59 protein-coding genes, 2 tRNA genes, 1 pseudogene and 1 riboswitch are annotated in these 56,137 nt (G+C 52.0%); of the genes and pseudogenes, 37 read left to right on the top strand and 25 right to left on the bottom strand.

What is annotated here, in order from left to right; translation table 11 throughout:
• Positions 1-73 precede the first annotated feature (73 nt).
• Together yoeI and plaP are read left to right on the top strand one after the other, a co-directional pair.
• Entirely contained in the window at positions 74-136 is a 63-nt protein-coding gene (yoeI, locus tag CJP72_RS05625) for a membrane protein YoeI (protein ID WP_096335044.1), read from the top strand.
• Positions 126-1,484 (top strand): putrescine/proton symporter PlaP, encoded by a 1,359-nt coding sequence (plaP, locus tag CJP72_RS05620; protein WP_162379915.1) that lies wholly within the window; start codon positions 126-128, stop codon positions 1,482-1,484. Before yoeI ends, plaP begins: the two co-directional genes overlap by 11 nt.
• Before the next feature lie 106 nt (positions 1,485-1,590).
• Here the strand turns inward: plaP and sbcB are convergent, their stop codons facing one another.
• Positions 1,591-3,015 (bottom strand): exodeoxyribonuclease I, encoded by a 1,425-nt coding sequence (gene sbcB, locus CJP72_RS05615; protein WP_162379914.1) that lies wholly within the window; start codon positions 3,013-3,015, stop codon positions 1,591-1,593.
• Positions 3,016-3,414: 399 nt separating this feature from the next.
• On the opposite strand from sbcB, the gene phsA reads away from it, so the two are divergent.
• The 7 genes from phsA (at position 3,415) to CJP72_RS05580 (ending at position 10,667) form a co-directional block, all read left to right on the top strand.
• Positions 3,415-5,691: a thiosulfate reductase PhsA gene (gene phsA / locus CJP72_RS05610; RefSeq protein WP_162379913.1), complete on the top strand. Its 2,277-nt coding sequence runs from the start codon at positions 3,415-3,417 to the stop codon at positions 5,689-5,691.
• A 14-nt stretch (positions 5,692-5,705) separates the two neighbouring features.
• Entirely contained in the window at positions 5,706-6,284 is a 579-nt protein-coding gene (gene phsB / locus CJP72_RS05605; protein WP_162379912.1) for a thiosulfate reductase electron transport protein PhsB, read from the top strand.
• On the top strand, positions 6,281-7,048 hold the full coding sequence (gene phsC / locus CJP72_RS05600; RefSeq protein ID WP_162379911.1) for a thiosulfate reductase cytochrome B subunit: 768 nt from the start codon (positions 6,281-6,283) through the stop codon (positions 7,046-7,048). Before phsB ends, phsC begins: the two co-directional genes overlap by 4 nt.
• Before the next feature lie 151 nt (positions 7,049-7,199).
• Positions 7,200-8,372 (top strand): serine-type D-Ala-D-Ala carboxypeptidase DacD, encoded by a 1,173-nt coding sequence (dacD, locus tag CJP72_RS05595; protein WP_162379910.1) that lies wholly within the window; start codon positions 7,200-7,202, stop codon positions 8,370-8,372.
• A 122-nt stretch (positions 8,373-8,494) separates the two neighbouring features.
• A complete protein-coding gene (sbmC, locus tag CJP72_RS05590; protein ID WP_162379909.1) occupies positions 8,495-8,965 on the top strand; it encodes a DNA gyrase inhibitor SbmC in 471 nt (156 codons plus the stop codon).
• A 135-nt stretch (positions 8,966-9,100) separates the two neighbouring features.
• On the top strand, positions 9,101-10,159 hold the full coding sequence (locus tag CJP72_RS05585) for an FUSC family protein (protein ID WP_162379908.1): 1,059 nt from the start codon (positions 9,101-9,103) through the stop codon (positions 10,157-10,159).
• 172 nt (positions 10,160-10,331) lie between these two features.
• Positions 10,332-10,667 (top strand): DUF496 family protein, encoded by a 336-nt coding sequence (locus CJP72_RS05580; RefSeq protein WP_162379907.1) that lies wholly within the window; start codon positions 10,332-10,334, stop codon positions 10,665-10,667.
• Between the two features lie 33 nt (positions 10,668-10,700).
• On the opposite strand, the gene CJP72_RS05575 is transcribed toward CJP72_RS05580, so the two are convergent.
• From CJP72_RS05575 to pduA, 21 genes are all read right to left on the bottom strand, one after another.
• On the bottom strand, positions 10,701-11,567 hold the full coding sequence (locus CJP72_RS05575) for an L-threonine kinase (protein ID WP_162379906.1): 867 nt from the start codon (positions 11,565-11,567) through the stop codon (positions 10,701-10,703).
• Between the two features lie 92 nt (positions 11,568-11,659).
• Complete coding sequence (locus CJP72_RS05570; RefSeq protein ID WP_162379905.1) at positions 11,660-12,874, bottom strand: acetate/propionate family kinase; 1,215 nt, start codon at positions 12,872-12,874, stop codon at positions 11,660-11,662.
• Positions 12,859-13,311 (bottom strand): propanediol utilization protein PduV, encoded by a 453-nt coding sequence (gene pduV / locus CJP72_RS05565; protein WP_162379904.1) that lies wholly within the window; start codon positions 13,309-13,311, stop codon positions 12,859-12,861. Before pduV ends, CJP72_RS05570 begins: the two co-directional genes overlap by 16 nt.
• Positions 13,312-13,315: 4 nt before the next feature.
• The gene (gene pduU, locus CJP72_RS05560) at positions 13,316-13,666 is read right to left on the bottom strand and encodes a propanediol utilization microcompartment protein PduU (RefSeq protein WP_162379903.1); all 351 of its coding nucleotides are present in this window, start codon (positions 13,664-13,666) and stop codon (positions 13,316-13,318) included.
• Positions 13,666-14,220, bottom strand: a complete 555-nt coding sequence (gene pduT, locus CJP72_RS05555) for a propanediol utilization microcompartment protein PduT (RefSeq protein ID WP_162379902.1) — start codon at positions 14,218-14,220, stop codon at positions 13,666-13,668. Before pduT ends, pduU begins: the two co-directional genes overlap by 1 nt.
• Positions 14,221-14,222: 2 nt before the next feature.
• Positions 14,223-15,590 (bottom strand): 4Fe-4S dicluster domain-containing protein, encoded by a 1,368-nt coding sequence (locus CJP72_RS05550; RefSeq protein ID WP_162379901.1) that lies wholly within the window; start codon positions 15,588-15,590, stop codon positions 14,223-14,225.
• Positions 15,587-16,699, bottom strand: coding sequence for a 1-propanol dehydrogenase PduQ (locus tag CJP72_RS05545; RefSeq protein WP_162379900.1), 1,113 nt, complete (start codon positions 16,697-16,699; stop codon positions 15,587-15,589). The genes CJP72_RS05550 and CJP72_RS05545 overlap by 4 nt, the downstream gene beginning before the upstream one ends.
• A gap of 10 nt (positions 16,700-16,709) precedes the next feature.
• Positions 16,710-18,095 carry a CoA-acylating propionaldehyde dehydrogenase PduP gene (gene pduP / locus CJP72_RS05540; protein WP_162379899.1) on the bottom strand — a complete coding sequence of 462 codons (1,386 nt, stop codon included), beginning with the start codon at positions 18,093-18,095 and terminating at the stop codon, positions 16,710-16,712.
• Positions 18,092-19,099 (bottom strand): two-domain cob(I)yrinic acid a,c-diamide adenosyltransferase PduO, encoded by a 1,008-nt coding sequence (gene pduO, locus CJP72_RS05535; protein WP_162379898.1) that lies wholly within the window; start codon positions 19,097-19,099, stop codon positions 18,092-18,094. Before pduO ends, pduP begins: the two co-directional genes overlap by 4 nt.
• A gap of 9 nt (positions 19,100-19,108) precedes the next feature.
• On the bottom strand, positions 19,109-19,384 hold the full coding sequence (locus CJP72_RS05530) for a EutN/CcmL family microcompartment protein (RefSeq protein ID WP_162379897.1): 276 nt from the start codon (positions 19,382-19,384) through the stop codon (positions 19,109-19,111).
• Between the two features lie 3 nt (positions 19,385-19,387).
• Positions 19,388-19,879 (bottom strand): microcompartment protein PduM, encoded by a 492-nt coding sequence (gene pduM, locus CJP72_RS05525; RefSeq protein WP_162379896.1) that lies wholly within the window; start codon positions 19,877-19,879, stop codon positions 19,388-19,390.
• The gene (locus tag CJP72_RS05520; RefSeq protein ID WP_162379895.1) at positions 19,876-20,508 is read right to left on the bottom strand and encodes a phosphate propanoyltransferase; all 633 of its coding nucleotides are present in this window, start codon (positions 20,506-20,508) and stop codon (positions 19,876-19,878) included. Before CJP72_RS05520 ends, pduM begins: the two co-directional genes overlap by 4 nt.
• Positions 20,508-20,972 carry a BMC domain-containing protein gene (locus CJP72_RS05515; RefSeq protein WP_162379894.1) on the bottom strand — a complete coding sequence of 155 codons (465 nt, stop codon included), beginning with the start codon at positions 20,970-20,972 and terminating at the stop codon, positions 20,508-20,510. The genes CJP72_RS05520 and CJP72_RS05515 overlap by 1 nt, the downstream gene beginning before the upstream one ends.
• A gap of 24 nt (positions 20,973-20,996) precedes the next feature.
• Positions 20,997-21,272 carry a propanediol utilization microcompartment protein PduJ gene (gene pduJ, locus CJP72_RS05510; protein ID WP_162379893.1) on the bottom strand — a complete coding sequence of 92 codons (276 nt, stop codon included), beginning with the start codon at positions 21,270-21,272 and terminating at the stop codon, positions 20,997-20,999.
• A 19-nt stretch (positions 21,273-21,291) separates the two neighbouring features.
• Positions 21,292-21,642, bottom strand: a complete 351-nt coding sequence (locus CJP72_RS05505) for a glycerol dehydratase reactivase beta/small subunit family protein (protein WP_162379892.1) — start codon at positions 21,640-21,642, stop codon at positions 21,292-21,294.
• The gene (locus tag CJP72_RS05500; protein WP_162379891.1) at positions 21,632-23,464 is read right to left on the bottom strand and encodes a diol dehydratase reactivase subunit alpha; all 1,833 of its coding nucleotides are present in this window, start codon (positions 23,462-23,464) and stop codon (positions 21,632-21,634) included. The genes CJP72_RS05505 and CJP72_RS05500 overlap by 11 nt, the downstream gene beginning before the upstream one ends.
• A gap of 13 nt (positions 23,465-23,477) precedes the next feature.
• Positions 23,478-23,996, bottom strand: coding sequence for a propanediol dehydratase small subunit PduE (pduE, locus tag CJP72_RS05495; protein WP_162379890.1), 519 nt, complete (start codon positions 23,994-23,996; stop codon positions 23,478-23,480).
• A gap of 14 nt (positions 23,997-24,010) precedes the next feature.
• Complete coding sequence (locus CJP72_RS05490) at positions 24,011-24,673, bottom strand: propanediol/glycerol family dehydratase medium subunit (RefSeq protein ID WP_162379889.1); 663 nt, start codon at positions 24,671-24,673, stop codon at positions 24,011-24,013.
• 10 nt (positions 24,674-24,683) lie between these two features.
• Positions 24,684-26,348: a propanediol dehydratase large subunit PduC gene (gene pduC, locus CJP72_RS05485; protein ID WP_162379888.1), complete on the bottom strand. Its 1,665-nt coding sequence runs from the start codon at positions 26,346-26,348 to the stop codon at positions 24,684-24,686.
• An 18-nt stretch (positions 26,349-26,366) separates the two neighbouring features.
• Positions 26,367-27,179, bottom strand: coding sequence for a propanediol utilization microcompartment protein PduB (pduB, locus tag CJP72_RS05480; RefSeq protein ID WP_162379887.1), 813 nt, complete (start codon positions 27,177-27,179; stop codon positions 26,367-26,369).
• On the bottom strand, positions 27,179-27,460 hold the full coding sequence (gene pduA, locus CJP72_RS05475; RefSeq protein WP_162379886.1) for a propanediol utilization microcompartment protein PduA: 282 nt from the start codon (positions 27,458-27,460) through the stop codon (positions 27,179-27,181). Before pduA ends, pduB begins: the two co-directional genes overlap by 1 nt.
• A 515-nt stretch (positions 27,461-27,975) precedes the next feature.
• On the opposite strand from pduA, the gene pduF reads away from it, so the two are divergent.
• The 23 genes from pduF (at position 27,976) to ldtA (ending at position 48,053) form a co-directional block, all read left to right on the top strand.
• The gene (gene pduF / locus CJP72_RS05470; protein ID WP_162379885.1) at positions 27,976-28,785 is read left to right on the top strand and encodes a propanediol diffusion facilitator PduF; all 810 of its coding nucleotides are present in this window, start codon (positions 27,976-27,978) and stop codon (positions 28,783-28,785) included.
• A gap of 200 nt (positions 28,786-28,985) precedes the next feature.
• Positions 28,986-29,897, top strand: a complete 912-nt coding sequence (gene pocR, locus CJP72_RS05465) for a transcriptional regulator PocR (RefSeq protein WP_162379884.1) — start codon at positions 28,986-28,988, stop codon at positions 29,895-29,897.
• Positions 29,898-30,209: 312 nt separating this feature from the next.
• Positions 30,210-30,384, top strand: a riboswitch (cobalamin riboswitch).
• Positions 30,385-30,480: 96 nt separating this feature from the next.
• Positions 30,481-31,860: a cobyrinate a,c-diamide synthase gene (locus CJP72_RS05460; protein ID WP_162379883.1), complete on the top strand. Its 1,380-nt coding sequence runs from the start codon at positions 30,481-30,483 to the stop codon at positions 31,858-31,860.
• Entirely contained in the window at positions 31,857-32,816 is a 960-nt protein-coding gene (gene cbiB, locus CJP72_RS05455; RefSeq protein ID WP_162379882.1) for an adenosylcobinamide-phosphate synthase CbiB, read from the top strand. The genes CJP72_RS05460 and cbiB overlap by 4 nt, the downstream gene beginning before the upstream one ends.
• Before the next feature lie 10 nt (positions 32,817-32,826).
• Positions 32,827-33,459, top strand: a complete 633-nt coding sequence (locus CJP72_RS05450; RefSeq protein WP_162379881.1) for a cobalt-precorrin-8 methylmutase — start codon at positions 32,827-32,829, stop codon at positions 33,457-33,459.
• Positions 33,456-34,595, top strand: coding sequence for a cobalt-precorrin-5B (C(1))-methyltransferase CbiD (gene cbiD, locus CJP72_RS05445; RefSeq protein ID WP_162379880.1), 1,140 nt, complete (start codon positions 33,456-33,458; stop codon positions 34,593-34,595). The genes CJP72_RS05450 and cbiD overlap by 4 nt, the downstream gene beginning before the upstream one ends.
• Positions 34,589-35,194 carry a cobalt-precorrin-7 (C(5))-methyltransferase gene (locus tag CJP72_RS05440; protein ID WP_162379879.1) on the top strand — a complete coding sequence of 202 codons (606 nt, stop codon included), beginning with the start codon at positions 34,589-34,591 and terminating at the stop codon, positions 35,192-35,194. Before cbiD ends, CJP72_RS05440 begins: the two co-directional genes overlap by 7 nt.
• The gene (locus tag CJP72_RS05435; protein ID WP_162379878.1) at positions 35,184-35,753 is read left to right on the top strand and encodes a decarboxylating cobalt-precorrin-6B (C(15))-methyltransferase; all 570 of its coding nucleotides are present in this window, start codon (positions 35,184-35,186) and stop codon (positions 35,751-35,753) included. The genes CJP72_RS05440 and CJP72_RS05435 overlap by 11 nt, the downstream gene beginning before the upstream one ends.
• On the top strand, positions 35,746-36,519 hold the full coding sequence (locus CJP72_RS05430) for a cobalt-precorrin-4 methyltransferase (RefSeq protein WP_162379877.1): 774 nt from the start codon (positions 35,746-35,748) through the stop codon (positions 36,517-36,519). Before CJP72_RS05435 ends, CJP72_RS05430 begins: the two co-directional genes overlap by 8 nt.
• The gene (gene cbiG, locus CJP72_RS05425; RefSeq protein ID WP_162379876.1) at positions 36,500-37,555 is read left to right on the top strand and encodes a cobalt-precorrin 5A hydrolase; all 1,056 of its coding nucleotides are present in this window, start codon (positions 36,500-36,502) and stop codon (positions 37,553-37,555) included. The genes CJP72_RS05430 and cbiG overlap by 20 nt, the downstream gene beginning before the upstream one ends.
• Positions 37,555-38,280: a precorrin-3B C(17)-methyltransferase gene (locus CJP72_RS05420; RefSeq protein WP_162379875.1), complete on the top strand. Its 726-nt coding sequence runs from the start codon at positions 37,555-37,557 to the stop codon at positions 38,278-38,280. The genes cbiG and CJP72_RS05420 overlap by 1 nt, the downstream gene beginning before the upstream one ends.
• Positions 38,277-39,062 (top strand): cobalt-precorrin-6A reductase, encoded by a 786-nt coding sequence (locus CJP72_RS05415; RefSeq protein WP_162379874.1) that lies wholly within the window; start codon positions 38,277-38,279, stop codon positions 39,060-39,062. Before CJP72_RS05420 ends, CJP72_RS05415 begins: the two co-directional genes overlap by 4 nt.
• 10 nt (positions 39,063-39,072) lie before the next feature.
• Positions 39,073-39,867 carry a sirohydrochlorin cobaltochelatase gene (gene cbiK, locus CJP72_RS05410; protein WP_162379873.1) on the top strand — a complete coding sequence of 265 codons (795 nt, stop codon included), beginning with the start codon at positions 39,073-39,075 and terminating at the stop codon, positions 39,865-39,867.
• Positions 39,864-40,577, top strand: coding sequence for a cobalt-factor II C(20)-methyltransferase (locus CJP72_RS05405; RefSeq protein WP_162379872.1), 714 nt, complete (start codon positions 39,864-39,866; stop codon positions 40,575-40,577). The genes cbiK and CJP72_RS05405 overlap by 4 nt, the downstream gene beginning before the upstream one ends.
• Positions 40,574-41,311 carry a cobalt ECF transporter S component CbiM gene (cbiM, locus tag CJP72_RS05400; protein WP_162379871.1) on the top strand — a complete coding sequence of 246 codons (738 nt, stop codon included), beginning with the start codon at positions 40,574-40,576 and terminating at the stop codon, positions 41,309-41,311. Before CJP72_RS05405 ends, cbiM begins: the two co-directional genes overlap by 4 nt.
• 1 nt (position 41,312) lies before the next feature.
• Entirely contained in the window at positions 41,313-41,594 is a 282-nt protein-coding gene (locus CJP72_RS05395) for an energy-coupling factor ABC transporter substrate-binding protein (RefSeq protein ID WP_162379870.1), read from the top strand.
• Complete coding sequence (locus tag CJP72_RS05390) at positions 41,581-42,258, top strand: energy-coupling factor ABC transporter transmembrane protein (protein ID WP_162379977.1); 678 nt, start codon at positions 41,581-41,583, stop codon at positions 42,256-42,258. The genes CJP72_RS05395 and CJP72_RS05390 overlap by 14 nt, the downstream gene beginning before the upstream one ends.
• 8 nt (positions 42,259-42,266) lie before the next feature.
• Entirely contained in the window at positions 42,267-43,082 is an 816-nt protein-coding gene (locus CJP72_RS05385; protein WP_162379869.1) for an energy-coupling factor ABC transporter ATP-binding protein, read from the top strand.
• Positions 43,079-44,599: a cobyric acid synthase gene (locus CJP72_RS05380; RefSeq protein ID WP_162379868.1), complete on the top strand. Its 1,521-nt coding sequence runs from the start codon at positions 43,079-43,081 to the stop codon at positions 44,597-44,599. Before CJP72_RS05385 ends, CJP72_RS05380 begins: the two co-directional genes overlap by 4 nt.
• Complete coding sequence (gene cobU / locus CJP72_RS05375) at positions 44,596-45,141, top strand: bifunctional adenosylcobinamide kinase/adenosylcobinamide-phosphate guanylyltransferase (protein ID WP_162379867.1); 546 nt, start codon at positions 44,596-44,598, stop codon at positions 45,139-45,141. The genes CJP72_RS05380 and cobU overlap by 4 nt, the downstream gene beginning before the upstream one ends.
• Positions 45,138-45,881, top strand: coding sequence for an adenosylcobinamide-GDP ribazoletransferase (gene cobS / locus CJP72_RS05370; RefSeq protein ID WP_162379866.1), 744 nt, complete (start codon positions 45,138-45,140; stop codon positions 45,879-45,881). Before cobU ends, cobS begins: the two co-directional genes overlap by 4 nt.
• Positions 45,882-45,906: 25 nt before the next feature.
• The gene (gene cobT, locus CJP72_RS05365) at positions 45,907-46,971 is read left to right on the top strand and encodes a nicotinate-nucleotide--dimethylbenzimidazole phosphoribosyltransferase (protein ID WP_162379865.1); all 1,065 of its coding nucleotides are present in this window, start codon (positions 45,907-45,909) and stop codon (positions 46,969-46,971) included.
• Between the two features lie 152 nt (positions 46,972-47,123).
• Positions 47,124-48,053, top strand: a complete 930-nt coding sequence (gene ldtA, locus CJP72_RS05360) for a L,D-transpeptidase (RefSeq protein ID WP_162379864.1) — start codon at positions 47,124-47,126, stop codon at positions 48,051-48,053.
• Between the two features lie 168 nt (positions 48,054-48,221).
• Here ldtA and CJP72_RS05355 read toward each other — a convergent pair whose 3' ends face one another.
• Complete coding sequence (locus tag CJP72_RS05355) at positions 48,222-49,790, bottom strand: PRD domain-containing protein (protein WP_162379863.1); 1,569 nt, start codon at positions 49,788-49,790, stop codon at positions 48,222-48,224.
• A gap of 203 nt (positions 49,791-49,993) precedes the next feature.
• Here CJP72_RS05355 and CJP72_RS05350 point away from each other — a divergent pair, with 203 nt between their 5' ends.
• Both CJP72_RS05350 and CJP72_RS05345 read left to right on the top strand, forming a co-directional pair.
• Positions 49,994-51,550: a PTS transporter subunit EIIC gene (locus tag CJP72_RS05350; RefSeq protein WP_162379862.1), complete on the top strand. Its 1,557-nt coding sequence runs from the start codon at positions 49,994-49,996 to the stop codon at positions 51,548-51,550.
• A 17-nt stretch (positions 51,551-51,567) separates the two neighbouring features.
• Positions 51,568-52,926 carry a class-II fumarase/aspartase family protein gene (locus tag CJP72_RS05345; protein WP_162379861.1) on the top strand — a complete coding sequence of 453 codons (1,359 nt, stop codon included), beginning with the start codon at positions 51,568-51,570 and terminating at the stop codon, positions 52,924-52,926.
• A 156-nt stretch (positions 52,927-53,082) separates the two neighbouring features.
• Here the strand turns inward: CJP72_RS05345 and CJP72_RS05340 are convergent.
• Both CJP72_RS05340 and CJP72_RS05335 read right to left on the bottom strand, forming a co-directional pair.
• A pseudogene (locus CJP72_RS05340) lies at positions 53,083-53,310 on the bottom strand (Arm DNA-binding domain-containing protein); the annotation flags it as partial.
• A 163-nt stretch (positions 53,311-53,473) separates the two neighbouring features.
• Positions 53,474-53,549, bottom strand: a tRNA-Asn gene (locus tag CJP72_RS05335).
• Positions 53,550-53,555: 6 nt separating this feature from the next.
• Between CJP72_RS05335 and CJP72_RS26105 the strand changes: the two genes are divergently transcribed.
• From CJP72_RS26105 to CJP72_RS05325, 3 genes are all read left to right on the top strand, one after another.
• Positions 53,556-53,708, top strand: coding sequence for a DUF5951 family protein (locus CJP72_RS26105; RefSeq protein ID WP_342212281.1), 153 nt, complete (start codon positions 53,556-53,558; stop codon positions 53,706-53,708).
• A gap of 33 nt (positions 53,709-53,741) precedes the next feature.
• Entirely contained in the window at positions 53,742-55,196 is a 1,455-nt protein-coding gene (locus CJP72_RS05330; RefSeq protein WP_162379860.1) for an EmmdR/YeeO family multidrug/toxin efflux MATE transporter, read from the top strand.
• Between the two features lie 99 nt (positions 55,197-55,295).
• Positions 55,296-55,371 (top strand) — tRNA-Asn (locus tag CJP72_RS05325).
• Positions 55,372-56,137 lie beyond the last annotated feature (766 nt).

Below are 56,137 nucleotides of genomic sequence, written 5' to 3'. Positions count from 1 at the left end.
AAGAGGCCGGGCTTCGTACCGGATAGATACTTACTAAAAACCGACAGTTGTTGTCGCTGAGGAATCCATAGAAATGGGGCAATTTTTTGCTTACGCGACGGCATTCGCCGTAAAGGAGAATGACCATGTCGCATAACGTTACTCCAAACACCTCTCGCGTGGAATTGCGTAAGACGCTTACGTTGGTTCCGGTTGTTATGATGGGCCTTGCCTATATGCAGCCGATGACGCTGTTCGATACTTTTGGTATCGTTTCAGGCCTCACAGACGGTCACGTACCGACGGCATATGCCTTCGCGCTGATCGCTATTCTGTTTACGGCGCTGAGCTACGGGAAGTTGGTTCGTCGTTTCCCTTCCGCAGGCTCTGCGTATACCTATGCCCAGAAATCCATTAGCCCGACCGTCGGCTTTATGGTGGGTTGGTCTTCTCTGCTCGACTATCTGTTCGCGCCGATGATCAACATTCTGCTGGCGAAAATTTACTTTGAAGCCCTTGTGCCTTCGATCCCGTCGTGGATGTTTGTTATCGCCCTTGTGGCGTTTATGACGGCATTTAACCTGCGCAGTCTCAAATCCGTGGCGAACTTCAATACCGTTATTGTGGTGTTGCAGGTGGTGCTGATCGCGGTCATTTTGGGCATGGTCGTGTACGGTGTGTTTGAAGGTGAAGGCGCCGGTACGCTGGCCAGTTCGCGTCCGTTCTGGTCTGGTGATGCGCACGTTATTCCGATGATCACCGGTGCGACGATTCTGTGCTTCTCCTTTACCGGGTTTGACGGCATTAGCAACCTGTCGGAAGAAACCAAAGATGCAGAACGCGTTATTCCGCGTGCTATCTTCCTGACCGCGCTTATCGGCGGCCTGATCTTCATCTTTGCAACCTACTTCCTGCAGCTGTACTTCCCGGATATCTCTCGCTTTAAAGATCCGGATGCCTCTCAGCCAGAAATTATGCTGTATGTTGCGGGTAAAACCTTCCAGGTTGGCGCGTTGATTTTCTCCACTATCACCGTACTGGCTTCTGGTATGGCGGCGCATGCGGGCGTAGCGCGTCTGATGTACGTGATGGGTCGTGACGGCGTGTTCCCGAAAAGTTTCTTCGGCTACGTTCACCCGAAATGGCGTACCCCGGCGATGAACATCATCCTGGTAGGGGCGATTGCTCTGTTGGCAATCAACTTTGACCTGGTGATGGCGACAGCACTGATCAACTTCGGTGCGCTGGTGGCCTTTACGTTTGTTAACCTGTCGGTAATTTCACAGTTCTGGATCCGTGAGAAGCGCAACAAAACGCTGAAAGACCATTTCCAGTATCTGTTCCTGCCGATGTGCGGTGCGCTGACCGTTGGCGCGCTGTGGGTTAACCTGGAAGAGAGTTCCATGGTGCTGGGCTTGATCTGGGCCGCGATTGGCCTGATTTATCTGGCATGCGTGACCAAAAGCTTCCGTAACCCGGTGCCGCAGTACGAAGACGTCGCATAACCACTGACTTTTCTGCGCCTGTTTGTCAGGCGCATAATAAAAAACCGGAGCGCTGTCTCCGGTTTTTTTATGCTGCAGATTCTGTCAGCAGCAACTCATTAGGTTCTCAAACAATCTCTTCGGCGTACTGCCACAGTGATTTCAGTAACATTTGCTTCCCGCTATCATCAGCATACTGCTGGTATAACATTTGCAATTCATCCGCATAGCGTTGTAAAAACTCGGGTGTGAAGACCTGACGGCGGTGATCCAGCCAGCGCTGCTGTTCCGCTTCATCCAGGGTACCCGGGAAATTACGGGCGCGATAATTAAACAGCAGTTTTTCTATACGCTTATCGGCGAAAGTGATATCCAGCGCGGGTAAGTTGCGCGGCTCCGTTTCCAGAATAATTTTCATGGCAGTACGATCTGCATCGCTGAAAAAGCCATTATAAAGCTGAGCATCAACGTTATCCGAAGGGGTAAACGGCTCTGCTTCTGCAAAGATCGCCACGACTTTATCGCGTACCTGCGGGTTGTCACGTAACACTTTCAGATTATCGAGACACTGCTGGCGATTAATGCCCAACCGGTCCGCGTCTTCCGGGCGCAGCGTATTGGCCTGCGCCAGAACCGGGCACTTATTGATATGCACCAGTTTGACGGGAACCGCAGCGTTATCGCCCAGATCGGCTTTGGCGGTGTATAACCGCTCGCGCAGGGTATTGCTGTCAAGCTCCAGCAGCGGGGAAATATCACCCGCCAGATCCACCATGATCACCGCATTGCGATTTTCCGGGTGCCAGGCCAGTGGGGCGACCCAACTGGTATTGCCGCGCCATGCGCCAAACATACCGGAGACATGGACCAGCGGTTTCATCTGAGGGACATCAATCAGCGCGGCCAGCTTATGCTTGTTACGGTGAGTGTAAAGGTACTCAAACAAACGTGGCTGGCGTGACTTCACCAGTTGCGCCATCGCAATGGTCGCATAAACATCGGCCATCGCATCGTGTGCGTTGGCGTGTTCGATCCCATTGGCTTTGGTCAAATGTTCAAGGCGAAAACTGGGCAGCCCGTCTTCATTTTCGGGCCAGTTGATCCCTTCCGGACGCAGAGCGTAACAGGCGCGCATCACATCCAGCAGATCCCAGCGTGAGTTGTCGTGTTGCCAGCTCCAGGCGTAGGGATCGTAAAAGTTACGGTACAGAATATTGCGCGTGACTTCATCATCAAAGCGGACGTTGTTGTAGCCAAGGATACAGGTCTTCGGCACGGTAAACAGGGCGTGAATTCGTTGAGCGAAGGCGGCTTCGTTTTCCCCTTTTTCCCGCGCTTCCTGAGGCGTGATGCCGGTGATCAGCACGGCTTGCGGTTGCGGGAGGTAATCATCGGCAGGCTTACAGTAAAACACCTCCGGCTCGCCAATAACGTTGAAATCGCTATCGGTGCGAATCGCGGCAAACTGTGCGGGTCTGTCCAGTGCGGGGTGCGTACCAAATGTTTCGTAATCGTGGAACAAAAAGGTAGGAAGCTGCTTGCCGTCATTCATTGTGGAGTTGTATCCGGTTTCAATTTTCGCTCTGGTAAGAGTAACAAAAAACGGCCGGGTAATCAGCAAGACCGGTGTTTTACCTGAAAAACGAATGCGAATTAATTGGGTTATTATTAAATATCAGCGAGTGCAGAAATAATTGAGCAGAATTTTATCTTTTTTTTTAATAACGCTGGCCTGGGTGATGATATAAATCAGCGCTAATTTCACGACATTTAATGGGATTATTTCTGCGCCAACTGTCATTATTGGACTGTATTCGGAATCTTTTGATAAGTAACAATTTTTGGCTATTTGTCTATTTTATTGCCCTCCGTTATGAATTGTGAGTGAGACCATAAACTTACAATATATATTCAATATAATTATTGGATATATCTAATAACAGGAGGTTATATGAGCATCAGTCGGCGTAGTTTTTTGCAAGGCGTCGGGTTGAGTTGTTCCGCGTGCGCCATAGGTGGCTTTGCACCCGGAGCACTGGCGCGCAATCCGACAGAGGGAATGAGCGGTAAAACATCCCTGACGCCCAGTCTGTGCGAAATGTGTTCGTTTCGGTGTCCGATTCAGGCACAGGTCATTAAAAATAAAACGGTTTTTATTCAAGGCAATCCTCATGCCCCCCAGCAGGGAACGCGGGTTTGTGCCAGGGGAGGCAGCGGTGTCAGCCTGGTGAATGATCCTCATCGTATTGTGAAACCCATGAAGCGTACCGGCCCACGCGGCGGCGGTGAATGGCAGGTCATTAGCTGGCAGCAGGCCTATAAAGAAATTGCTGAAAAAATGACGGAAATTAAAAAGCAATATGGGCCGGAAGGGGTCGTATTCTCTTCCAAGTCCGGTTCGCTTTCAGGTCATCTGTTTCATCTTGCTACTGCATTCGGCTCTCCCAATACCTTCACACATGCCTCAACCTGTCCTGCCGGAAAATCCATTGCGGCAAAAGTGATGATGGGTGGAGACCTGGCGATGGACATCGCCAATACCCGCTACATGGTCTCATTTGGGCATAATTTGTATGAGGGGATTGAAGTTGCGGATACCCATGAATTGATGACCGCGCAGGAGAAGGGGGCCAAAATGGTCAGCTTCGATCCGCGTCTTTCCGTTTTCTCCAGCAAAGCAGATGAGTGGCATGCGATTCGTCCCGGCGGTGACTTGCCGGTGTTGATGGCAATGTGCCACGTCATGATCAACGAAAATCTTTACGATGCCGCCTTTGTCGAGCGCTACACCAGCGGATTCGCACAGTTGGCGGAAGCGGTGAAAGAGACCACGCCTGCGTGGGCTCAACAGCATGCTGACGTGCCTGCCGATGTCATTACACGGGTCACACGAGAACTCGCCGCCTGCGCACCGCATGCCATGGTCAGCCCCGGCCACCGCGCAACCTTCTCTCAAGAAGAGATCGACATGCGGCGCATGATTTTTACCCTGAACGTGCTGCTCGGAAACATTGAGCGCGAGGGCGGGATGTATCAGAAAAAAGGGGCCGCAACGTATAACAAACTGGCAGGCGAAACGGTCGCTCCGGTGTTGGCCAAACCTGACGTTAAAAATATGCCCAAGCTGACGGCACAGCGTATTGATTTAGTGGCGCCGCAATTCAAATTTATCGCGGCCGGCGGTGGCGTTGTCCAAAGCGTGATTGACGCGGTGCTAAAACAGACGCCTTACCCGGTGAAAGGCTGGGTTATGTCCCGCCACAACCCTCTGCAAACCGTCACCTGTCGACCGGATCTGGTGAAAACCATGGAGCAGTTGGATCTGGTCGTGAGTTGCGATGTTTACCTGAGTGAAAGCGCGGCTTACGCAGACTATCTGTTACCGGAATGCACTTACCTTGAGCGTGATGAAGAAGTCTCCGACATGTCTGGGCTGAATCCCGCTTACGCGTTGCGCCAGCAGGTGGTGGATCCCATCGGCGAGGCGCGTCCGAGCTGGCAAATCTGGAAAGAGCTAGCTGTGCAGTTAGGACTGAGTCAGTACTACCCCTGGCAGGATATGCAGACTCGCCAGCTGTATCAGCTCAATGGCGATCATGGTTTGTCGGCGGAATTGCGCCAGAAAGGGTATCGGGAATGGGGCGTGCCGCTGTTGTTGCGGGAGCCAGAATCCGTTCGTCAGTTTGTTACTCGTTATCCCGGAGCTATGGCGGCAGACAGTGAAGGAACCTATGGCGACCAGCTGCGTTTCAAATCGCCGTCCGGCAAAATCGAGCTGTACTCTGAAGCGCTGGAAGCCTTGCTACCTGGTTATGGAGTGCCTCAGGCCCGCCACATTGCACTTAAAAAAGACGACGAACTCTATTTTATTCAGGGCAAGGTTGCCGTACACACCAACGGCGCGACGCAGTATGTCCCGTTACTCAGTGAGTTGATGTGGGATAACGCCGTTTGGATCCACCCGCAAACAGCCCGTGAAAAGGGGATCCGCAACGGGGACGAGGTCTGGCTTGAAAACGCAACCGGCAAAGAAAAAGGGAAAGCGCTGGTCACGGCAGGCATTCGACCCGATACGCTGTTTGTTTACATGGGTTTTGGGGCGAAAGCCGGGGCGAAAACCGCCGCGACAACGCACGGCATTCACTGCGGAAATTTGCTGCCGCATGTGACCAGTCCGGTTTCTGGCACGGTGGTGCATACCGCTGGCGTCACGCTTAGCCGGGCATAAGGAGGGAGAAAAGCATGAATCAACCGACGAATTCCTATGTCATGTTGCATGACGAGAAACGCTGCATTGGATGCCAGGCGTGCACGGTGGCCTGCAAGGTGCTTAATGATGTCCCTGAGGGATTTAGCCGTGTTCAGGTGCAGATCCAAACGCCTGACCCTGAATCTGCCACGCTGGAACATTTTCGTTTTATCCGCGTCTCCTGCCAGCATTGCGAAGATGCTCCCTGCGTTACGGTATGCCCAACAGGCGCATCATTCCGTGATGAAAACGGCATCGTGCAGGTCGATAAATCGCGCTGTATCGGCTGCGATTATTGCGTTGCCGCGTGTCCATTCCACGTTCGTTATCTTAATCCCCAAACGGGGATTGCCGATAAATGTAACTTCTGTGCCGATACGCGTCTGGCATCGGGACAACAACCTGCCTGCGTCTCTGTGTGTCCGACGGATGCGCTGAAGTTTGGCCGACTTGATGAGCCGGAGATCCAACACTGGATCGGCCAAAAAGAGGTGTACCGGCAGCATGAAGAACGCAGTGGCGCGGTCAGTTTATACCGGCGCAAGGAAATACATCAGGAGGGTAAAGTATGAATACCATCTGGGGAGCCGAACTGAACTACGCGCCGGATTACTGGCCTTTATGGCTCGTCTGCGCGGGGGGAGTCGTCTTGATGCTGCTTGCCGCACTGGCGGCGCATGCGCTGTTGCGCGCCATATTTGCACCGAAAACGGCGAAAGGGGAAGAGCAACGTGACTATCTCTATTCGCTGGCGATCCGCCGCTGGCACTGGGGAAATGCGCTGCTCTTTGTCCTGCTTTTGCTCAGTGGCCTGTTTGGCCATTTTTCAATCGGATCTGTGGCATTAATGGTGAAACTGCATACCGTGTGCGGATTTGCACTGGCGGCATGTTGGATTGGCTTCATCCTCATTAACGCCTTCGGCGGCAACGGACATCACTACAAGGTGAACGTTAACGGACTGGTCATGCGGTGTTTGCGACAGACGCGTTTTTACCTGTGCGGCATTATGCGTGGCGAAGCACACCCCTATGCCGCCACGACGGAAAATAAATTTAACCCATTACAGCAACTGGCGTATCTGTCCATCATGTATGCGCTCGTGCCTCTGTTGATCATCAGCGGATTTCTGTGTCTGTATCCGCAATTCATGGGGGCGGGCCCTGTCATGCTGGTGTTGCATATGGCGTTAGCTGTCGTTGGGTTGCTGTTTATTTGCGCACATATTTACCTTTGCACGCTCGGCGATACACCAGGGCAAATTTTCCGCAGCATGATAGACGGCTATCACCGCCATCGCAGTCATCATGCGGAATCTTCACCGCGTAAAGGGTAATTTTTCTCCGCGCTGAAACCCGGAAAACAGGCGCGGTGAGTTAAAACCATGCAAGAAAATGTGCTTTTAGTCACATTTTCTTGCAATTTTTTCATGTTTGTTCACCCGAACTTCCGTAAAAAGAACAGCAAACTATTCTCTTTCTGAGGACATGCTGTTGAAATCCCGTTTGTTTATTGTCGCGTCTCTGTTTGCGTTGAATCTTACATCTGCCTTTGCTGCTGATACCCCCGACTTTGCCCCCCAGCCGCCAGCCATTGACGCAGGGGCGTGGGTGCTCATGGATTACACGACAGGACAGATTCTTACCGCCAATAACGAACATCAGCAGCGTAACCCTGCCAGCCTGACCAAACTGATGACCGGGTATGTGGTTGACCGCGCCATTGACAGTCATCGTATTAGCCGCGACGACATTGTGACTGTCGGACGTGATGCCTGGGCAAAAGATAATCCCGTGTTTGTGGGTTCCTCATTGATGTTTTTAAAAGAGGGCGACCGCGTCACAGTGCATGATTTAAGTCGTGGGCTGATTGTCGATTCAGGCAACGATGCTTGCGTGGCGCTGGCGGATTACATTGCCGGGGGACAGCCGCAGTTTGTGGCCATGATGAACCGCTATGTGCAAAAGCTAAATTTACAGGATACGCATTTTGAAACGGTACACGGGCTGGATGCGCCGGGTCAGCACAGTTCGGCGTATGACCTGGCGGTACTTTCGCGGGCGATTATTCATGGTGAACCTGAGTTTTATCATATGTATAGCGAAAAGAGTCTCACCTGGAATGGTATCACGCAGCACAACCGCAACGGCCTGCTGTGGGATAAAACACTCAACGTTGATGGTCTTAAAACCGGACACACATCGGGTGCCGGATATAACCTTATCGCCTCTGCCGTGGATGGGCAGCGCCGTCTTATCGCAGTGGTGATGGGGGCTGAAAGCCCGAAGGGCCGCGAAGATCAAGCCCGTAAACTGTTGCACTGGGGGCAACAGAACTTCGACACCGTACAAATTCTTAAAAGTGGGAAGAAAGTCGGTAGCGAGCGTATCTGGTACGGTGACAAAGAGAAAATTGCATTAGGCACAGAGCAGGATTTTTGGTTGGCGCTTCCAAAAGCAGAAATTCCTCATATCAAAGCAAAATATGTGCTTGATAAAAACGAGATTGTCGCCCCCATTGCTGCGCATCAACGGGTTGGCGAAATTGAACTCTACGATCGGGACAAACTGGTCGCGCACTGGCCGCTGGTGACGCTGGAGTCCGTTGGGGAAGGCGGCGTTTTTTCGCGTCTGAGCGATTATTTTCACCATAAGGCATAACGGAATTATTCCAGAGCAGACTGGCGAGAGTGCGAGTCTGCTCGCATAATAATCACTCTTTCCTTGTGGTTGTTATGTGTCAATTATACTGTATATAACAACAGTGTAATGATGGAGGCATTATGAATTACGAGATCAGACAAGCCGAGAAACGCAGGATTGCCGGTTTTCACATGGTTGGACCGTGGGAAAAAACGGTAAAACAAGGTTTTGAACAACTGATGATGTGGGTTGATGGAAACCAGATCGAGCCGCTGGAATGGATTGCCGTCTACTACGATAACCCTGATGAAGTCCCGGCGGAGAAACTGCGTTGCGATACCGTTGTTTCAGTACCGGCTAATTTCACGTTGCCAGGAAACAGCGAAGGCGTGATCCTCACGGAAATTGTGGGCGGTCAATATGCTGTTGCTGCCACTCGCGTTGAAAATAACGATTTCGCGACGCCGTGGTATCAGTTTTTCAATAGCGTGCTGCAGGATAGCCGCTACCAGATGTCCGGCAAACCGTGTTTTGAACTCTATCTAAACAATGGGGCAGAAGACGGGTACTGGGATATTGAAATGCATATACCGGTACAACCGAAGCCGTGAAATTGATATTTTGGCGTTACTGCGCGGACGATCGTGACATTCGTTCATTCTGGATAAGATCTGTCCGCAGCAGTGATGTTTTCAGTGAAAAAGCAGGTACAATGCGTTCTTTGTGATTTCCAGATGGAGCCGAAAGTGCGTACTGATAAGTCGCTGAGCCCCTTTGAAATTCGTTTGTATCGTCACTACCGCGTCGTGCATGGCATTCGCATTGCGTTGGCATTTATCCTCACGTTTCTGTTTGTTCGTCTGTTCCATATCCCGGAAGGCACGTGGCCGCTTATTACGCTGGTGGTCATTATGGGGCCGATCTCCTTTTGGGGTAACGTGGTACCCCGGGCCTTTGAACGTATCGGCGGTACGATTCTGGGGGCGGCATTAGGGTTGGTGGCGCTGCGCCTGGAGCTTTTCTCATTACCGCTGATGATTATCTGGTGCGCGGTGGCGATGTTCCTGTGCGGGTGGCTGGCGCTCGGCAAAAAACCGTATCAGGCGTTGTTGATAGGGATCACCCTGGCTGTGGTGGTAGGTGCGCCGGCAGGCGATATGGAGACGGCATTATGGCGAGGCGGCGATGTGATTCTGGGGTCGCTTTTGGCGATGTTGTTTACCGGTATCTGGCCGCAACGGGCGTTTTTACATTGGCGGATCCAGTTGGCGCAGTGCGTCACGTCCTATAACCGGCTCTATCAGGCAGCGCTTTCGCCTAACTTGCTTGAACGTCCCCGGCTGGATAAACATTTTCAGCAGCTACTTGGGGATGTCGTGAAAATGCGCAGCTTAATTACACCTGCCAGTAAAGAAAGCCATATTCATAAATCGATATTTGAAGCAATTCAAACAATTAACCGCAATCTGGTCTGCATGCTCGAGCTGCAAATTAATGCACACTGGGCATCGCGCACCAGTCATTTCGTGATGCTGAATGCCCATACACTGCGTGAAACGCAACAGATGATCCAGCAAACGTTACTGACGATTGCGCATGCGTTGCATGAAGGAAACCCGCAGCCCGTGCTGGCAAACACCGGAAAGCTGAACGATATTGTGGCGGAACTTCGGCAACTGATTAATGAACAGCATAGCGACAGTGTGGCTGAAATCCCTATTCATGGCTATGTTTGGCTAAGCATGGAAACCGCGCGCCAACTTGAGCTACTCTCGCATTTGATCTGTCGCGCATTGCGCAAATAAAGAGCAGATAAGGTGAATGATTCTACTGCTGCTTCGATTCAGCAAGGAATAGGGGTATGATACGGAAAAAGGATAAAACCATTGTCATCTGCAACGGCTAAAAGTAATGTTGACCCTTACTTGTCGCGGTTGCTTAAACGAATCCGAATCTCACATTATCAGGGGTGTAAAAATGGAAACTACCAAGCCTTCTTTCCAGGACGTGCTGGAATTTGTTCGTCTGTTTCGCCGTAAGAACAAGCTGCAACGTGAAATCCAGGACGTTGAGAAAAAGATCCGTGACAACCAGAAGCGTGTGCTGCTGCTGGACAACCTGAGCGACTACATCAAACCTGGTATGAGCGTTGAAGCGATCCAGGGCATTATCGCCAGCATGAAAACCGACTATGAAGATCGCGTTGATGATTACATCATCAAAAACGCAGAAATCTCCAAAGAACGTCGCGACATTTCTAAAAAGCTCAAAGCAATGGGTGAAATGAAAAACCCTGACGCAAAAGCAGAATAATGCGTTACCGCAGTGAGGATCGCAGTTCGATTCTCACTGCAGTTCAACCCCACCGTTAACCATTCTGAGTAAATGCTGTTCTGGCCAATGGCTCGTCAGCTTTCTTTCTGCAAGCGTCCATTGAATGTAATCGACATCATGACGCTCCCGGTCCAGCATCAAACCGACAACGCTGCCGCTGTGCGCCACATTCACGCCATATAAATCGCACTCTTCAACGAGCGATAACAAAGTATTGAAGTCGGGTTTTGGCAGTAACATCTGACTGGCGATAGCGCTCAGGGTCGCGGCTTCTCCCATTCGTCGCGGATTTTGCGTTATGCATGCTTCCTGCACCTTTTCCCAGGCCTGCTGCAAGGCTGCCTCGCCCGCGTGTAAACGATCAAGGCGGGGAATACGGTGATAATCCGACGTACGTAACGTCACGGGGCTTTCAAGCACTAAAAGGTCGAGCTGCGGTTGCGCTTCACAGGCGATCTGCGTAGAAGCATCATTATGATCAAAAAGCGTAAGCTGGCGGAAAACGGTGCTGTCGGTGGGTTCGAGTGATACGCAAAGCTGGGCAAGGGTGGACTCATTAAGCGTGTGGCCCAGATGGTGCGCGGTGGCAAGCGCCGTTGCCGCGATATCTGCCGTACTGCTGGCCATTCCTTTGGCGACAGGAATGGTGGAGTGGACATCCACCCGTATCTCCTGGCTCCAGTGGGCAGGGTGGTTAAAGTGCGCGAGCACCCGATCTACCATCGTGCGAGAAAGTGAACGTTCATCCACCAGAGGCGAACCTGATCTCACCTCAACGGTGCTGTACCAGTCAACAGGGCAGGAGACCAGCTTCTCACTGCCAAGAATCCAACCCTGAATAAGTTCACCGCATGACGCCGGGCATTGTGCTACAGCCATGTTTTCACCTTCCTGATCAGCAATTTTCGGCGCATAGTGTCATGCCGGTCGTGCTATTGTCTTGATTTGTCGCAATTTATAGTGATGCTTTATCACGCGGGCATGCATAAAGCTGCTGTTTCGGTTAAAGCAATTCTCATAACATCTTGTGCGATCATGAGTTCTTCATTGGTATTAATCACCGCCACCTTGACCATCGCGTTGTCTGTTTGAATGAACGTGCTGTTGCGTTGATTTTTTTCTTCATCAATCGCCAGCCCAAGAAAATGCAGGTTATGGCAGATTGCTGACCGGGCGCGGGATGAGTTTTCGCCAATCCCACCGGTAAACAGGAGAACATCCAGTCCGCCCATCTGCATAATGTAACTGCCTATCGTGGCGCGGATACGTTCCGCAAACAGGGTGAGCGCCAGTGCTGCCTGTCGATTCCCCGCATCAGCGGCTTGTTCAACATCGCGGTAATCACTGGATATTCCGGAGACCCCCAGCAAGCCTGACTCGTTATTTAATAAATGATTAAGTTGCTGCGGTGTTTTACCTTCTCGCTGGGCAATCCACGGTAAAATGGACGGATCGATATCGCCACTGCGGGTACCCATCATTACGCCTGACTGCGGCGTGAATCCCATAGAGGTGTTTACGGACAACCCGCCTTTGATAGCACAAATGCTGCTGCCGTTGCCAAGATGACAACACACAATCCGTAGCGCACTGAGTGGAACCCCCAGTTTTTCCGCCAGTGTGGCACTGACATATTTATGGCTGGTGCCGTGGAATCCGTAGCGACGAATGCCGAGCTCTGCGTAATAGCGCCAGGGCAGCGGATAGACGTAGGCGGGTTCATCCAGCGTCTGATGAAAAGCTGTATCAAAAACGGCCACTGACGGCGTGTTGGGTAACAATTGACGAAATACTTTAATGCCAATGACATTGACCGGATTGTGCAGCGGGGCCAGTTCCGCAAGATGTTCTATTTGCGCCAGTGTTTCATCCGTGATCAGCGCCGAGTCTTTAAACGATTCGCCACCGTGGGCGACACGGTGGCCGACACCTGTGATGTCATTTAATGTGTTGATAATTCGATAATCAATGAGCTTTTCCAGCAGTAACGCAACGGCTTCACGATGGTCCGCCATCGGCAATGTTTCTTGCCATTTTTGCGTGGGCGTTTTTATTGTGACCTGCGCATTAACCATACCAATACGTTCGATCAAACCCTGGCAGATAGCCGCGCCTTGTGGCATCGCCAGTAGCTGGAATTTTAGCGATGAACTGCCTGCGTTAATGGCCATTATTCTGTGAGACATGAAGATTCCTTTGCGGTCAGAAAATCAAACATTTCATCGACTCCTGAATTCGTCACGGCGCTGGTGGTAAAGATGTGTTCAGCCCCAGCCTGGGTCAACCAGTTCTGTACGGTTGATATACGCGATGCGTTGGCCAGATCGGATTTGGTGACGATGCCAATGACGGGTCTGTTCATCGGTGCTGTAAACCCGGGTGAAAAGGGCGACCAGGGGGCATCGGCGTTCAAAACCAGGGCAATCATTTCGGCTTCGCAGGCGCTCACCAGCAGCGCGCTGTAGAGGCAGCGGTTCTCGAGATATTCGCCCGGGGTGTCAATTGTGTCAGAGGACCATACGATGGCCTGTGTTTTTTGGTAATGAAGCGTCTCGCCACGTAAACATTGAGTGAGCGACGTTTTACCACACTGGCTGGGGCCAATGAGCATCATACGCTTCATAGTGTCAGGTCCTCGTGACGGGGCATGAGGTAAAATGCATCATCTCATTTAGTGTTCTCGTAACTTGTTTCAGCGCGTATTCAACGGCAGAAACATCCCCCGTTAACACAACGGCCCCCGTGAATCTGTCAAGAAAACCAATCTCCACGGCACCTGACTTGGTGGCGATATCACTGGCAATAATGGAAGCTTCGCTGGGGGTGATGGTCAGAATACCGATAGCTGATACGACATCCTGAAGCCCCAGTTTTTTAAATAAATCTTTGCCTGGATTGGCAATCAAATGTGCCAGCGTTATCTGCTTGCCGGGAACATATTCCTGTATCATTCGGTCCGTGGTGGGTTGTCTTTCCATTATCCCTCCACAATTTGCCGCCACATTGATTCATGTGGGCGTGGAATAACAGAGCGGTAGACCAAAAGTCCTTTTTCGCCCGCGCAGTCACTGGCCACGGTCACAGCGTTGTTAACATCAGATACATCACCTGCCACTACCATGTAGCATTTACCTCCGATACCAAACGCCATATGTACACGAACCAGCGTCACGTTCGAGGTTTTAACGGCTCGGTCGGCGGCGCTAATACAAGCCGCCACGCTCCAGGTTTCCACAATCCCGACGGCCTGACGCTTATCAACACTGTTCAGCCCGCTGATCGCGGGGAGCACACTGGCATGAATATTGGGTAACACCAGGCTGTCGACAAGCATATCGCCGGCAAGTGATGTACCGGTGGCAATGGCTTGCTGCACAGCGCCCACATCACCACCGATCATCAGTAAAAATTTGCCAGGGCAGATGGTCTTACTGACCAGAAGATTCACGTTGGCGCTTTTCAGCATCGCATCGCCTGATTCCATTCCTTTGGCTATACTGGTGAGTTCTAAAATACCTATTGCCTGAGACATGCTTAACCTCTTACAACCGTAATGGCCTGTTCAGTGACGTCACTAACGATGCCGTCAATACTGGCGTGAATGGGGGCACCTAATGCGCCGGCAGGGACATCGGCTACGCATTCGCCACGAATGACGCGGTCGCCTTTTTGCACCTGTGGGATGGCGTTGGCACCAATATGTTGACGCAAAAGTAGGGTGGTTTTATCTGTCAGATGTTCGGCTTCTGATAGCGGTGCTTCGTGATACCAGTCATTCAGGCCCAATTTTGCAATCAGTCGTTTTACCGGAACCAGTCGATATTTCGCCATTTCATCAGCAGGATTCAGTGGTCCTTCATAACGGAAATTTTTCGCCCGTAACTCACGTTTCAGCATGCGGTTAATACGCATCGGGGAGATACCCACCGGACAGGCGACACTTTCACAAACATTACATTCCGAACAGGTCAATGCGCTGAGCAACAGTTGGGGTGTTGCGGCCTGTTGATAGTTTACCGCACGTACCAGCAGGTGTGGCGATAATTCATGTCCTATCAAATGTCGTGGGCACAAATCAGTACATAACCGACACTGTTCGCAGACTGTTTTCGCAACAGAAAGTAGGGTGCGCTCATCCTGCTTTCGCCGCTGAATCAGTGGATGCTTTTCAGGTAATACCAGCAATCCCCCCGTTGTTTTGGTTACCGGGGTATCCAGCGTGGTGAGCAATTGTCCCATCATTGGACCACCATTGATAAAACCTGGGGCATCAATGGTAGCGCCTCCCGCCAGAGAGAGAACCTCACGTAATGACATTCCAATGGGGACGGTCAATGTCTGTGGGTGAGCCACGGCACCATTAACCGTCAGAGTACGGCGCGTGACAGGGTACTGCTGTTCTACGGCTCTTGCGATATTCAGCACTGTCTGCACGTTATTAACGACGACCCCCACACTGACAGGCAACGCCGCTGGAGGGACACGTCTACCTGTTGCCATCCAGATAGTCATAACCTCATCACCCGCAGGATAGACATCCGGTAAAATGTGCAACCTGATGTCCGAAGGGAGAAGAGGTGTTAACGCGGCAATGGCCGGGCGGTACTTTTCTTTGAGGGCAATAATGCCTTCGCGGGCACCAGTTGCTTTCATTGCATATTGCACGCCACGAACCAGACGAGCCGCCTGTTGGGCCATTAGCTGTTGGTCGACCTTCAGCATCGGTTCACATTCTGCGGCGTTGACGAGGAAGATGTCTACCTGCGCCTGCAGTTTGACATGCGCGGGAAACCCAGCGCCTCCGGCACCTACCACCCCCGCAGCACGAACTCTTTCTCGGATTGCCTGAGCATCGCAAACGATAAGTTCAGTGAATTCGAAGGCATTAGAAGCCGTATTCATATCAATTCCTCCAACAACTTTTGAATGGCGCTGGCGTCAGTGGGACGCGGATTAGTTTTTAACGTGACATCTGCCAGTGCAGCCTGAACCATGGCAGGTATTCGCTGGGAATACTCAGTTTTACCATCATTCAGGACCTCGGAAAAAGGAGGGATGTCGCATTGTCTTATGAGTTGTTCAATTCTGTGAATCAGCGCATTCAGCCCTGTGATGTCGTTCGCATTGTCAGGACATAACTGACAAGCTTTTGCGAATCTTACGTACCGTTTTGCCGCTCGCGGATCCTGCGCATTAAAACGAATGACTGAGGTAAGTAGCAGTGCATTGGCAAGCCCATGAGCGAGGTGAAACTGGCCTCCCAGCTGGTGTGCGATGGCATGGTTAAGCCCCAGACCGGCCTGGCTAAACGCCATGCCAGCCAGGGTTGACGCGTTGTGCATTTTCCCTCGAGTCGCCAGACAATCCCCTTTTTTAACGGCTACGGGCAGATACTGAAAAACGATTTGCGCGGCTTTTTCCGCCAGTGCGTCAGTGAAATCGCTGGCCCGTGATGAAACATAGGCCTCAAGGGCATGGGTTAATACGTCCATACCGGTATTGGCGGTGATATTGGCGGGGACGCTAACGACCAGTCGGGGATCGAGGATCGCCATATCCGGATAGAGCGCATTGTTGAACAGCGGGTATTTAATCCCTTTATCGGGATCGCTTATCACACACGCACTGGTGACTTCAGACCCAGTGCCGCTGGTGGTTGGAATGGCAACACAGGTTTCGATTTCAATACCAAACTGGCGGCTGAACCAGACGATGGCTTTGGCGGCGTCAAGCGCGGAACCGCCCCCAAAACCTATTACGACATCGGGGCGCAGGGATTGCATTTGCGCAATCCCTTGCACGACGGTGCTGATGGTGGGGTCTGGCGTTATCTCACTAAACACGCTGATACGATTACTGGCAGGCAACGTTTCTCGCAGCGTGTCGATTAGCGGTGAACGCGCGAGAAAACCATCGCAAATAATCCAGATATGCTTGTTCGTAAAGCGCTTTAGCACGTCCAGACTGCCCTGGCCGCTGTACAAACGGGTTTGTAGTGAAAAGGTATTCATCACAACCTCATTAACGGATTGAAAAACCGTTTGTCAGTACGCAGCGACGAGACCGCGCGAATGTTTTGGCTGAGGTTGTCCCTTCACCCGTTGGTGTGGCAATCGTAAAGGTGGTGAACCCTTCGCCTCCAACGCCAATACCCGCATAGGACGGACCGTTTTTCACAAAAATAGAGGTTTGCAATGTGCGGGCTGCCAGGTTCAGTCGTGAAACATTCTGCGAGTGCATAATGGCGGTATGGTGCAGACCTTCTTCGACTTTGATGGCCAGCGTCAGTGCGCTGTCGAAGTCCTTTACTTTCACGATCGGTAACATCGGCATCAACTGTTCGCTGGTAACCCAGGCATCGTTCGCGTCTACGACCGCGATCAGCAAGCGTGGTTTTTTGGCGGGAACCGTGATACCAGCGGCTTCCAGCATGGTTTCGGGGCTTTTGCCAACCAGTTTTTTATTGGCCTGACCTTCCGGAAGGCAGGTCGCACGGAGTTTATCCGTTTCTGCCGGGGTGAGGAGCATCGCGCCAAAGCTCTGCATTTGTTGGATCAGGTTGTCGGCAACGGACGCCACGACAATCAGGCTCTTTTCTGCAATACAGGGCAGGTTGTAATCGAAGGAAGCGCCGTTAATGATATCTTCCGCAGCCTTCACTAAATCCGCAGTTTCATCGACGATGCAGGGAGGATTTCCCGCGCCTGCGCCAATGACTTTTTTGCCGCTTTTCATCCCCATCGCCACGATACCAGGGCCGCCGGTGATCGCCAGTACCGCAATGTGGGGGTGTACCATCATTTGCTGGGTCGCCTCAAACGTGGGTTCTGCGACAGTGACGACCAGGTTGCGGATCCCACAACTGCGGAACGCTATCTCCTCTATCATGCTGATCAACTTAAGAGAGACGTTTTTGGCCCCTGGATGCGGACTGAAATAAACGCTGTTTCCCGCCGCCAGCATGCTGATGCTGTTATTGATGATGGTTTCGGTGGGGTTGGTGCTGGGGGCAACGGAACCGATAACGCCAAACGGCGAATATTCGAATAGCACCATGCCACCATCGCCTGTCAACGCCGTTGTGGTGAGATCTTCAATACCTGGCGTGTTTTCCAGAGCGGCTTTATTCTTGAGGAACTTGTCTTCTTTATTGCCCATTCCGGTTTCTACCGCGCTCTCTTCGGCAAGCGTTGTAAGGTGCGAATTAAGCTCTTCACGAATAGCGCTGATAATGGCGCTTCGGGTTTTTAGCGGGCACTGCTGATAACGTAAAAATGCCTGGTGTGCGGCGTTGATTGCCTCATCAACGGACTGAAAGATACCATTCCCTTTTACGTCCGCGCTGGTGGGTGCTAACTGTTCGCTCAGAATGGTTCGGATGAGGGTTTCCAGTTCAGAAGTATTCATTGATGTGTTCTCACGTTAATGGCCGCAATGGCGGTTTGTGCAATTTCCATGTCCTGTTCAACGCTACCGCCGCTGATCCCAAGACCCCCAATCAGTACACCGTCACGCCATAGCGCATATCCGCCGCCAAACGTCACCACTTTGCCTTGTAGATGACTTTCCAGACCATAGAGCGCCGCGCCGGGCTGTACCACAGCGGAAAGCTCATGGGTCGCGGTTTTCATCGCAACAGCCGTCCATGCTTTCTTCGGCGCCAGTTCACTGCTCACCAACAGAGCATCCGGCATACGCCAGGTCACGGTTTCTACGCCATGGGCATCTACGATGCTGACGACAACAGGCACCTGTAATTCTTGTGCCCGCTCAACGGCTGAACGGGTTAACTGATGAAGCTCCTGAAATGAGAGGGACATTGCGGATTCCTTCATGGAGGGGGCGTGACCAGAAGCCAGATAACGCTTTGTCACTTCCCGAATAATGTTGCTTTGATGAGCATCGTTGTCCTCGGCGCGCGCCAGGGCATACAAACAATCTGAGAGCCGGTTGATGTAGCGCATCAGTACATGCCTGACCGCGACATTTTCAGATAGCTCCACCAGACGTCGCTCTGCGCGACGCGCTAACGTCCGCGCAAAGTGCAATCGACTTGCCGCCTCACACCGACCCGGCAGGATAAAGCTGTGCAAGGGGGGGACGCGGTTCATCGCAGTATCAATAGCGATTTCAAGTGCGGTAATTTCTTCTGAACTGATGTAACGCTGCCCTGATGCCGGTTGTTCGCTTTCACTGGCAAGCTCAGCGCTAAACCAGAAGATCTGCAACTGAATAGACTCCAGTAGCGTGCGATGTTGCGCGCAGGCGCAAGCACACACACACAGACTCAGTGCGGCATTAAGTTCATCCAGCGTTCCATAAGCTTCAACACGCGGATGTGTTTTACTGACGCGTTGGCCGGTAAACAGAGCGGTTGTTCCGGCATCACCTGTTCGGGTATAAATCGCCATCATTCCCCCTTAACGAGAAACCGTGTCGACGATGCCGACAATGGCCAGGTCTATGGCCTCATTGGGACCGCTAAATACATGTCTGGCGCTGGAGCCGCTGCTGAGCAACACTAATTCGCCAATGCCAGCCCCTACGGAATCAACCGCCACTTCATCACCTGTGGTGGGCTGTGAGGGCAGTTCCCCATCGGCACAGACCCGACGTACCAGCAGGAGTTTTTTCCCCACCAGAGAAGGTGATTTTTGTGTGGATACCACCGCGCCTGTAACGCGTGCCAGATGCATGGTTCACTCCTGTTTTATGAGATGAATATTGCGTGTGCCTGCGGCTTCACGAGCCAGAGCGGTAATGACACATTGACGATGCAGCACCAGCAATACGCTGGGGAGGCGAGCCACGTCGGCATAACTTAAAAGATTGACCGGGTGCAGGATGACGGTCTGCCCCAGCTCATCACTGAATGCCAGAGGCAGGCGTGCCAGTTTTTTCACCGGTAAAGCCGGTAACAAACGACGCTGCACTGACAGCTGTACGCGGAGCCCAAATGCCAGCGCCTCGTGGATCATGACCGCCGTTGTATTTGACGAATCGTTCTGCGCAAGTTGCTCCAGTAATGGCAGGTCAACCTGATGAACATGCAAAGATGAATGCTGGCAAAACAGTGTCCGGGCATCGATTTCCCGTAGTTGCGCGGCACTCAGCGTGACCGTACTGTCGGCACGACGCAGCAGACGAGCAACGACCTCCTCGACGATACGCTGCACCATTTCGCCGTTCATCGTGGTGTTACCAGTTTGGCGAATGCGTGCGGATTATCTGCGCCCGCCGCATTGGCTTCGTCGGTGTCGATGTGCATCTCAAGACGCATATCGGGTGAAACGCGAACAGCAACGTTGTCAAAAATCAACCGCCGTTCATCACCCTCAATGGCCACAGAGACGCTGTCGCCGTGCGAAACGCGCAGGATCAGTGCATCTAACGGTGACATATGAATATGGCGGCGGGCGATAATCACGCCCGACGTGAGATCCAGTTCGGCAAACGGACTGACAAGGCGGATCCCCGGCGTTCCTTGTAGAGCGCCAGACATACGCAAAGGGGCTGCGACGCCCAATGTTCTGGCGTCGGTACGGGAGATTTCAACCTGACTCGTATTACGCAATGGCCCAAGCAGGCGAACATTTTTTAACTGACCTTTTGGGCCGACCAATGTGACGGTTTGCTCGGCGGCGTATTGTCCAGGCTGTAATAGCGCTTTTTTCTCGCTGATCGGATGGCCAGGAAAAAGACGGGCATAGTCTTCTGCGCAAAGATGGATATGACGATTAGAAACGCCCAGCGGAATAGGGCGCTCACGCATCTCTTCCAGTACCTGGCTTACGGTCGTCTCCAGCAGTTGCTTATCCATTACGCGTCACCTCGCTTACCGGAATGCAGACAGAGAGAGCGGGGTTCCCCCTTCTGGCGTTTGCATTGTGGATCGAGGCAAAGATTGCAACTGATCAGTTCCGTTCCCTGTGCGCTCTCAGGTAAAAACGGCTCAACAAGGATCTCTTCCTGAGGCTCTTCGGGAGCAGCCTCGGGAATTGACTCGGGCGACGTCTCTACGCGGTAAGAAAGAATGCCTTCGCCAGGCCGGGCGATGACTTTATGTGCGACCAGACCTGCTTGCTGGTCGGCAAAACTGGCGCCAGTGATGATGGCTGCCTGAACAGAGGCCACATCACCGGTAATTTTGATCACCGTCCAGCCTGAACCGTTGGTCTTTTCAAGGCCAACCAGCGTGATGGAAGCGGCTTTCGCCATGACATCCGCGCAATTGATGGCTAATGCCAGACCACTAACTTCAAGTAATCCCAGTGATTGCTTCACGCTGTGCTCCTTTTTCGAAGTGACTTAGGCAGATTTAGGTAAAATGGCCTCAACGTCGCTGTGCGGGCGTGGGATGACGTGGCAGGATTTGACTTCGCCTACCGCGCTTGCCGCAGCACTTCCTGCGTCCACGGCCGCTTTTACGGCACCGACATCACCGCGAACCATCACGGTCACTAAACCCGAGCCGATCTTTTCATAGCCAACCAACTGCACGTTGGCGGATTTCACCATGGCATCGGCGGCTTCAATCGCGGCTACCAGCCCTTTTGTTTCAACCAGTCCCAGTGCGTTATTCATACTGCAGTTCTCCTGTGGATTATGAGTGACCATCCCGGAAGGGAAGGCCCTTAACCAGCCGCGCGGCGTTGTTGCCAATACGTCGACGTGCGGGGTTATCTTGGTGATAGGTCAGCGTAAATAGCGGCGCTGATGCGGGTAAATTCTTGTAATGCACAACCAATGTTTCACTGTCGCAGGCTATACCTACGAGCAGCGGTGACTGGCGTGCCGCCTGCCACGCGCACTGAACGACATCGTCTGAAATCTGCTCCTGAATAACGAAGGGAATACCTTCTTCTTCGATACCCAACAGGACGTCATTCCAGTCTGAGAGTGTGCCGTCAATGGCGGTGACAACAATCGCTGGCGAGACATGATTACTGTCCATACACAAACTCCTTATGCCAGGAAAGGATCAATCCTGTTGCGACGGCGTTTCTTGGTCCTTCGCTACCGCGAATGTTTCCTCGCCCGGCAACCAGCCGATAGTGCGCCAGCGCATCGGTGACCAGTTGCGGGACTTCAAAGTCCAGGGAAGAACCGCCAACCAGCACCACGAATGGTATGTCGCGGATATTGCCGGTTGGACTTACCTGGCGTAGCGCGCGCAGGGCGTTAGTGACAAAGACTCGCTCTTTTGCGCTGCGGCGAATGGCGCGCACTTTCTCCAGGGCCAGATCGCCAGGGAGAGGAACCAGTTCATCAGGTTTCACGACGCAAACACGTGCAAACACTGATGGAGGGAGCGAGGTGGGGAAGAACTGAACGCTGCCGTCCTCATGGCGCAGATGAAACAAACTTTCCACCTTGGCTAACGGGTACTTTTTGATCTCCTCGGCCAGATAACGATCTTCCAGACCCAGTTCGCGAGCGATGATCATCGTGACCATATCGCCAGCACCGGCGAGGTGCGTGGCGATAATGTCACCTTTCGCGTTGATGATGGAGGCGTCAGTTGAACCTGCACCCAGATCCAAAATAGCCAGTGGACGCGTGGTGCCAGGCGTGGTTAAGGCACCCAGAATGGCGGCTTCAGCTTCTGCGCCGCCGATCTGTACGTCAACGTTGAGCTTTTGCTTTATTTCGCGGGCAATCATTGCCATTTGCAGGCGATCTGACTTCACCATTGAGGCGATGCCGACGGCATGTTCCAGCGAAAACTCTCCGGCTAATCCACCTGTAACACTCACGGGTACTGAAGTATCGACAGCTAACAAGTCTTGAATAAACACTTCGTTGCTGGGTTTGTTGGTGAGTTCTGCCATTGTCTGGCGCACATGTTCAAGCATGCCGCCAATATTGGTTCCGGCTTCACCCGTTACATTGTCCAGTTTGGGGTATTCGCCGACCACTTTCATAATGGCTTCGGCACCTGCAGCTACATCAACTCGACGCGTGCGCCCCTGTGACAGCAGTTCAATATTTCCGGCCGGTATGGCGCGAGCTTTCACATCACCCGAGGGTGTTTTCACCACTACGGCGGAGCGGTTGCCAATCAGCGCGCGCGCCATCGGCACAATGTTTTTGGTCTCTTCCGCACTGAGATTAAAAACTGTAGCGATGCCGTAAGGGTTAGACAGTGTTTCGATCACCTTCCCAGGGACGGCGACCTCAATAGCGGCCAGCATCCCAAGAGGAATTCGGTCGATATACCGAACTTCATCAACAATAGGAATGGGCTTTTCAAGACGATTATTGACCAGCACACCGTCATCCTGCTGCAGAATGACGCCGGTCAATTGATACCCCGCACGCACGGAGGCGTTAATCATGGTGGCGACATCGGCGAAATCGAACGCTGCTGATACGACCAGGATGTAAGCGACATTGGCAGGACGAGTCAGCAACTCTTCCGGCGTAATGGTTATCCCGACGCCAAGACCGACTCCGCCTGGGGTTTTCGGGTTGTGGCCGATCATGGTTGACTCAGTGATGATGGTTTCCGTGATAGTTTCCATCGCCACATCGCCAATCACTGGCGTGGCTTCGTTGATGCGGATAAGCGAAATATCACTGACATTGATACCGGCGTTTTTTGCCGCCAGCGTAAGCGCTTCCTGAATACCGAACACATTGCGTAATGTGCCCTTGATCCCAGTCGTTTCCGCCAGCGCACTGCCGGTGATGGTCAGTACGCCAGACTCATTCAGCGTCGCCAGAGCGACTTCTGTTGATGAGTTGCCAATATCAATACCAGCGATATACCGCATGGATTTTCTCCGTTTAATCGTCGCCTTTAAGTTTTTTGCGCTCGACGTACAACATGGCCGCTTCACGAATGAAACCTGCGCAAATCTTTGCCTGATAACGATTTTCGAGATCGTCCGCAATGGCCATCAGCTCTTCTTTCGTTGAACGGTAAGGACGCAGTGCGTTATAGATCTCAAGGATTCGTTCGTCGGGTACGGCGGTCAGTTCCGCTGCGCGTTCAAAGTTCATCGCCAGTCGGTCACGGCCGGCATCTTTGGCGATAGCGGCCTGAATACGCAGTGTTTCCGGCGTGATACGCATGTCCTGCGCGGTCACTTTATTGCTCAGGACATTTTCAATTGTGAAGTCATCCAGCGTTTTGTTGGTTGCTGTTTTGACCCACTCAGGATGTTTGTTCGCCAGTGGGTAGTCGGTCACCTTCGCGGTATGTGTCGACGCATTCACTGCGGTAGAGGCGGGCGTTTCGCCTTGCAGGCTGTTCATGCGGCTCAACACATCCCGTACCATCGATTCAATTGCTTCGGTATTCATGGAGGTATCCTTTGTTAAAGCGCCACGCGCAGTTCCTGGGCGTTTTTGCCCGTCACGACATACTTCGTCTCTTTGATATGCAAAATGGCCGATTTAGCCTGATATTTCGGGCGCGCCATTTGATCATTCAGCGTCGGAACAGGTTGCGGAGATTCTCGCTTGGCATAGCGGGCGGCGTTTTTACCAATTTGACGATACGTTTCCAGCGTGAGCAGCGGGGCCTGAGGGAAAAGCTCCAGGTTGGAAAGTGGTGGTAATCCTTGCTGGTGAATGACCGTCGTCCCTTTAGACTGGATGCCGATAGAGATACCAGAGCCGCTCAGGCGATTTCCTTCAACGGCAACGAACGCCACATCGGAAGATTTAAAACAGCGAATCACACGTGCCTTGATACCTTCTTCTTCAATACCCGCGATCACTTCGCGCAGAATGCTCTTGTGCGGCAGACCGACGATATTGACGGTTTGCGACAGACCAAATGCCGGGCCAACAGCAATGATGACTTCGTCTTGCTGAGCACCTTGTTTGGCTTCGCCAATTTCAGTCAGAAAGCTTTCGCCCTGTGCAGGGGCTGCCTGAACAGCGGGTGTACGCAAGGTCACTGGTTTGTCACTGCTCTGCATTTCGGACAGCACATCTTCAATTATCTGGCGCAGCAGCTTTTCATTAATTTCCATTTTTCACCCCTTAGCCAAGTTCGTTGGGATCGAGTGCGCCAGGGATATTTTTTATCTCTTCCCAGCGTTCGCCTTGCAGGCGATAACCTGTTGCCGGACCGGCATAATCGTTAATGTCGTTTACTGCTGAGAGCACTTGTCCATCACCAACGATAATGGCGGAGGTATGCAGATAGTCTCCGGTCAGCTTGGCTTTCTGGATGTTGAGCATGTCCTGAGCAACGTCTGTGAAACCGCCCTGGGCGAGGGCTTTTACCACTTCCAGACCGTTACGGTTCTTATTGATGATCTCTTGTGCGAACTTGAGATCTTCAACGATGTTACGTTCCGGCATGTCTTTCGAACCGTGGGCGTAAGTGGCGGCTTCGACTTCTTCGTCAGTGATCGGTGGGAGACCCATACCGGCAAAGACGGCCTGCAGTGCGCGAGCGGCTTTATTACGAATGGCGATGACGTCTTCTTCACGTACCGGACGTAAGCCCCCGTCCACCTTCAGGTCGCGCTGGATGACGTTGTAGTCGTCAAAATCCTCTGCATCTTCGTTGGAACCGGCAAACATGTTGTCGTAGTTCGGCACCGCAGAATAACCGGAGGAGATAAAGTCAGTTCCCGGCAGGAACTGCATCAACAGGCGTGCAGTACGGCGCATGTCAGAGTGGGTAAACGTCTGGTCGTTACTGGAGGCGCATTCCAGGTCCAGTGACGAGCAGATCAGGTTTTCGGCTAACACGGCGCGAATCCCTGATGGCACTGCGGAAGGCACACCAATGCAGCTCACCGAACCGTTTTGTAACCCCTGCACACCTGCGGCTTTCGTGATGTAAATGCAGCGCGCTTCCAGGTACAGCATCGACTTACCTTCGGCGTAACCCATTTGCACTTCAGAGCCGGAACCGGAGGTAAACCGCATTTTCAGGCCGCGAGAGGCGTAAGAGGAGGCCAGAAAGCCTTTCGACCAGGGGGTATCGTCACCGTCGGTAAAGACAGGTTCGGTACCATAAACGGAGATGGTTTCGGCGTAGCAGGTATGGCCTAACATACCGAGTTTCAGTTCGGTAGCTTCTTCCAGTGAACACTGGGTTAATACGCCAGGACGACCTACCTGAGAGCCGACGAGCAGAGCGATGGCGTTGAACGGGGCATAACGCGCTACCGCAACTGTCGTCTCTTGTTCATCAAATCCGCGCCATGCGCCTTCGGCGGCATCGGCAGCAATTTGTACCGGGTTATCTTTGATGTTGGTCACGTGCGCCTGTTGAGAAGGGGTACGACGAGCGCGCATTTTCTGCATCGCCATCATCATCTCAACCACGTTCATGTGTGACACTACTTCAACGATTTTGGCGGGCGTCATCGCGGTGGTGAGTGGTACGATGTCGCTGCGTTTTACATTAGGATCGCAGAGCATATTGGCGAGCTTGACCGAATCCATTTTCATGACTTCTTCGGCGCGCGTCAGATTAATCCCATAGCGGGCGATAAAATGGTCAATCAGGTCAAATTCGCTGGCGGCTTTGCCATCCAGTTCAGTCACTGCGCCGTTGACGATTTTAATCGAGGGTTTAGGATCGTTCGGGCTTTCCATTGCAATGAAGCCTTCTTCGATCCACTCCTTAACGAAGCCGTCCTGATTCACAGGGCGTTTCGCCAGTGCTTCAAATCTTTTCGATCTCATGAATCAGCCTCATGGGTATTAGATATAGGACGGACGATCGTTTTTCGGTTCAGAACCGAGAGTCGACAGGACGGTTTTGCCAATTTCGCGAGCAGAGATAACGGCCTGACGTACAGCTCCGGAGTCGCCGGAAATCACCAGGATGGCTTCATTACTGAAGCTGGTTCCATGCGCCGGGGAGCTATAGGCTACGACCTCAACGTTGGCGGATTTCAGCGCGGTATCAGCCATTAACACGCCAACAGATGCGGGAGCGCCAACGATGACGCCGCAGGCGCGACCAATAGGTGCACCGAACGCTTTTTCAAGGGCATAACTGGCGCGCGCGGTGTACTGCAGTTCCAGATGGCCCGCTTCATTGGCGTAGACATCGCCAAAGGTACGGTCAAGTTCCTTTAGCGCGACTTCGATGCCGCGTTTTACGTCTGACACATCGTTGCCACCCAAAATGATCAGTGAACCATGCCCGGCACCGCCTTTGGTGTCGCGGGGAAGTTCAATACTGACCACTTCCGTATTCGTCGCTTTTACGGCTTCATCTGCGGCCATAATGTGTGGGCCTGCGCCCGTACGTGCGCCCAGAATGCCAATTGAGCGATAACGCTTCTCAAGCTTCATCGCTTCCAGCAACGCGCTGTCTACGTTCGCGATGACCAGACCAACTGTGTCGCCAATCGCGGTGCCGACAAATTCCGTTAAACTGCAGCTCTTTTCTGCCATAGCCGTCTCTCGTTTTGGATTGGGTTTATCAGGGGTGACCGGTTGAGCGGGGGTTGCCACGCGGGCAATCACCTGCGCCATGATCTGTTCCACCAGCTCATTGCTGCTCATTAGCTATTTCCCTTCGGTAAGATTTTTTCTACATCGGTATGCGGGCGTGGAATAACGTGTACGGCTTTCACTTCTCCCACGTTGCGGGCCGCTGCCGCACCTGCATCGGTAGCCGCTTTGACTGCGCCGACGTCACCGCGAACGATAACGGTCACCAGTCCAGAGCCAATTTTTTCGTAACCGACCAGCATGACATTGGCTGATTTCACCATCGCATCAGCGGCTTCGATGGCAGCGGTTAAGCCTTTGGTTTCTACCATTCCTAATGCTTCTTGTTGCATAAAGACCTCGCCTGGGTTGTCCCGATAATCAGGACTATAAAAAGAAGCGAGGAAAAAGAATGGCTGACTTATCATTGAGCGTGAAAAAATAGTGGGGTTTCAATAACATTAAATTGCTGTTGTTTATTCTATCTTAATGTTTTTAAAGAAAAATAAAGCAATACGCTATATAATTATATTGTTTTTGTTATTTCATTTTTACATTTTAATGGATGACAAAATAATAATTATTTGCCAGATGGGAGCGAATATGTGATGTTTGCTGGAAATTTAAATGTTGGGGTGAGCAATTTATTATTAAAATAATAACTGCGTTTTATTTGCCGAAATGCTTGCGGTATCTGCTGTTTGGGGTAAACAAACAGCAATAATTTGTTATTGCGGCACGATTTTTCTGAGCTTGCCAGCCTTCAGGTTGCCAACAATTTGCAGAGATCCGTTTTTATAGTGAAGGTCGGGCCGTCAGCGGGGAAGCTTGCTGGCACAGACACAAACTCTACTTAGAAGGTGTCACAATGAACGACTCACTAAAAGCGCAATGCATTGCCGAATTTTTGGGCACCGGGCTGTTTTTGTTTTTCGGTATTGGTTGCCTCAGCGCGCTCAAAGTTGCTGGCGCAAGTTTTGGATTATGGGAAATCTGTATCATTTGGGGGTTAGGAATTTCGCTTGCCGTCTATCTGACAGCCGGAATATCAGGGGCGCATTTAAACCCGGCAGTGACGATTGCATTGTGGTTGTTTGCCTGTTTCCCTGGCCGTAAGGTTTTACCCTATACCATCGCCCAGCTTGCAGGGGCATTTGGCGGGGCGATGCTGGCCTATCTGCTTTATGGCAGTCTGTTTAGTGAATTCGAATCGACTCACCAACTGGTGCGTGGCAGCGTCGAAAGTTTGCAACTGGCGAGTATTTTCAGTACCTATCCAGCTGCGGCCTTGAGTGTATGGCAGGCGGCGCTGGTGGAAGTCGTGATCACGTCCATTCTGATGGGAATGATTATGGCGCTGACCGACGATGGCAATGGTGTACCTAAAGGACCATTGGCCCCTTTGCTGATTGGGATACTGGTGGCGGTTATCGGCGCTGCCACGGGTCCCCTTACCGGATTTGCGATGAACCCTGCTCGTGACTTTGGTCCAAAACTGTTCGCGTGGATGGCTGGCTGGGGAGACATCGCCATGACGGGTGGGCGTGATATCCCATACTTTATTGTCCCTATCGTGGCACCGATTGTTGGGGCTTGCGGGGGGGCGGCAATCTATCGCTATTTTATTGGTAAAAACTTACCGTGTAATGCCTGCAAACTGGAAGAAAATGAGGGATAACCCCGGAGTGATAAGCTTTTTCTGAAACACGTAAAATGATTTGTGATCTGGTTTCACGAACTGAATAAAACGTCTCCCAGGGATGGGGGACTTTTGTTATTGTGCGTTATGCTTTGATCATTAATATCTCAAGATAATGATTAAACGAATGTAAATAAAATGTGTTGTTTATAACAATAAATTAACTGAGGGGTTTTATCATGATTTCTGCGAGTGCTCTGAACTCCGAACTCATTAATAAAATCGCGCAGGATTTTGCACAAGCCACCAGTCTGGCTGTTGTGGTTGTCAATATTCATGGTGATGAAATTTCTGAGTTGTTTAATTTCACGCCATTTTGTCAATTGATGCGCCAACATCCTCAACACAGTACACGTTGCCGTATGAGCGATCGTTGCGGTGGCCTGGAAGCATCAAAATCAGACCAGCCTTGTATTTATCGTTGCCATGCCGGTTTAACCGATTTTTCTATTCCGTTAGTGATTGCGGGTCATCTGGTTGGGTTCGTCCTTTGTGGACAAGTGCGTTTAAGCAACGATGTCGGTCTGGTGGATATTCTCAATGTGGATGACCGCTGGCAGGCCGATCCCGAGCTGCTCAATGAATTTTATAACGTCCCTGAGATGGACTATTCAAGGGTGATGGCGTCAGCAGACCTGTTGAAACTTATTGTTGAAAATTACCTTAAAAAACAACTCAATTTTGTTGTTATAAAAGATAACCCGCAGCAAGCTGAACCGGTCAGGACGAACCGTAGTCCTAACCCGCATGACAGTAAAATTAAGAAAGCGCTGCGCTACATTGATGCGCATTTGTCGGACGATCTACGTCTTGAGGATGTCGCTTCACATGTTTATCTTAGCCCGTACTACTTCAGCAAGTTATTTAAAAAATATCAGGGTATCGGTTTTAACGCATGGGTAAACCAGCAAAGGATGGCCAGCGCCAGGGAACTGCTGTGCCACAGTGACTGGAGCATTGCCAGCATTGCGCGTAATTTAGGTTTTTCTCAAACCAGTTATTTCTGCAAAGTTTTCCGCCAGACGTATCAGGTGACGCCGCAGACTTTTCGTCAGCAAATTAATGAAAATTCCTCTATTGAATCTGCATAAATATCAATATCTGGCAATTGCCGATTTTTGATATCCTGTGGCATGTCAGTCATTATAAAATGAAAGTAAACACCCCAATGCGATAAGTTGTCGTAGCGCAACAAAATAGTCTTATTTGGGGGATAAACTGCGTCTGTTTTTATTTTTGTGATGAGATACAGATTCGGGAAGTATGGTTTTTATTATTATTTCCCCGTTGCACTCATTCAGTACATATACGAGTGAAATATGCATGTAAACGCCAGAAAATTGGCGAAAGAAAGAGCAAGATGTAATTAGAGTTTAATTACCGTTATGGGTTACGAAAAATTCCCATAACGTAAGTCGACAGGTTTGCCACATTTGTGGCAGGGAAGGGGGTGAGAATCCCCCGCAGCCCCCGCTGCTGTGATGCTGACGACCCCGTAAACGCCACTGATCGCAAGATTGGGAAGGACGGGTGAGGATGACGCTGAGCCAGAAGACCTGCCTGTCGGCCATTACCAACAACTTCGGTGGGAAGTGGGTTGATCAGAAGCGTACAGTCTGAAGACTGGTTACAAACGCATCTCTACACCCCTACCACCCTGAACAGGATCAGGGTATGGCGGCACGTTCTCACGCATTTATTCTTGCAGGCACCGGAAGCGGCTGTGGCAAAACTACGGTAACGCTGGGCTTGTTGAGTCTGTTAAAACGTCGCGGTCTGCGTGTACAACCCTGCAAAGTGGGACCTGATTATCTCGACACTGGCTGGCATACGGCGGTCTGTGGCACGGCCTCCCGCAATCTCGACAGTTTCATGCTCCCAGAGTTCGTTCTTAATGCGTTGTTTTGCGAGCAAATGCAGCAGGCTGATATTGCTGTTATTGAAGGTGTGATGGGGCTGTACGACGGTTATGGCACCGACCCCAATTATTGCAGTACGGCGGCGATGGCGAAGCAACTGGGTTGCCCGGTCATTCTGCTGGTGGATGGCAAAGCGGTTTCAACCTCGATTGCCGCGACGGTGATGGGATTTCAGCACTTTGATCCTGAACTCAACATTGCGGGCGTCATTGTTAATCGCGTCAACAGCGAAGCACATTACCAACTCCTCAAAACGGCAATTGAACGCTACTGCACGGTGCCTGTTCTGGGTTATGTCCCTCGTGCTGAGGGCGTTTCGTTGCCTGAGCGCCATCTTGGGTTGGTCACCGCACGAGAGTCGGTTATCAATCAGCAACCGTGGCAGGCGTTTGCCAGTTCTCTCGAGCAGACACTGGATATCGACACGCTGCTTTCGCTGAGTCATCTCACGTCATTACCTGAAGGCGAATGGCCGCCAGTACCTCCCGCCTCTGCTGGCGAAGGACTTACGCTGGCGCTCGCGGATGATGAAGCCTTCAATTTTTATTACCCGGACAACATCACTTTGCTGGAACGCGCAGGCGTTCGTATTACCCGTTTTAGCCCTCTGCATGACCGCAAACTTCCTGACTGCCAGATGATTTGGCTTGGCGGTGGATATCCTGAACTGCATGCGGCGGCGCTTGCTGAAAATACAGATATGTTGTCGCAATTGCGGGCGGCGCATCAGCGTGGTGTGGCTATCTATGCGGAGTGCGGCGGTTTGATGTATCTGGGAAGCTCGCTGGAGGATGCTGCCGGCGTGGTATACCCGATGGTTGATGTTATTCCGGGCCATAGCCGGATGGGAAAACGGCTTACCCGCTTCGGCTACTGCGAAGCGCAGGCCAGGCAGCAAACATTGCTGGCAGCACCGGGCGATGTGCTGCGAGGGCATGAGTTTCACTACTCGGATTTTACCCCGGAAATACCCGCTGTGATGGCGTGCCGTAAAGTCCGTGACGGTAAGACCTTGCAGGAATGGGCTGGCGGCTGGCAGGTGGGTAACACCTTTGCCAGTTACCTTCACGTTCATTTCGCGCAGCGTCCGGAAATGTTGAACCACTGGCTGGCTGCGGGCAGGGAGTCATTATGACATTGCTTGCATGGGGCGTTGCCTGGCTTCTCGATTTTATGATTGGCGACCCGCAAAACTGGCCGCATCCGGTACGCTGGATAGGCAATTTAATCTCCTCGGTTCAGCGCCTTGTCAGACGTTATTGCCATAGCGAGCGTGCACTGCGGATTGGCGGCGCGGTGATGTGGGTGCTGGTGGTCGGCGTGACCTGGGGTGTTTCCTGGGGCGTGCTGACGCTGGCGACGATGATTCACCCCTGGTTTGGCTGGCTGGTTGAAGTCTGGATGATCTTTACCGTCCTGGCGGGACGTTGCCTGGCAAACGCCGCGATGGATGTTGAGCGTCCACTGCGGGCAGGCAACCTTGCCGAAAGTCGGGAAAAACTCTCCTGGATTGTGGGGCGAGACACGTCGCAGTTACAGCCGGAGCAAATCAATCGTGCGGTGGTAGAGACAGTGGCGGAAAACACCGTTGACGGCATTATTGCGCCGCTGTTTTTCCTGCTGATTGGCGGCGCTCCATTAGCGATGGCTTACAAAGCGGTCAACACCCTGGATTCTATGGTGGGCTATAAGCATGAGAAATACCGCGCTATCGGTATGGTCAGCGCCCGACTTGATGATGTGGCGAATTACTTTCCGGCCCGTCTGAGTTGGTTATTGCTTAGCCTTGCCGCTATTTTGTGCCGTCAGGATGGCGCCCGCGCACTGCAGATCGGCTGGCGTGACCGTTACAACCACAGCAGTCCAAACTGCGCATGGTCCGAGGCTTGTGTGGCTGGGGCGCTGGGGATTCGTCTGGGCGGGCCTAATAACTACTTTGGTCAGCGCGTTGAGAAACCCTGGATAGGCGATGCGCGACGCGACATTTCTGTAGACGACATTTCCCAAACGATTCGATTGATGTGGGTAGCTTCGACCCTGGCCCTTGCGCTGTTTATGGTGGCGCACTGGCTGGTTGTTGGCGCGGCCTGAGGAGAAAGACATGCAATACATTCAGCAACCCCAGGCGATTGAGAGCAAAAGTTTCGACATCATTGGCGAGATTATTCGTGAAACCCGCCCGGATTATCAGTTTGCCAGCCCGTTGCATGAAGCAATCATCAAACGGGTGATCCACACAACCGCAGATTTTGACTGGCTGGACATTTTGTGGTTTTCCAGCGATGCACTGGAACGCCTCTGCGCGGCACTCAGTCGCCAGTGCGTTATCTATACCGACACCACGATGGCGCTTTCTGGGATTAATAAAACGCTGCTGGCCAAATTTGGCGGTGAATGCCGCTGCTACATCAGCGACCCACGCGTGGTGAGTGAAGCAAAAGCACAGGGGATCACCCGCTCAATGGCCGCCGTTGATATTGCGGTGACTGAAGAGGGCGAAAAGGTGTTTGTGTTCGGCAATGCGCCAACAGCATTGTTCCGACTGCTTGAACATGACGTTGCCGTCAGCGGCGTGGTCGGTGTGCCGGTGGGTTTTGTTGGTGCCGAAGAGTCAAAAGACGCGCTAACGCAAAGCAGCCTGCCCGCTATCGCCGCGTTGGGGCGCAAAGGCGGGAGTAACGTGGCCGCAGCCATCGTGAACGCCATGTTATATCACCTGCAGGGGGCGCGATGAGCGACGCATCCTTTGATGCCCCGGTGTGGCACAACGGCAAGGCGCTTCGTAAGGGGTACACCACGGGTTCCTGTGCGACAGCGGCGGCAAAAGTCGCTGCGCTCATGGTATTACGCCAGCATTTAATTCATCAGGTTTCTATTGTGACGCCTTCCGGGGTGACGTTGTGTCTGAACGTTGAGTCTCCCCATATCGAAGGACAACAGGCCATTGCCGCGATTCGCAAGGATGGCGGGGATGATGTGGACGCCACCCACGGCATGTTGATTTTTGCCCGCGTGACGCTGAATGACACCGGGGAGATTGTCTTGCTGGGGGGAGAGGGCGTAGGCACTGTCACCCGCAAAGGCATTGGTTTACCTGTCGGTAGCGCGGCAATCAATCGCACGCCCCGCCACACGATTGAATCTGCGGTACGTGAGGCAATAGGTCCGGCACGCGGCGCAGAAATCGAAATCTTCGCCCCGGAAGGGGAAAAGAGAGCGCAAAAAACCTACAACTCACGTCTCGGTATTCTCGGAGGGATCTCGATCATCGGCACGACCGGGATCGTGACGCCCATGTCGGAAGAGAGCTGGAAACGTTCCTTGTCGCTGGAGCTGGAAATCAAACGCGCAGCGGGTCTGGAAAGGGTGGTGCTGGTGCCTGGTAACCACGGTGAACGTTTTGTCCGTGAGCAGATGGGGATCGACACCCAGGTGGTCGTCACCATGAGCAATTTCGTCGGTTACATGATTGAAGAGGCGGTGCGACTGGGGTATCGCCACATCGTATTGGTAGGACACCCAGGCAAACTGATCAAAATCGCGGCCGGGATCTTCCATACGCACAGCCATATCGCCGATGCCCGCATGGAAACGTTAGTGGCGCATCTGGCGCTCCTGGGCGCACCGCGTGAACTGCTGACGCTCGTCAGCGATTGCGACACGACCGAAGCGGCGATGGAACACATCGACGCCTACGGGTTTCAGCGCATTTACCCTCATCTGGCCGAGCGAATTTGTCTGCGCGTCATGCAGATGCTGCGCTTTACGAAAAACCCGCCGTGCTGTGACGCGATCATGTTCTCTTTCGAGAATCAGGTTCTCGGCAGTAACCGCCCGGTCGAAGAGATTGCGAAGGAGATGCAATGTTAACGGTGGTGGGCATGGGACCGGCAGGGCTGCACCTGATGACGCCCGCCGCCCGGGAGGCGGTGGCGCAAGCCGATGTCCTGGTGGGCGGAAAGCGCCATTTATTACAGTTCCCTGAGTTCAGCGGCGAACAGTTTGTGCTCGGCGCCAACATTGCGGAGTTGCTGGACTGGGTTGCCCGCCAAAAAGATAAACGCGTAGTGGTACTGGCCTCTGGCGATCCCCTTTTTTACGGCATCGGCACGCGCATGGTGGCGCATTTTGGTCTTGAGCAGGTGCGCATTATTCCGGGCATTAGCGCGGTCCAGTATCTCTGCGCGCAGTCAGGCGTTGACATGAACGACATGTGGCTCACCAGCAGTCACGGGCGCAGCGTCTGTTTTGATGAACTGGCGCGGCATAACAAGGTCGCGATGGTGACCGACACACTCTGCGGCCCGCGCGAAATAGCGGCTCAGTTAATAAAACGTGGTAAGGGGCATCGCTGGATGGTGATCGGTGAGAACCTGGCGATGGAAAACGAACGGATCCACTGGCTGCCCGTCAGTGAGGTCAACAGCGATTATGAGATGAATGCAGTGGTGATCCTTGATGAAAGATGAGCTGTTCCTACGTGGAGAGAAAGTGCCGATGACCAAAGAAGTGGTACGCGCACTCGCCCTCTCAAAACTTGAATTGCACCGCGCAAGCCATCTGATCGATGTCGGCGCTGGAACCGGCAGCGTCTCGATTGAGGCGGCGCTGCAGCATCCTTCTTTGCATGTCACCGCCATTGAGCGTAATCCCGCGGCATTGCGACTGCTGGATGAAAACCGTCAGCATTTCGCCTGCAGCAACATTGATATCCTGCCAGGTGAAGCGCCAATGGCGCTGACCGGGAAAGCCGATGCAGTGTTTATGGGCGGCAGCGGTGGTCACCTTACCGAACTGATTGACTGGGCGATGCACCAACTTCATTGCGGCGGACGTCTGGTCATGACCTTCATCCTGCAAGAAAACCTTACTACCGCGCTGGCACATCTGGAGCAGATGGGTGTGCATGACGTGGATTGCCTACAGCTACAGGTTTCGTCGCTGACGGCCCTCGGCAGTGGTCACTATTTCAAACCGAATAATCCTGTTTTTGTTATCGCCTGTCAGAAGGAAGAACACCATGTCTGAGACATTTGATCCCCGCAGTGTGTGGTTTGTCGGCGCAGGTCCTGGCGACCGTGAGCTGATTACCCTCAAAGGCTACCGTTTGCTGCAACAGGCGCAGGTGGTTATCTATGCAGGCTCATTGATTAATACCGAATTGCTGGATTATTGCCCGCCGGAGGCAGAGTGCCACGACAGTGCAGAACTGCACCTGGAACAGATCCTCGACCTGATGGAAGCCGGGGTGAAAGCGGGAAAGACAGTGGTTCGTCTACAAACCGGTGATGTATCACTGTACGGCTCAGTGCGCGAGCAGGGCGAAGAGTTGACCCGGCGCGGTATCGACTGGCAAGTGGTGCCTGGCGTCAGTGCTTTTCTTGGCGCGGCCGCCGAGCTTGGCGTGGAATATACCGTCCCGGAAGTGTCGCAGAGCCTCATTATTACTCGTCTGGAAGGACGTACGCCGGTACCGGAACGTGAGCAACTGGAAGCGTTTGCCAGCCACCAGACGTCAATGGCTATCTATCTCTCCGTCCAGCGTATTCACCGGGTCGCAGAACGTCTGATTGAAGGTGGCTACCCGGCAACGACCCCGGTGGCGGTTATCTACAAAGCGACCTGGCCGGAAAGTCAGACCGTTCGCGGCACACTGGCAGACATTGGCGACAAAGTGCGTGACGCGGGGATCCGCAAAACGGCGCTCATTCTGGTGGGGAATTTCCTCGGTGATGAATATCACTACTCCCGACTTTATGCTGCGGATTTTAGCCATGAATACCGTAAAGCCTGAGTCTATTGCGCTTTTTTGTCTGACGCCTGGCGGCGTCATACTGGCAAAAAGGCTGGCGACGATGCTGCCGTTGACCTGCTTTACCAGCGAAAAATTGCTGGAAGAGGGGTTTGTACCGTTTACCGACGGATTTGCCAGTACAGCACGTGACGCGTTTGCGCAGTATTCGGCGCTGATCTTTATTGTCGCGACAGGTATTGCGGTGCGTGTACTTGCGCCGCTGGTGAATGACAAATTCAGCGATCCGGCGGTGGTGGTTATCGATGAGCGTGGGCAGCATGTGATCAGCCTGCTTTCCGGCCACGCCGGGGGCGCCAATGCGCTCACTCGCTACCTTGCGGGTATGTTGGATGCCGATCCGGTGATTACCACCGCGACGGATGTTAACGAGATGGCTGCGCTGGATACGCTGGCATTCCAGCTTAACGCCCGGATGAATGATTTTCGCACGGCAGTGAAAATCGTGAATCAAATGCTGGTCAGCCAGCAGCGGGTGGGCTTGTGGTGGGACGACGCGTTAGCCGCAGAGGTCAGCCATTGTGACAAACGCGGCTTTATCATCGTAACCGACCTGCAGCAGTTGCCGGAGCTGGATGCGCTGATTTGCATCACGCTACGCGCGGATTTACCCGCTCTGCCAGTACCGCACTGGAAACTGGTGCCCCAGCGGGTTGTCGCCGGGATCGGCTGTCGTCGCGACACGCCATTTCCTCTGTTAGCTAACCTGTTGACCCGTCAGCTTGAAGCCCAGCGGATCGATCCGCTGGCATTAAAAGCGATCGGCAGCGTCAACCTCAAAAAAGACGAGCAGGGACTGATTCAACTGGCCTCCTGTTGTCGTGTTCCTTTCGAAACCTTTACCGCTGACGCCCTGCGTGAGCAAGAGCATCGCTTTCCGGCTTCGTCGTTTGTGCGTCAAACGGTCGGCGTCGGTAGCGTATCCGGTCCGGCAGCCTGGCTGCTGAGCCAGGGACAACTGTTAGGCGAGACCCTGCGTGAGCAGGGCGTGACTATTACTTTGGGAGTTTCACACTGATGTTAACCGTAATTGGAATAGGTCCTGGCTCGCAGGCAATGATGACGATGGAAGCGGTCGAGGCACTACAGGCGGCGGAAATTATTGTCGGTTACAAAACCTATACCCATCTGGTGAAAGCCTTTACTGGCGACAAGCAGGTGATCAAAACCGGCATGTGCAAAGAGATTGAACGCTGTCAGGCGGCGATTGAACTGGCGCAGGCCGGGCATAACGTGGCGCTTATCAGCAGCGGTGATGCCGGTATTTATGGCATGGCAGGTCTGGTGCTGGAGCTGGTCAGTAAGCAGAAACTGGATGTTGAAGTTCGCCTGGTGCCCGGCATGACCGCCAGCATTGCGGCCGCGTCTCTGTTGGGCGCGCCGTTGATGCACGATTTTTGCCACATCAGCTTAAGCGATCTGTTGACGCCGTGGCCGGTCATTGAAAAACGCATTATTGCCGCAGGCGAAGCCGACTTTGTGATTTGTTTTTACAACCCGCGTAGCCGGGGCCGTGAAGGGCATCTGGCGCGTGCGTTCGAGTTACTTTCCGCCAGTAAGAGCGGAGAAACGCCGGTTGGCGTCGTGAAGTCGGCGGGGCGTAAGAAACAGGAGAAATGGCTGACCACCCTCGGTGGGATGGACTTTGAGCCCGTTGATATGACCAGCCTGGTGATTGTTGGTAACAAAGCCACCTACATCCAGGAGGGTTTGATGATTACGCCAAGAGGTTACGTGCTGTGAGATACGGCGAGGTGCTGGTGGTGGGCGGAACCAGCGACGCGCGGGCGTTGTGTCAGCAACTGGACGCCGCGAACGTCCCTTACACCCTGTCGGTGGCGACCCCTACGGGTAAGCAACTGGCGGGGGAGATTAAAGGGCAAGTGCGATGCGGTCGTCTGGAGCTGGAACACATGATTGCCTGGTTGCGGGACAACCGTACTCGCTGGGTGATAGATGCTTCACATCCGTACGCCGAGGTGGTGAGCCGTAACATCCAGCGAGCCTGCGAAGCGGCTGGCGTGTTGTTGAGTCGCTATCAGCGCCCGGAGCAGCTCAGCGACCTGACGCACCCGTTGCTGTATACCGTACAGAACATTGCGCAAGCCTGTGATGTGGCACAGAAGTTTGGCGATCGTGTGCTGCTGACTACCGGCAGTAAGGACCTGGCGCAATGGCGTGCAGGACTGCCGGAAAAAACATTGCTGGCCCGTGTATTGCCCGTTCCTGATGTGATTGCGCAATGCGTTGAACTGGGATTTGGCGTAGGGGAGATCTTTGCCCTTTGCGGCCCCTTTAGCGCTGAATTTAACGCCGCATTTTACCGCCAGTGTCAGGCCGACGTGGTGGTGACAAAAGCCTCTGGCGCAGAAGGCGGCTATCAGGAAAAAGTTCAACCCTGTCTGGATGCAGGGATCCCCTGCATCGTGATAACCCGTCCGGCACCGCTGGTGACGGGCGACGAATTACTGGAAAGTCAGGCCGCATTTGCGCAGCGTTTAGCACGCTGGCTGGCTGCTTATTAAGGAGTCATACATGAAAAAAGCACTTTTGGTCGTCAGTTTTGGCACCAGCTATCACGACACCTGCGAGAAAAATATTGTGGCCTGCGAGCGTGATTTGGCAGCCAGTTGCCCTGACAGAGATCTGTTTCGCGCTTTCACCTCCGGGATGATTATCCGCAAACTTAAACAGCGTGATGGTATCGATATCGACACACCGTTGCAGGCATTGCAAAAACTCGCCGCACAGGGATATCAGGATGTAGCCATCCAGTCTCTGCACATCATTAACGGTGATGAATACGAAAAAATCGTGCGCGAAGTGCAGAGTATGCGCCCGCTGTTTTCCCGCCTGACGCTGGGCGCGCCGCTATTGAGCAGCCATCGTGATTACGCGCAACTGATGTTGGCGTTGCAGCAACAGATGCCCACGCTCGAAACAACCGAAAAGGTGGTGTTTATGGGGCACGGCGCCAGCCATCATGCTTTTGCCGCCTATGCCTGCCTTGACCATATGATGACGGCGCAGGGCTTTCCTGCTCGCGTGGGGGCGGTAGAGAGTTACCCGGAAGTCGAGATTCTCATTGAGAGTCTGGGTAAAGAAGGCGTTAGCGGTGTGCATCTTATGCCGTTGATGCTGGTTGCAGGCGATCACGCCATCAACGACATGGCCTCTGATGAAGAGGACTCCTGGAAAACACGGTTTAATGCCGCCGGTATTCCGGCAACGCCGTGGTTAAGTGGACTGGGCGAAAACCCGGCGGTTCGCGCGATGTTTGTCGCACACCTGCAACACGCGTTGGACATGGCAGTGGAGGAAGCGGCATGAGCGGCAAACTGTATGCGTTGAGCACCGGCCCCGGAGCATCAGATTTGATCACGGTGCGTGGTGCGCGGATCCTCGGTTCGCTGGATATTTTATATGCCCCGGCGGGACGGAAAGGCGGTGACAGCCTGGCGCTCTCCATTGTGCGTGAATATATCGGCGAACAGACAGAAGTGCGCTGCTGCCATTTCCCGATGAGTGCCGACAGCGCCGAGAAAGAAGCGGTCTGGGACGAAGTCGCCGCCGCGCTGGTCAAGGAAGTTAAGGCCGGAAAACAGGTTGGCTTTATCACGCTGGGCGATGCCATGTTGTTCAGCACCTGGGTCTTTTTATTGCAGCGTATTGGCAACCAGGAGTGGCTGGAAATTGTCCCTGGCGTCACCTCGTTTGCCGCTATTGCCGCCCGCTCAAAAACACCGCTGGCGATGGAACAACAGTCACTGGCCGTGATCTCCTGTACCGCGCCGGAAGCTGAAATTCAGCAGGCGCTAAAGCAGCACGAAAGCCTGGTGCTCATGAAGGTATACGGCCGATTCACGCGCATTAAAGCGTTACTGCAACAGGAAGGCTTACTGGGTTGCGCCCTGATGATGGCCGAAGCCACTCTGCCAGGCGAACAATGCTGGCGCCACCTGGATGAGGTGAGTGATGAGCAGTCTCTGCCTTACTTCTCGACCATTCTGGTCAACAAACGGTGGGGGGATGCGGAATGAAACTCGAAAAACAGCTGAAACAACTGTCATTCAGTGGGCTGGCTGCCGCCCTGTTACTGATGGTTGTTCCCGAGCAGGCGTTCGCGATGCACATCATGGAGGGGTTTCTACCGCCGATGTGGGCATTGGCATGGTGGCTGCTGTTTTTACCTTGCCTGTGGTACGGACTGGTTCGCCTGCGGCGGATTGTTCAGGAAGATAATCACCAGAAAGTGTTGCTGGCGCTGTGCGGGGCATTCATCTTCGTACTCTCGGCGCTGAAAATTCCCTCCGTGACCGGGAGTTGCTCGCATCCGACCGGCGTTGGGTTGGCGGTTATTCTGTTTGGACCTGGTGTTGTGGCGGTGCTTGGCGCGATCGTCTTGCTCTTTCAGGCATTGTTGCTGGCGCATGGCGGGCTGACCACGCTGGGTGCAAATGGCATGTCGATGGCGGTAATTGGGCCGGTTGTGGGATATCTGGTGTGGCAAATGGCCTGTCGCGCAGGGTTACGCCGTGATGTTGGGGTCTTCTTGTGCGCGATGCTGGCGGATCTGGTGACCTATTTCGTCACCTCAGTGCAGCTTGGGGTCGCCTTCCCGGACCCGCAGGCGGGTGCGACAGGGTCCGTTGTCAAATTTATGGGCATTTTCTGTTTAACACAGATTCCGATTGCGATCGCGGAAGGGCTGTTGACCGTCATGATCTACGACCAGTTGACCAAACGGCGGTTGATTACCGCACAAGGACATTAGGATGAAAAAGACGCTGATATTGTTGAGCATGGTGATAGCTCTGGTTGTTCTGCCGTTCTTCATAAATCATGGCGGCGAATACGGCGGGTCTGATGGGGAGGCTGAAAGCCAGATCCAGGCTATTGCGCCGGATTATAAACCCTGGTTTGAACCCCTGTATGAACCGGCCAGTGGTGAAATCGAAAGTTTGCTGTTCACCCTGCAAGGTTCACTTGGCGCGGCGGTGATTTTCTACATTTTGGGTTATTGCAAAGGCAGACAACGTCGTGATGACCGGACTTGACAGGCTTAGCTACCAGAGTCGCTGGTTTCATGTCTCACCGGAGCGAAAGTTTTTACTCTGGGTGGTGATGATGACGCTGGCGTTCACTCTGCCTCCCTGGGGGCAGGGGATTGCGCTCCTGTGTACCGCAGGGCTGACCTGTTGGCTATTACGCCTTTCGGTATGGCGCTGGTGTCAGTGGATGGCCTTACCCTTTGGTTTTTTAGTCGTTGGGGTGGTGACGATTTTGTTTAGCATAAGCCGCGATCCCCAGTCGCTGCTGGTCAGTTTACCTGTCGGGTCGTACTGGCTGGGTATCACCTCTTCAGGGCTTGTCACCGCTAACGAAACCTTCTGGCGTAGTCTGGCCGCCCTGGCGGCAACGTTCTGGCTGGTGCTGAACCTGCCGTTTCCCCAACTGATTGTATTGCTTAAACGCGCGCGCGTGCCGCGACTGCTTACCGAGCAGATCCTGCTGACCTGGCGTTTCATTTTTATTCTGTTAGACGAGGCGCTTGCCATTCATCGCGCGCAGACGCTGCGTTTTGGTTATCGTAGTCTGCCAAAAGGCTACCGTTCTCTGGCGATGTTGGTCGGATTACTGTTTACTCGCGTGCTGATTCGCTATCAGCAAATGGCGACCACGCTGGATATTAAACTGTATCAGGGTGATTTTCACCTGTAAGGAAAAGCATGCTTGCCACGACAGATCTGTGGTTTCGCTATCAGGATGAGCAGGTACTCAAAGGGCTCACGCTGGATTTTACTGCGAATTCTGTGACCGGATTAGTGGGCGCGAATGGCTGCGGGAAATCGACGCTATTTATGAACCTGAGCGGCCTTTTGCGCCCACAAAAAGGGGCGGTTCTGTGGCAGGGAAAACCACTGGATTACAGTAAGCGTGGCCTGCTGGCGTTGCGCCAACAGGTGGCGACCGTTTTTCAGGACCCCGATCAGCAAATTTTCTATACCGACATCGATAGCGACATTGCGTTTAGCCTGCGTAATCTGGGCGTGGCGGAAGCCGAAATAGCCCGACGCGTGGAGGATGCGCTGACGCTGGTTGATGCCCAACATTTTCGCCATCAGCCTATCCAGTGTTTAAGCCACGGGCAGAAAAAACGCGTGGCGATTGCGGGGGCGATGGTATTACAGGCCCGTTATTTGTTGCTGGATGAACCGACGGCTGGCCTCGACCCTGTCGGAAGAGCGCAAATGATCGACATTATCAAGCGGATTGTGGCGCAGGGGAATCACGTCGTCATCTCCAGCCACGATATCGATCTCATCTATGAAGTCAGCGATGCGGTGTATGTCCTGCGCCGTGGCGAAGTGCTGGCGCATGGCGCGCCAGGCGAGGTATTTTCCCGTACTGAATTAATCGAACAAGCCGGGTTAACGCAGCCCTGGCTGGTGAAACTGCATGCCCAATTGGGTCTGCCACTGTGTAAAACAGAAGCTGAATTTTTTAGTCGTATGCGAGAGAACGCACTGAAGGAGGCGTCATGACGCAGGCAATAATGTTGCAGGGAACGGCATCTGATGTGGGCAAAAGCGTGCTGGTGGCAGGACTGTGCCGTATTTTTTATCAGGATGGTCTGCGTACGGCGCCTTTTAAATCGCAGAATATGGCGCTGAACTCAGGTATCACGCCGGATGGCAAAGAGATGGGGCGCGCGCAGATCTTTCAGGCGGAGGCCGCAGGGATTACCCCTGACGTGCGGATGAATCCGGTGCTGCTCAAACCCACCAGCGATCGCAAAGCGCAAGTGGTACTGATGGGTAAAGTCGCCACCAATATGGATGCCGTCAGCTATCACGAATATAAACCACGACTGCGGGAACAGATCCTTGAGGTATACACCAGCCTGGCACAGGAACATGACGTCATCGTGCTGGAGGGGGCGGGCAGCCCGGCAGAGATAAACCTGCGCGATCGTGACATCGTCAATATGGGGATGGCAGAGATGGCAAAATGCCCGGTGATCCTGGTGGCGGATATCGACCGGGGTGGGGTCTTCGCCTCTATTTATGGCACGCTGGCCCTGTTGCATGACCATGAGCGCGCCAGAGTGAAAGGAGTCATCATCAACAAATTCAGAGGTGATGTGGCGCTGCTTTACTCCGGCATTGAACAAATTGAGTCATTGACCGGGGTGCCGGTGCTGGGCGTCATGCCCTGGCTGGATGTGGATCTGGAAGATGAAGATGGCGTTGCGCTGCAAAAAGGGAAATACCTGCGCACCGAAAAACGGGACATCGACATTGCCGTTGTTCAACTGCCGCACATTTCAAACTTTACCGATTTCAACGCGTTGGCAGCGCAACCGGATGTCCGGGTACGCTACGTGCGGCATCCCGAAGAGCTGGAAACGGTTGATTTGGTTCTTCTGCCCGGCAGTAAAAACACCCTGGGCGATCTGGTGTGGATGCGCGAAAGCGGGATGGCGCATGCTGTTTTGCAGGCTCATCAACGCAGCGTGCCTGTTATGGGCATTTGCGGCGGCTACCAGATCCTCGGCGATACCATCATCGACGACGTGGAGTCCGGACTGGGCACGCTGCCGGGACTGGGTTTACTTAACACCGTCACCCATTTTGCGCAGCATAAAACCACGACCCAGGTAGAGGCGACGATGTCGCCCGCGCTACCCGGATGGCTGGCTCAGGCTTCAGGCTTACCGGTACGTGGCTATGAAATTCACATGGGGGAAACCACGTTGAACGACGAGTGCCGCTCAGTGATGCAACTGCGAAAAAACGGGCAACATGTGGCGGATGGCGCTGTGACCGAAGACGGACTGGCGTTTGGCACCTACCTGCATGGCCTGTTTGATAGCGATGATTTTACCCGCGCTTTGCTCAATGGGCTGCGTGTGCGTAAAGGGCTGGAACCCCTGGATATGACTTTTCAGTATGGTCAGTACAAATTGCAGCAGTTCGATCTGCTGGCAGAGGGGATGCGCAAACATATTGATATTGATAAGATTTATCAGATCATGCAACAACATCAGGAGCCCGTATGATGATTCTGGTGACCGGCGGGGCGCGCAGCGGAAAAAGCCGACATGCCGAGGCGCTGATTGCGGATTCGCCGCAAGTGCTATACATCGCAACCTCTCAGGTTTTTGACGAGGAGATGGCGGCGCGAATTCAGCATCATCGGGACGGGCGACCCGCGCACTGGCGTACCGCCGAGCGCTGGCAACAGCTTGATGAGCTGATCACAGCGCAAAATGATCCCGATGAGGCCATTTTGTTGGAGTGCATCACGACAATGGTGACCAACATGCTGTTTGCGTTGGGCGGCGAGAGCGATCCCGACACCTGGGATTATGCGGCGATGGAATGCGCCATTGAGGATGAGATCCGTGCGTTGATTGCTGCCTGTCAGCGCTGCCCTGCAAACGTGGTGCTGGTGACCAACGAAGTCGGGATGGGTATCGTCCCGGAGAACCGTCTGGCGCGCCATTTTCGCGATATTGCCGGGCGGGTAAATCAACGTCTTGCCAGCGCTGCCGATGAGGTGTGGCTGGTGGTGTCAGGTATTGGAGTCAAAATTAAATGAGTAAGTTGTTCTGGGCAATGCTTTCTTTTATCAGTCGTTTGCCCGTTCCCGTCCGCTGGTCGCAGGGGCTGGATTTTGATCAGTATTCACGCGGTATCGTGATGTTTCCGCTGATTGGCCTTGTGCTGGGTGGATTCAGTGGCCTGGTCTTTATGGCCGTGCAACCCTGGTGCGGTATTCCTCTGGCGTCGTTGTTTGCGGTGCTGACGCTGGCGTTGCTAACGGGCGGATTTCATCTGGATGGCCTTGCCGATACCTGCGATGGCGTATTTTCTGCGCGTCGTCGGGAACGCATGCTGGAGATTATGCGTGACAGTCGTCTGGGAACGCACGGCGGACTGGCACTGATTTTTGTCTTGTTGGCGAAGGTTCTGGTGATCAGTGAACTGGCGCTGCGAGGAACGCCTGTACTGGCGTCGCTGGTGGCTGCCTGTGCCGCTGGGCGGGGCATTGCCGTATTGCTGATGTATCGTCATCGCTACGCCCGCGAAGAAGGACTGGGCAATGTGTTTATCGGTAAAGTCACCGGGCGACAGACGTGTGTCACGCTAGGTTTAGCGGCGATTTTAGCTGCCGTGCTGCTTCCGGGAATGCATGGGCTGGCGGCAATCGTGGTCACAATGGTGGTGATTTTCATTCTTGGTCAATTACTTAAACGTACGTTGGGTGGACAAACTGGCGATACGCTGGGCGCGGCTATCGAACTTGGCGAGTTAATCTTCCTGCTGGCTCTGCTGTGAGCCAGCCAACACAATGAGAACCCTTATGCAGACTTTATCCTCAGTACTCCGTGCAATCCCACCGATTGACGGTGATGCGATGTCGCGTGCGCAGCAACATATTGACGGTTTGCTCAAGCCGCCAGGCAGTCTTGGCCGCCTGGAGGCGCTGGCTGTGCAACTGGCCGGAATGCCGGGTCTCAACGGCATTCCTCACGTGGGCGAGAAAGCGATGTTGGTGATGTGCGCGGATCACGGAGTATGGGATGAAGGGGTCGCCGTCTCGCCTAAAGTGGTTACTGCAATTCAGGCGGCGAATATGCTGCGGGGAACGACAGGCGTTTGTGTTCTCGCCGCACAGGCGGGGGCTAAGGTGCATGTGATCGATGTGGGGATTGACTGCGAGCCGATCCCAGGCGTTGTAAACATGCGTGTGGCGCGTGGCTGCGGCAATATCGCCACAGGGCCGGCCATGAGCCGTGCGCAAACGGAAGAGCTACTGCTGGAAGTCATTCGCTATACCCGGGAACTGGCACAGAACGGCGTAACGTTGTTTGGCGTTGGGGAGTTGGGGATGGCGAATACCACCCCGGCTGCGGCAATCGTGAGTGTGCTGACCGGAAACGATGCTGAAGATGTGGTCGGAATTGGGGCCAATCTCCCGTTGTCGAAAGTGGGCAATAAAGTGGATGTGGTGCGTCGCGCCATAAGCGTCAATCAGCCCGACTCGCGTGACGGCATTGATGTGCTTGCCAAAGTGGGGGGATTTGATCTGGTGGGTATGGCTGGCGTAATGCTTGGCGCAGCGTCTTGCGGATTACCCGTGCTGATGGATGGGTTCCTCTCTTATTCTGCGGCGTTGGCGGCTTGTCTGATTGCCCCTGAGATTAAACCGTATTTGATTCCTTCCCATTTCTCAGCGGAGAAAGGGGCGCGGATTGCGTTGGCGCATCTTGAAATGGACCCGTATCTGAATATGGGGATGCGACTGGGTGAGGGCAGTGGTGCCGCTCTGGCGATGCCGATCGTTGAGGCGGCCTGTGCGATGTACAACAATATGGGACATCTGGCTGACTTCAATATCGAATTGCCGGACGGAAAAGAAGCGTAGTCAATCTCTGCAACCCCCGCTTACAGGTGGGGGTTTCCTTTTTAAACCTGTTTATTGTTACACTCTTGCGTGTGAACAGTCCTACGTTAACACCTAATCGTATACCAAAAAGCTATAATTAACTGACACCTGCCGCGACTGAGGAAAGGGAAATGATGCGTCGTGTGAAATTGTTTTGCTCTCTGGCCATGCTATTGACAAGCCAGCTAGCCCTTGCGGTGAGTTACCCGTTACCGCCTGACGGGAGCCGTCTGGTGGGCGCTCCGCTGACGATGATAGTACCGGATAAAAATACTCAACCGCTGGAGACGTTTGCCGCTCAGTATGGACTGGGGTTGAGCAACATGCTGGAAGCAAATCCTGGTGTGGATGTGTATCTGCCGAAGTCCGGATCTACTCTCGTTATCCCACAGCAGCTCATTTTGCCCGCGACGGTCCGCGAGGGTATCGTGATTAACGTTGCGGAAATGCGTCTCTATTATTATCCGCGAGGGGGAAATACGGTTGAAATTCTGCCTATCGGTATTGGTCAGGCGGGGCGAGAAACGCCCCGTAACTGGGTGACATCGGTACAGCGAAAGCAGGAAGCGCCGACATGGAGCCCAACCCCGAATACCCGACGCGAATATGCCCGCAGAGGCGAGAGTCTGCCTGCATTTGTTCCTGCGGGGCCGGATAACCCGATGGGACTGTACGCTATTTATATTGGCAAGCTGTACGCTATTCATGGTACGAACGCCAATTTTGGTATTGGCCTGCGTGTGAGTCAGGGCTGTATTCGCTTACGTAACGATGACATCAAATATCTGTTCGACAATGTGCCGGTGGGGACGCGTGTGCAGCTTATCGACCAACCGGTGAAATACACCACAGAGCCGGACGGTAGCCGCTGGCTTGAAGTGCATGAACCGCTGTCGCGTAATCGCGCCGAATATGAATCTGACAGAAAAGTCCCGCTGCCGGTCACGCCAGCTCTGCGCGCTTTTATGCAGGGAAATGGCGTTGACAGTCACCGGGTTAATCATGAACTGGAACGTCGCTCCGGAATGCCGGTGAATATTAATGCCGGGGCCATCCATTAATAAATGATGCGCCTGAGTAATGGCAGCAGCGGAAATGCAAAAAAACGCCAGATGTTATGGCGGCAATAAAATAGAGCGAAGTATTTATTTAAGAATCCCCCGGCCTTTTTTGAATTGACCGGGGGATGTTCATCTGGTTGAAACGGTTTATTTGACATACTGCGAGTGCTATGTGAAATAATTCATGTAGTTCTTTTTAATAATCTCATGGATCTCGTCTCTTGATTTTCCTTCAATAGCATCTAAAAAATCATGGGTGGACAATTTTCTATTGAGATTACTGGAGAAACCATGATCCATAAAAATCCGAATGTCATTATCTTTAAGGTGATAATTCACCTTGATATGGTCAATGTTCATTTCATTGAGCAACCATGAAATGCGGTTTGAGAAGGTTACGACAATATCGGCATCTAAATCTTTTATCCGTTCTTTTTCATGAATATTAATCGACTCTTTAACATCAATATCCAGATGAAATTTGAGATGGCTGATAAAGAAATCAATCTTTTCTACAGCGGAATTTGTCACTATGATCACTGTTTTTCGGTTTCTCCCTGATAATTTACTGCTATTGATATGTTTTTTTATTATCAGGGTTATCGTTGATAGCTGGTTTTTATCAAGGTTAAGGCTGTATTCTGATTCTAAAATTTGGATTGATTGTTGAACAATATGAAAAAGGTTGGGGTGATGTTTCTCTGTATTTGATAGGTTGTTATCAAATAGGCTGTAACCGAGAATACTGCGTAAAATGCATTTATGAATATACTGATATAGCTCATGCAGAAGTGCATCAGGGTATATTATGGCAGTAATGATATTTTTACTCACTTCAGTAAAAAATGCTCTCAGTGTTGCGTACAGACGTAAATCGATGAACGGTATCCCGGTACTGTTTTGATCGAGTGAGTGGATAAAACAGTGCCTCAGTTTCTCTTGCGCACTGTATTCTTTATCAGGATGAAGAGGTAGCAGTACCGGTATCTCACAGAGCGTAACCTGACGATCAGGTTCACGGATCGTCTCTAACAGTAGCCAGATATACAGCAATTTTTTGCCAGGGTAGGAGAGCGTCAGCTGCTCGTCGTGGATAACAGCATGAAACCTGTTAACCACATCAGGTAAAGTTTGCGATTGTTGGCTAAAGCGGGAAAACATCAACTTTTCATAGACATCATTAGCGGCACGTTCGACCAGAATGGTCTCGTGGCTCAGTTCGCAAATGGACGCAAGAATACCCATAATAAGCACTCGCCATGCCGTTTCATTACCCGTAATTCTTATCCCTTTACGACTAACTATCTCAGATTTTAGACCTCGTGCAGATAAGTAATTTTCCAGCGTTTTCAAGTCTTTCTTTTTAGTTGTTAAACTAATTCCAATTTCTTCATAGAGTCGTGATGTGTTTACCGTCGTATAAAGAAATGCGTAAAAGAGAATGAGCGTAATCCTCTCTTCAACGGATGAGTTATAATCTTTGACCTTCAGGCCAGATAAAAACGCGAGTAAATCAGCATAAGTAAGATCGCAGGAAAAAGAGTCAGCATGGATGGTAATGCGCTCTGCTTTAAGGTAATAATTGATGTTTGCGACACTGCGTTTTAACGTGAGTAAACTTTTTCCAGGAAAATGTTCAGGAATATCTAAGAATGCCAACTGTCCTTTATCTTGCATAAAGCTAAGAAAAGCAATGTCATACTGGTTAATGCTAATAATCACCCCCTTTTTACGCACACAATTTCAGTTTATTTAACCTGTGTGTCAATATGCGTAAATTGACAGTGGGATGGTGCTCACAAAATATGTTTATAACATTTTCACGGAAACTTATTGTCGTAGTTTTATTACATTAAGTTACCTTGAATGTTGACGGGCACGCAGATGACAATGGACTCATATAGTTAAAATTACGTATTAATTTAGACAGAGTATAGCCAATGAAGATGGATAAATTTAAAGACGGCATACAGTTATTCGGACGTTCATTATTATTGCCGATAGCGGTGATGGCACCGATTGGGATGATAATGGGTATCTGTGCTGCGCTGAGCCAGTCTTATATGATTAATAAGTTACCCTTCCTTGGTAACGATGTAATAAAAATGATACTGGAAAGTATGAGGGATATTACCGGGATCGTCTTTAACAACATCCCGTTATTGTTTGCTATGGGGGTTGCCTATGGCCTCTCTAAAAATGAGAAGGGTATCGCCGTATTCTCTGCGGTATTGGCCTACCTGACGCTGACAATCGTGATGAACGTCTGGTTAAAGGTGAATGGCGCGCTAGCCAAAGGCGATCTCTCTTCTGTAGGCCAGGGTCTGGTACTGGGTATACAGACCCTGAAGATTGAAGCAATGGGGGGAATTATTTCCGGCTTGGTTGCGGCAAAAGTGACCGATCGATTCTACCGACTGCAACTTCCTTTAGCTTTTGCTTTCTTCAGCGGTAAGAAGTCAGTCCCTATCATCACCTTCCTGTATATGATCCCCGTTGGACTGCTGATTCCTTTCGTGTGGAGTGGGGTTACCACTGCGCTGACCAGCATCTCATTCATTATGATGAATGACACGTTCGGCGTCGGTGTCTACTGGTTTATTCACCGCACTCTGATCCCTTTCGGCCTTCATCATGTACTGGCCTCGGTGCTGCGCTTTACCGAAGCGGGCGGGACCTATTTGATTAATGGAGAAACCTACACCGGTATTCTCAATGCAACCAACAAGATCCTTTTTGAGCTTGGCCCTAACGATCCGAGCTGGTCATTGATGCCTAAACTCACCGCCTACCTGGGCGCAGGCCAAATGCTCAATACGCTCTTCCGTGTTCCGGCTATTGGTCTGGCAATGTACCACGCCTCGTTTAAGGCTAACCGTCCTATTGCCAAAGGGATGATCCTGACGATCGTGTTGACCGCCTTCCTCGGCAACGTGACGGAACCGTTAGAGTTTTCGTTCCTGTTTATTGCACCAGGCCTGTTCTTTGTCTACACCGTACTCTGTGGGGTGATGGCCATACCTCTGGCGTTCCTCGATGTTTCTATTGGCTATATCCGTGGCACGATTTTCGACTTCGGCATCTTCGGTCTGCTGTATGAGAACACTCACTGGGTGCAGCTGATTATCCTGGGGGCAGTAAACTTTGTTGTCTTCTATGTGGTATTCCGCTTTGCGATTGAAAAATTCAAAATTCAGACACCAGGCAGGGAAGAGGAGATCAGAAACAATAACCTGCTTAAAGAAAAGCGTTATCCGGAAATCGCCACTCTGGTATTAGAAGGACTGGGCGGGAGTGACAATATCAAGAATGTTGATAACTGCGTCACCCGCTTGCGTATTGATTTAAAAGACCAGGGTAAGGTGCAGACTGACACGTTAAAAAATGCAGGATCTTCAGGAATATTTATTCCTAAAAATAACCATATCCACGTTGTTTTCGGTCCACATGTCGAGTTTGTGAAGAACGCGATTGTCGATAAGATTGCTGGTAAATGATTAAAAAGGAATAAATCATGAGTGCATTATACGATTCAAAAACAAAAACGATGGATGACCGAGGGATTAGAGCGTTATTAACCGAAGAAGAAAAATATCGCTCGTGGTTGGATATTGAGGCAGCACTGGCAAATGCTCAGAGTGAAATTGGCATAATCCCGGTGGATGACGCCCAAAAAATTATTAGTTCATGTCGCATTGAGAACATCGACATTAACACCGTAAATGAGCTGCAAAGAGAAATTGGGCATGGTTTTGTGCCCTTTCTCAAAATGCTGGTAAAAGCCTGTCCTGCCGATAGTGGTAAATTTGTTCACTATGGCGTTACCACGCAAAATATTCAGCAGAGTGCGCAACTGCTGGTTGTGAAGAAGGTACACGTTAAATTCAAAACGGTCATTGAAGAGATTCTGCTCAATCTTGCGCAGATCGCTACACGTGAAGCAAATACCGTCATGCCCGGACGAACCCATGGCCGCCACGCTATTCCCATTACGTTTGGCTTTAAGGTTGCGGTATGGATCGATGAATTCCAGATGGCGCTGGAACGTATGGAACAATGCGAAAAGCGGGTCTTTCGCATCATGATGGGGGGAGCCGTAGGCGCCTTCAACTCAAGTGGTGAAGCAGGCCGACAGGTACAAACTCGCATGGCTGAACTGCTGGGTATGTCTGAGATGAGTGTTCCTTCTCGTAATATCGCCAGCCACAAAGTTGAGTATGTTCAGGTGCTTTCATTGCTGGCCAGCTGTTGCCACAAGATTGCCGAGGAAGTTTACAGTACCTCACTTGAAGAAATCGCTGAGCTGGGGGAAGGATTTACGACCGGAACAGTTGGCAGCAGCACGATGCCTCATAAGGTCAATCCAAAACTTGCCAAAGGCATTATCGCTAATGCACAGAAACTGTATTCGCTTTCTTCTGTCATGCTTAACTCTTCAAGTCGTCCCTACGAAGCGGACAGCTCTTCATATATGTTACTGGAATCATCGTTACATGAAGCGCTGGCGTTAATGACGGAAATCATTTTACGCGCTGAAGAACTTACCCGAACGCTGCGTGTTAACCGGGAGCAGATGCGCCATAATGCAAGTATTAATAACGGTCTGGATAATAGTGAATTCATAATGATGAAGCTGGCAGCCGTTCTGGGGAAAGATAAAGCGCATGAAAAAATGTATTCACTGGCAATGCAGTCAATACATGAGAAATCCAGTTTTTCTAAACTGCTGTGCGAAGATCCGCAAATTTCAGACTTAATGACAAAAGATGAAATTTTGACATTGCTTGAACCCAATAACTATACGGGATTGTCATCTACCATTGCCGAAGAAGTTGCAATGTCGGTCAAAGAGAAGTTAACCCTACGGGGCTGATAGCCATCTTATAATAGCGATAAATTCTTGATATAAACTATGGGCAGTAATGCCCATAGGTCAGATTTTATTGTTTAAAATTGGGCGTGTTGATGACATTTTTTTAAATTAAGTATCTTGCATGGTATTATCCTCTCTTTCTCGTCAGCGTCTGGAAAAAGAGCGTGTGTTGTCGCGCTCAGCTTTGCGCACTTTACCTTCTGCCTGTTTCTCCTGGCGTCAGGCTCTATTCCTTGAGCAAGACGCTTTTTAGCCGCGTCACGACGCTGCCTTGCATTAGCCGTTGAAACCGCAGGGTAGATACCCATTGGGATGACTATTGCTTAGCCAGTCTTTTGAGTCGTTGGGATGAACGTGAAGGAACATACCGAAGCCATCAGTCAGTTTGTATTCCTGCTCACGGGGACTGTTGGCATTTGTGTTTTAGTATCAGTAAAAGGTATGGCTAAGAATGATTTTTAGTGAGCGAAGCGAATTTGAAAAGAGGATAACGCACTGACAGAAATGCAAAAAAGCAGACGTCATAAAACGTCTGCTTTCTTAAATTTGGCTCCTCTGACTGGACTCGAACCAGTGACATACGGATTAACAGTCCGCCGTTCTACCGACTGAACTACAGAGGAATCGGTGTGGAGGCATATCTTAGCGGCGAAAAAAATTTTGTCAAACCCCATTTGTCCCATATCAGTTCATTTGCCGTTTATCTCAACAATCTGTTGCAATTACAGACACTTTATATAGAAAAAACTTTGCAGCTTTTCTGTTTCTCCCTCATTATTTGAAATGAAGTTTCAACTTTCTCTTTAAGGTCCATTTTGAACGTCTCCGCCGCATTACGCCGGGCTGTTTCCCGCACGCCCTGGTATGCCAAACGCAAGAGTTATAAAGTTCTCTTCTGGCGCGAAATCACCCCGCTTGCAGTTCCTATTTTTCTTGAAAACACGTGTGTCCTGTTGATGGGGGTATTAAGTACCTTCCTGGTCAGCTGGTTAGGCAAAGAAGCTATGGCGGGAGTTGGGCTTGCCGATAGCTTCAATATGGTCATCATGGCATTTTTTGCCGCTATTGATCTGGGGACTACGGTTGTGGTGGCATTCAGCTTGGGCAAACGCGACCGCCGACGCGCCCGGGCAGCCGCGAGACAATCACTGGTGATTATGACGCTTTTTGCCATCGTGCTGGCGGCAGTGATTCATTATTTTGGTGAGCAAATCATCGATATTGTGGCAGGAGAAGCCACCCCAGAAGTGAAAGCGCTAGCGCTAACGTATCTGGAACTGTCGGTCATCAGTTATCCTGCGGCCGCCATTGCGTTGATTGGCAGCGGCGCGTTACGCGGGGCGGGCAATACCAAAATCCCATTACTCATCAATGGCGGTATGAACATCCTGAATATCGTTATCAGCAGTATTTTGATTTACGGGATTTTTTCATGGCAAGGGCTGGGATTTGTGGGAGCCGGGCTGGGGTTGACTATCTCCCGCTATATTGGCGCCGTCGCCATTATCTGGGTGCTAATGATTGGGTTTAACCCAGCATTGCGTATCACGTTAAAAAGCTACTTTAAACCGCTAAATTTCGCCATTATCTGGGAAGTGATGGGCATTGGCATTCCGGCAAGTATTGAATCGGTTCTGTTCAATAGCGGAAAACTGCTAACGCAAATGTTTGTTGCGGGCATGGGCACCAGTGTCATTGCGGGTAATTTTATTGCTTTCTCGATTGCTGCGTTGATTAACTTGCCAGGTAACGCACTGGGGTCGGCATCTACCATCATTACCGGCAGACGACTGGGTAATGGTCAAATGGCCCAGGCAGAAATTCAACTACGCCATGTGTTCTGGCTTTCCACTATCGGATTAACGACAATCGCGTGGTTGAGCGCGCCCTTTGCCGGGATAATGGCATCGTTTTATACACATGATCAGGATGTAAAAGATGTAGTCGTGATCCTGATTTGGCTGAACGCAGCATTTATGCCCATCTGGGCGGCATCCTGGGTTTTACCTGCCGGATTCAAGGGGGCACGTGACGCCCGTTATGCCATGTGGGTTTCAATGTTGGGGATGTGGGGATGCCGTGTCGTCGCAGGTTATACGTTGGGGATTGTTCTTGGCTGGGGCGTAGTCGGTGTCTGGATGGGGATGTTTTTCGACTGGGCTGTCCGTGCGGCGCTCTTTTACTGGCGTATGGTAACCGGACGATGGCTCTGGAAATATCCTCGCCCGGTACATGAAAAGTGCGTAAAACAGCCGATCGCGTCTGAATAAACAGCGAAATGAGGAAAAATTCGGCAAACGATCAAGTTTGTGTAATCAGGCTTTGACAACGACAATAGGCATCGCTAATATGCGCCTCGTTCACACGATTCCTCTGTAGTTCAGTCGGTAGAACGGCGGACTGTTAATCCGTATGTCACTGGTTCGAGTCCAGTCAGAGGAGCCAAATTTAAGAAAGCAGACATTTTATGACGTCTGCTTTTTTGCATTTCTGTCAGTGCGTTATCCTCTTTTCAAATTCGCTTCGCTCACTAAAAATCATTCTTAGCCATACCTTTTACTGATACTAAAACACAAATGCCAACAACCCCCGTAAGCAGGAATACAAACTGACTGATGGCTTCGGTATGTTCCTTCACGTTCATCCCAACGATTCAAATGACTGGCAGCAGTATGACAGACTTGCGCTCAATTCTGGACGGTCCAGAATTGCCGTTTTTTCGCGCCTCACGAAGTCCGAAATTGAGTACATAGCAGTCCAAAAAATTTCGCCGCGCGACATGTCTGGTGGGAGAACACCACCCTGGGCAGGAGTACGTATTTTGCGTCAAAACTGACTTTCGACACTCTTCCTGTGACGTGATATTTGAGATACCCGATGCGCGAACCGCCAGATTGAAGGGCAGACACATGCCGTGTGAGTCAGAGTGCGTTACCGAACGGGAGAAGGTTTTAACTTGCGGGTTTTAGAATCGTTTAATGGCATGTTGTGGCCACGCCAGAATCGGGCCAGGCCACACTCAAACTTGCCCACCAAAATTCCTGGATAAAGAAAAAAAACCGGATACGGTCGAGCAGGTTTTCACGCTAACTTATTGAAGCGTAAACAGATTGCATAAAAATGCAAAAAAAAGCAGACATCATAAAACGTCTGCTTTCTTAAATTTGGCTCCTCTGACTGGACTCGAACCAGTGACATACGGATTAACAGT

Origin of the sequence: Citrobacter sp. NCU1 (genome assembly GCF_010231475.1) — a bacterium.
GTDB lineage: Bacteria > Pseudomonadota > Gammaproteobacteria > Enterobacterales > Enterobacteriaceae > Citrobacter_D.
The sequence above is the reverse complement of the archived record's forward strand: the minus strand, read 5'-3'. Positions and strand labels throughout refer to the sequence as shown.

Bases quoted from the DNA above. Each gene is read 5' to 3' on its own strand.
- sbmC (WP_162379909.1), top strand. From the start codon at position 8,495: ATGAATTACGAGATCAGACAAGCCGAGAAACGCAGGATTGCCGGTTTT.
- plaP (WP_162379915.1), top strand. From the start codon at position 126: ATGTCGCATAACGTTACTCCAAACACCTCTCGCGTGGAATTGCGTAAG.
- cbiD (WP_162379880.1), top strand. From the start codon at position 33,456: ATGAGCGACGCATCCTTTGATGCCCCGGTGTGGCACAACGGCAAGGCG.
- pduV (WP_162379904.1), bottom strand. From the start codon at position 13,311: ATGAAGCGTATGATGCTCATTGGCCCCAGCCAGTGTGGTAAAACGTCG.
- pduB (WP_162379887.1), bottom strand. From the start codon at position 27,179: ATGAGCAGCAATGAGCTGGTGGAACAGATCATGGCGCAGGTGATTGCC.
- cobU (WP_162379867.1), top strand. From the start codon at position 44,596: ATGATGATTCTGGTGACCGGCGGGGCGCGCAGCGGAAAAAGCCGACAT.
- CJP72_RS05570 (WP_162379905.1), bottom strand. From the start codon at position 12,874: ATGTCTCACAGAATAATGGCCATTAACGCAGGCAGTTCATCGCTAAAA.
- cobS (WP_162379866.1), top strand. From the start codon at position 45,138: ATGAGTAAGTTGTTCTGGGCAATGCTTTCTTTTATCAGTCGTTTGCCC.
- pduM (WP_162379896.1), bottom strand. From the start codon at position 19,879: ATGAACGGCGAAATGGTGCAGCGTATCGTCGAGGAGGTCGTTGCTCGT.
- cbiK (WP_162379873.1), top strand. From the start codon at position 39,073: ATGAAAAAAGCACTTTTGGTCGTCAGTTTTGGCACCAGCTATCACGAC.
- CJP72_RS05530 (WP_162379897.1), bottom strand. From the start codon at position 19,384: ATGCATCTGGCACGCGTTACAGGCGCGGTGGTATCCACACAAAAATCA.
- CJP72_RS05385 (WP_162379869.1), top strand. From the start codon at position 42,267: ATGCTTGCCACGACAGATCTGTGGTTTCGCTATCAGGATGAGCAGGTA.
- sbcB (WP_162379914.1), bottom strand. From the start codon at position 3,015: ATGAATGACGGCAAGCAGCTTCCTACCTTTTTGTTCCACGATTACGAA.
- CJP72_RS05405 (WP_162379872.1), top strand. From the start codon at position 39,864: ATGAGCGGCAAACTGTATGCGTTGAGCACCGGCCCCGGAGCATCAGAT.
- CJP72_RS05490 (WP_162379889.1), bottom strand. From the start codon at position 24,673: ATGGAAATTAATGAAAAGCTGCTGCGCCAGATAATTGAAGATGTGCTG.
- pduT (WP_162379902.1), bottom strand. From the start codon at position 14,220: ATGTCTCAGGCAATAGGTATTTTAGAACTCACCAGTATAGCCAAAGGA.
- CJP72_RS05505 (WP_162379892.1), bottom strand. From the start codon at position 21,642: ATGGACAGTAATCATGTCTCGCCAGCGATTGTTGTCACCGCCATTGAC.
- pduP (WP_162379899.1), bottom strand. From the start codon at position 18,095: ATGAATACTTCTGAACTGGAAACCCTCATCCGAACCATTCTGAGCGAA.
- CJP72_RS05450 (WP_162379881.1), top strand. From the start codon at position 32,827: ATGCAATACATTCAGCAACCCCAGGCGATTGAGAGCAAAAGTTTCGAC.
- pduU (WP_162379903.1), bottom strand. From the start codon at position 13,666: ATGGAAAGACAACCCACCACGGACCGAATGATACAGGAATATGTTCCC.
- pduF (WP_162379885.1), top strand. From the start codon at position 27,976: ATGAACGACTCACTAAAAGCGCAATGCATTGCCGAATTTTTGGGCACC.
- CJP72_RS05460 (WP_162379883.1), top strand. From the start codon at position 30,481: ATGGCGGCACGTTCTCACGCATTTATTCTTGCAGGCACCGGAAGCGGC.
- cobT (WP_162379865.1), top strand. From the start codon at position 45,907: ATGCAGACTTTATCCTCAGTACTCCGTGCAATCCCACCGATTGACGGT.
- cbiB (WP_162379882.1), top strand. From the start codon at position 31,857: ATGACATTGCTTGCATGGGGCGTTGCCTGGCTTCTCGATTTTATGATT.
- dacD (WP_162379910.1), top strand. From the start codon at position 7,200: ATGCTGTTGAAATCCCGTTTGTTTATTGTCGCGTCTCTGTTTGCGTTG.
- cbiM (WP_162379871.1), top strand. From the start codon at position 40,574: ATGAAACTCGAAAAACAGCTGAAACAACTGTCATTCAGTGGGCTGGCT.
- pduO (WP_162379898.1), bottom strand. From the start codon at position 19,099: ATGGCGATTTATACCCGAACAGGTGATGCCGGAACAACCGCTCTGTTT.
- CJP72_RS05345 (WP_162379861.1), top strand. From the start codon at position 51,568: ATGAGTGCATTATACGATTCAAAAACAAAAACGATGGATGACCGAGGG.
- CJP72_RS05380 (WP_162379868.1), top strand. From the start codon at position 43,079: ATGACGCAGGCAATAATGTTGCAGGGAACGGCATCTGATGTGGGCAAA.
- CJP72_RS05395 (WP_162379870.1), top strand. From the start codon at position 41,313: ATGAAAAAGACGCTGATATTGTTGAGCATGGTGATAGCTCTGGTTGTT.
- pduE (WP_162379890.1), bottom strand. From the start codon at position 23,996: ATGAATACCGAAGCAATTGAATCGATGGTACGGGATGTGTTGAGCCGC.
- CJP72_RS05500 (WP_162379891.1), bottom strand. From the start codon at position 23,464: ATGCGGTATATCGCTGGTATTGATATTGGCAACTCATCAACAGAAGTC.
- cbiG (WP_162379876.1), top strand. From the start codon at position 36,500: ATGAATACCGTAAAGCCTGAGTCTATTGCGCTTTTTTGTCTGACGCCT.
- CJP72_RS05520 (WP_162379895.1), bottom strand. From the start codon at position 20,508: ATGGATAAGCAACTGCTGGAGACGACCGTAAGCCAGGTACTGGAAGAG.
- CJP72_RS05350 (WP_162379862.1), top strand. From the start codon at position 49,994: ATGAAGATGGATAAATTTAAAGACGGCATACAGTTATTCGGACGTTCA.
- CJP72_RS05430 (WP_162379877.1), top strand. From the start codon at position 35,746: ATGTCTGAGACATTTGATCCCCGCAGTGTGTGGTTTGTCGGCGCAGGT.
- CJP72_RS05550 (WP_162379901.1), bottom strand. From the start codon at position 15,590: ATGAATACGGCTTCTAATGCCTTCGAATTCACTGAACTTATCGTTTGC.
- CJP72_RS05420 (WP_162379875.1), top strand. From the start codon at position 37,555: ATGTTAACCGTAATTGGAATAGGTCCTGGCTCGCAGGCAATGATGACG.
- pduA (WP_162379886.1), bottom strand. From the start codon at position 27,460: ATGCAACAAGAAGCATTAGGAATGGTAGAAACCAAAGGCTTAACCGCT.
- CJP72_RS05390 (WP_162379977.1), top strand. From the start codon at position 41,581: ATGACCGGACTTGACAGGCTTAGCTACCAGAGTCGCTGGTTTCATGTC.
- CJP72_RS05435 (WP_162379878.1), top strand. From the start codon at position 35,184: ATGAAAGATGAGCTGTTCCTACGTGGAGAGAAAGTGCCGATGACCAAA.
- pduJ (WP_162379893.1), bottom strand. From the start codon at position 21,272: ATGAATAACGCACTGGGACTGGTTGAAACAAAAGGGCTGGTAGCCGCG.
- phsC (WP_162379911.1), top strand. From the start codon at position 6,281: ATGAATACCATCTGGGGAGCCGAACTGAACTACGCGCCGGATTACTGG.
- CJP72_RS05545 (WP_162379900.1), bottom strand. From the start codon at position 16,699: ATGAATACCTTTTCACTACAAACCCGTTTGTACAGCGGCCAGGGCAGT.
- CJP72_RS05440 (WP_162379879.1), top strand. From the start codon at position 34,589: ATGTTAACGGTGGTGGGCATGGGACCGGCAGGGCTGCACCTGATGACG.
- pduC (WP_162379888.1), bottom strand. From the start codon at position 26,348: ATGAGATCGAAAAGATTTGAAGCACTGGCGAAACGCCCTGTGAATCAG.
- CJP72_RS05575 (WP_162379906.1), bottom strand. From the start codon at position 11,567: ATGGCTGTAGCACAATGCCCGGCGTCATGCGGTGAACTTATTCAGGGT.
- phsA (WP_162379913.1), top strand. From the start codon at position 3,415: ATGAGCATCAGTCGGCGTAGTTTTTTGCAAGGCGTCGGGTTGAGTTGT.
- ldtA (WP_162379864.1), top strand. From the start codon at position 47,124: ATGATGCGTCGTGTGAAATTGTTTTGCTCTCTGGCCATGCTATTGACA.
- pocR (WP_162379884.1), top strand. From the start codon at position 28,986: ATGATTTCTGCGAGTGCTCTGAACTCCGAACTCATTAATAAAATCGCG.
- CJP72_RS05580 (WP_162379907.1), top strand. From the start codon at position 10,332: ATGGAAACTACCAAGCCTTCTTTCCAGGACGTGCTGGAATTTGTTCGT.
- phsB (WP_162379912.1), top strand. From the start codon at position 5,706: ATGAATCAACCGACGAATTCCTATGTCATGTTGCATGACGAGAAACGC.